This is a genomic window from Mesorhizobium sp. WSM4832 (assembly GCF_055811115.1).
This window is the reverse complement of the sequence record NZ_JBVVQH010000018.1, coordinates 115,332-159,596: the sequence shown is the minus strand read 5'-3', so window position 1 is coordinate 159,596 and position 44,265 is coordinate 115,332. Positions and strand designations below refer to the sequence as shown.

General features: G+C 64.3%; 40 protein-coding genes and 1 pseudogene. 22 read left to right on the top strand and 19 right to left on the bottom strand.

Annotated elements, in window-relative coordinates:
* Positions 1-261 precede the first annotated feature (261 nt).
* A complete protein-coding gene (locus AC0L2L_RS24095) occupies positions 262-1,575 on the bottom strand; it encodes an MFS transporter (protein ID WP_473581738.1) in 1,314 nt (437 codons plus the stop codon).
* Positions 1,576-1,819: 244 nt separating this feature from the next.
* Between AC0L2L_RS24095 and cyoA the strand changes: the two genes are divergently transcribed.
* From cyoA to AC0L2L_RS24060, 7 genes are read left to right on the top strand one after another with little or no spacing between them, the layout of a single operon-like run.
* A complete protein-coding gene (gene cyoA / locus AC0L2L_RS24090; protein ID WP_473581736.1) occupies positions 1,820-3,001 on the top strand; it encodes a ubiquinol oxidase subunit II in 1,182 nt (393 codons plus the stop codon).
* Positions 3,002-3,011: 10 nt separating this feature from the next.
* The gene (cyoB, locus tag AC0L2L_RS24085; protein ID WP_473581734.1) at positions 3,012-5,009 is read left to right on the top strand and encodes a cytochrome o ubiquinol oxidase subunit I; all 1,998 of its coding nucleotides are present in this window, start codon (positions 3,012-3,014) and stop codon (positions 5,007-5,009) included.
* Between the two features lie 9 nt (positions 5,010-5,018).
* The gene (gene cyoC, locus AC0L2L_RS24080; protein ID WP_473581733.1) at positions 5,019-5,645 is read left to right on the top strand and encodes a cytochrome o ubiquinol oxidase subunit III; all 627 of its coding nucleotides are present in this window, start codon (positions 5,019-5,021) and stop codon (positions 5,643-5,645) included.
* Complete coding sequence (gene cyoD, locus AC0L2L_RS24075) at positions 5,642-6,010, top strand: cytochrome o ubiquinol oxidase subunit IV (RefSeq protein WP_473581732.1); 369 nt, start codon at positions 5,642-5,644, stop codon at positions 6,008-6,010. The genes cyoC and cyoD overlap by 4 nt, the downstream gene beginning before the upstream one ends.
* Complete coding sequence (locus AC0L2L_RS24070) at positions 6,007-6,819, top strand: SURF1 family protein (protein WP_473581730.1); 813 nt, start codon at positions 6,007-6,009, stop codon at positions 6,817-6,819. The genes cyoD and AC0L2L_RS24070 overlap by 4 nt, the downstream gene beginning before the upstream one ends.
* A complete protein-coding gene (locus AC0L2L_RS24065) occupies positions 6,816-8,171 on the top strand; it encodes an ATP-binding protein (RefSeq protein WP_473581728.1) in 1,356 nt (451 codons plus the stop codon). The genes AC0L2L_RS24070 and AC0L2L_RS24065 overlap by 4 nt, the downstream gene beginning before the upstream one ends.
* Complete coding sequence (locus tag AC0L2L_RS24060) at positions 8,161-8,694, top strand: response regulator transcription factor (protein ID WP_473581726.1); 534 nt, start codon at positions 8,161-8,163, stop codon at positions 8,692-8,694. Before AC0L2L_RS24065 ends, AC0L2L_RS24060 begins: the two co-directional genes overlap by 11 nt.
* A gap of 20 nt (positions 8,695-8,714) precedes the next feature.
* Here AC0L2L_RS24060 and doeB read toward each other — a convergent pair whose 3' ends face one another.
* The 10 genes from doeB to ehuR form a co-directional block, all read right to left on the bottom strand.
* Complete coding sequence (gene doeB / locus AC0L2L_RS24055; RefSeq protein ID WP_473581724.1) at positions 8,715-9,716, bottom strand: N(2)-acetyl-L-2,4-diaminobutanoate deacetylase DoeB; 1,002 nt, start codon at positions 9,714-9,716, stop codon at positions 8,715-8,717.
* 4 nt (positions 9,717-9,720) lie between these two features.
* Positions 9,721-10,911, bottom strand: coding sequence for an ectoine hydrolase DoeA (doeA, locus tag AC0L2L_RS24050; RefSeq protein ID WP_473581722.1), 1,191 nt, complete (start codon positions 10,909-10,911; stop codon positions 9,721-9,723).
* Positions 10,912-10,948: 37 nt separating this feature from the next.
* Positions 10,949-11,941 (bottom strand): cyclodeaminase, encoded by a 993-nt coding sequence (locus AC0L2L_RS24045; protein ID WP_473581720.1) that lies wholly within the window; start codon positions 11,939-11,941, stop codon positions 10,949-10,951.
* A complete protein-coding gene (eutB, locus tag AC0L2L_RS24040; protein WP_473581748.1) occupies positions 11,938-12,927 on the bottom strand; it encodes a hydroxyectoine utilization dehydratase EutB in 990 nt (329 codons plus the stop codon). The genes AC0L2L_RS24045 and eutB overlap by 4 nt, the downstream gene beginning before the upstream one ends.
* 19 nt (positions 12,928-12,946) lie before the next feature.
* Positions 12,947-13,723 (bottom strand): ectoine utilization protein EutA, encoded by a 777-nt coding sequence (gene eutA / locus AC0L2L_RS24035; protein ID WP_473581746.1) that lies wholly within the window; start codon positions 13,721-13,723, stop codon positions 12,947-12,949.
* Positions 13,724-13,728: 5 nt separating this feature from the next.
* Entirely contained in the window at positions 13,729-14,388 is a 660-nt protein-coding gene (gene ehuD / locus AC0L2L_RS24030; RefSeq protein WP_473581718.1) for an ectoine/hydroxyectoine ABC transporter permease subunit EhuD, read from the bottom strand.
* Positions 14,388-15,047: an ectoine/hydroxyectoine ABC transporter permease subunit EhuC gene (gene ehuC, locus AC0L2L_RS24025; protein ID WP_473581717.1), complete on the bottom strand. Its 660-nt coding sequence runs from the start codon at positions 15,045-15,047 to the stop codon at positions 14,388-14,390. The genes ehuD and ehuC overlap by 1 nt, the downstream gene beginning before the upstream one ends.
* A 234-nt stretch (positions 15,048-15,281) precedes the next feature.
* A complete protein-coding gene (gene ehuB / locus AC0L2L_RS24020) occupies positions 15,282-16,082 on the bottom strand; it encodes an ectoine/hydroxyectoine ABC transporter substrate-binding protein EhuB (protein WP_245273628.1) in 801 nt (266 codons plus the stop codon).
* Between the two features lie 154 nt (positions 16,083-16,236).
* On the bottom strand, positions 16,237-17,022 hold the full coding sequence (gene ehuA, locus AC0L2L_RS24015) for an ectoine/hydroxyectoine ABC transporter ATP-binding protein EhuA (RefSeq protein WP_027168445.1): 786 nt from the start codon (positions 17,020-17,022) through the stop codon (positions 16,237-16,239).
* A gap of 136 nt (positions 17,023-17,158) precedes the next feature.
* A complete protein-coding gene (ehuR, locus tag AC0L2L_RS24010; protein ID WP_473581714.1) occupies positions 17,159-18,544 on the bottom strand; it encodes a MocR-like ectoine utilization transcription factor EhuR in 1,386 nt (461 codons plus the stop codon).
* Positions 18,545-18,627: 83 nt separating this feature from the next.
* Between ehuR and AC0L2L_RS24005 the strand changes: the two genes are divergently transcribed.
* The 4 genes and pseudogenes from AC0L2L_RS24005 (at position 18,628) to AC0L2L_RS23990 (ending at position 23,320) form a co-directional block, all read left to right on the top strand.
* The gene (locus AC0L2L_RS24005; RefSeq protein ID WP_473581713.1) at positions 18,628-19,119 is read left to right on the top strand and encodes an Lrp/AsnC family transcriptional regulator; all 492 of its coding nucleotides are present in this window, start codon (positions 18,628-18,630) and stop codon (positions 19,117-19,119) included.
* Between the two features lie 127 nt (positions 19,120-19,246).
* Positions 19,247-20,740, top strand: a complete 1,494-nt coding sequence (locus AC0L2L_RS24000) for an NAD-dependent succinate-semialdehyde dehydrogenase (RefSeq protein ID WP_473581712.1) — start codon at positions 19,247-19,249, stop codon at positions 20,738-20,740.
* Positions 20,741-20,771: 31 nt separating this feature from the next.
* The gene (locus AC0L2L_RS23995) at positions 20,772-22,151 is read left to right on the top strand and encodes an aminotransferase (protein ID WP_473581710.1); all 1,380 of its coding nucleotides are present in this window, start codon (positions 20,772-20,774) and stop codon (positions 22,149-22,151) included.
* A gap of 68 nt (positions 22,152-22,219) precedes the next feature.
* Positions 22,220-23,320: pseudogene (locus AC0L2L_RS23990) on the top strand (alcohol dehydrogenase family protein).
* Between the two features lie 24 nt (positions 23,321-23,344).
* Here AC0L2L_RS23990 and AC0L2L_RS23985 read toward each other — a convergent pair.
* From AC0L2L_RS23985 to AC0L2L_RS23975, 3 genes are read right to left on the bottom strand one after another with little or no spacing between them, the layout of a single operon-like run.
* Positions 23,345-25,312, bottom strand: a complete 1,968-nt coding sequence (locus AC0L2L_RS23985; RefSeq protein WP_473581708.1) for a (Fe-S)-binding protein — start codon at positions 25,310-25,312, stop codon at positions 23,345-23,347.
* Position 25,313: 1 nt separating this feature from the next.
* A complete protein-coding gene (locus AC0L2L_RS23980; RefSeq protein WP_473581706.1) occupies positions 25,314-26,282 on the bottom strand; it encodes an electron transfer flavoprotein subunit alpha/FixB family protein in 969 nt (322 codons plus the stop codon).
* 3 nt (positions 26,283-26,285) lie between these two features.
* Positions 26,286-27,050: an electron transfer flavoprotein subunit beta/FixA family protein gene (locus AC0L2L_RS23975; protein WP_473581704.1), complete on the bottom strand. Its 765-nt coding sequence runs from the start codon at positions 27,048-27,050 to the stop codon at positions 26,286-26,288.
* A gap of 291 nt (positions 27,051-27,341) precedes the next feature.
* Here AC0L2L_RS23975 and AC0L2L_RS23970 point away from each other — a divergent pair, with 291 nt between their 5' ends.
* From AC0L2L_RS23970 to AC0L2L_RS23925, 10 genes are all read left to right on the top strand, one after another.
* Entirely contained in the window at positions 27,342-28,547 is a 1,206-nt protein-coding gene (locus AC0L2L_RS23970; protein ID WP_473581702.1) for a substrate-binding domain-containing protein, read from the top strand.
* A 75-nt stretch (positions 28,548-28,622) separates the two neighbouring features.
* Entirely contained in the window at positions 28,623-30,161 is a 1,539-nt protein-coding gene (locus AC0L2L_RS23965) for a sugar ABC transporter ATP-binding protein (RefSeq protein ID WP_473581700.1), read from the top strand.
* Positions 30,158-31,111 (top strand): ABC transporter permease, encoded by a 954-nt coding sequence (locus AC0L2L_RS23960; protein ID WP_473581698.1) that lies wholly within the window; start codon positions 30,158-30,160, stop codon positions 31,109-31,111. Before AC0L2L_RS23965 ends, AC0L2L_RS23960 begins: the two co-directional genes overlap by 4 nt.
* Positions 31,111-32,079, top strand: a complete 969-nt coding sequence (locus AC0L2L_RS23955; RefSeq protein WP_473581696.1) for an ABC transporter permease — start codon at positions 31,111-31,113, stop codon at positions 32,077-32,079. Before AC0L2L_RS23960 ends, AC0L2L_RS23955 begins: the two co-directional genes overlap by 1 nt.
* A gap of 27 nt (positions 32,080-32,106) precedes the next feature.
* On the top strand, positions 32,107-33,780 hold the full coding sequence (locus AC0L2L_RS23950; RefSeq protein WP_473581694.1) for a GMC family oxidoreductase: 1,674 nt from the start codon (positions 32,107-32,109) through the stop codon (positions 33,778-33,780).
* Between the two features lies 1 nt (position 33,781).
* Complete coding sequence (locus AC0L2L_RS23945; RefSeq protein ID WP_473581693.1) at positions 33,782-34,189, top strand: hypothetical protein; 408 nt, start codon at positions 33,782-33,784, stop codon at positions 34,187-34,189.
* Positions 34,190-34,221: 32 nt separating this feature from the next.
* Complete coding sequence (locus tag AC0L2L_RS23940) at positions 34,222-34,599, top strand: carboxymuconolactone decarboxylase family protein (RefSeq protein ID WP_040985791.1); 378 nt, start codon at positions 34,222-34,224, stop codon at positions 34,597-34,599.
* Positions 34,596-36,095: an aldehyde dehydrogenase gene (locus AC0L2L_RS23935; RefSeq protein ID WP_473581691.1), complete on the top strand. Its 1,500-nt coding sequence runs from the start codon at positions 34,596-34,598 to the stop codon at positions 36,093-36,095. Before AC0L2L_RS23940 ends, AC0L2L_RS23935 begins: the two co-directional genes overlap by 4 nt.
* 76 nt (positions 36,096-36,171) lie before the next feature.
* Positions 36,172-37,086 (top strand): SMP-30/gluconolactonase/LRE family protein, encoded by a 915-nt coding sequence (locus AC0L2L_RS23930; protein ID WP_473581690.1) that lies wholly within the window; start codon positions 36,172-36,174, stop codon positions 37,084-37,086.
* A gap of 52 nt (positions 37,087-37,138) precedes the next feature.
* Complete coding sequence (locus AC0L2L_RS23925; protein ID WP_473581689.1) at positions 37,139-38,062, top strand: LysR family transcriptional regulator; 924 nt, start codon at positions 37,139-37,141, stop codon at positions 38,060-38,062.
* A gap of 31 nt (positions 38,063-38,093) precedes the next feature.
* Here the strand turns inward: AC0L2L_RS23925 and AC0L2L_RS23920 are convergent, their stop codons facing one another.
* From AC0L2L_RS23920 to AC0L2L_RS23900, 5 genes are all read right to left on the bottom strand, one after another.
* Positions 38,094-39,467: an MmgE/PrpD family protein gene (locus AC0L2L_RS23920; protein ID WP_473581687.1), complete on the bottom strand. Its 1,374-nt coding sequence runs from the start codon at positions 39,465-39,467 to the stop codon at positions 38,094-38,096.
* A gap of 20 nt (positions 39,468-39,487) precedes the next feature.
* Positions 39,488-40,408 (bottom strand): NAD(P)-dependent oxidoreductase, encoded by a 921-nt coding sequence (locus AC0L2L_RS23915; protein ID WP_473581685.1) that lies wholly within the window; start codon positions 40,406-40,408, stop codon positions 39,488-39,490.
* A 61-nt stretch (positions 40,409-40,469) separates the two neighbouring features.
* Complete coding sequence (locus AC0L2L_RS23910; RefSeq protein ID WP_473581683.1) at positions 40,470-41,270, bottom strand: N-acyl homoserine lactonase family protein; 801 nt, start codon at positions 41,268-41,270, stop codon at positions 40,470-40,472.
* Between the two features lie 121 nt (positions 41,271-41,391).
* Positions 41,392-42,225 carry an SDR family NAD(P)-dependent oxidoreductase gene (locus AC0L2L_RS23905; RefSeq protein WP_473581681.1) on the bottom strand — a complete coding sequence of 278 codons (834 nt, stop codon included), beginning with the start codon at positions 42,223-42,225 and terminating at the stop codon, positions 41,392-41,394.
* 169 nt (positions 42,226-42,394) lie between these two features.
* The gene (locus AC0L2L_RS23900; protein ID WP_473581679.1) at positions 42,395-43,384 is read right to left on the bottom strand and encodes a LacI family DNA-binding transcriptional regulator; all 990 of its coding nucleotides are present in this window, start codon (positions 43,382-43,384) and stop codon (positions 42,395-42,397) included.
* A 210-nt stretch (positions 43,385-43,594) separates the two neighbouring features.
* On the opposite strand from AC0L2L_RS23900, the gene AC0L2L_RS23895 reads away from it, so the two are divergent.
* Entirely contained in the window at positions 43,595-44,137 is a 543-nt protein-coding gene (locus AC0L2L_RS23895) for a hypothetical protein (RefSeq protein WP_473581677.1), read from the top strand.
* Positions 44,138-44,265: the final 128 nt, after the last annotated feature.

Here is a 44,265-nt window from a genome sequence, read left to right as displayed (position 1 = left end):
ATCCGCAACATGATGCCGCTCCAACCGGGCGACGTGCCGGCAACCTTCGCCGACGTGACCTCGCTCGAAGAGGTGATTGGCTTCAAGCCGAGGGTCCCGGTCGAGATCGGCGTTCCGCGCTTCGTGGAATGGTATCGGGACTTCTACCAGGTCTGATTGGACGCCTGCGCTCTATCCCTTTGTTTTTTTGACGCAATTCCGGGACGGAAGGTTACGGCGAAGACGCCGAACTTAACCGCTCACACTTTTCCTGGAATTGCTCTAACGGTCGGTCGCCGACGACTGCCTGTCGATCCACAGCGCGATCAGCGTGCAGGCTGCGCCCGAAAGCAGATAGGCGCCGGCGGCGATGAGGCCGAAATTGCCGGCCAGAAGCAGCGCGGCGAGCGGCGCGAAGCCGGCGCCGAACATCCAGGCGAGGTCCGACGTCACCGCCGAGCCGGTATAGCGGTGCTGGCGCGAGAAGCTCGTCGCGACGACGCCCGAGGATTGCCCGAAGCTCAGGCCGAGCAGGATGAAGCCCAGCACCATGAACACCGTCTCGCCAACGGTGCCGCCGTTGAGAAGCTGCGGGGCAAAGCCGCTGAATGCGGCGATGGCGACGGCGCCGCCGCCGAGCAGGGCGCGACGCCCGACGCGGTCGGCCAGCGGACCCGAAGCGACGATTGCCGCGATGCCGAACAGCGCGCTCACCGCTTCGATCACCAGGAAGCGCTCCGGACCCTCATTGGTGAACAGGAACACCCAGGACAGCGGAAACACCGTCACCATATGGAACAGCGCGAAGCTCGCCAGCGGCGCGAAGGCGCCGACGACGACTTTGCGGCCTTCCGTCCGGATCATTTCCCTGATGCGCGTCGGCTGCAGGTCGCCGCTCTCGTAGAGTTTCGAGAATTCCGGCGTGACGACGATGCGCAGCCTGGCAAACAGCGCCACGACATTGATGGCGAAGGCGACGAAGAAAGGATAGCGCCAGCCCCAAGCGAAGAAGTCGTCGGCCGAGAGATTGGCGACGAAGAAGGCAAACAGCGAGCTTGCCACGATGAGCCCGATCGGCGCGCCGAGCTGCGGGATCATCGCATAGATGCCGCGCCGGTTGTGCGGCGCGTTCAGCGCCAGAAGAGAAGGTAGTCCGTCCCATGTTCCGCCGAGCGCCAGCCCCTGCAGGAAGCGGGTAAGCGCCAGCAGCCAGGCAGCGACTGCGCCGACATCCTCATAGGAGGGCAGGAACGCCATGGCGACGGTCGAGGTGCCGAGCAGGAACAGCGCGATCGTCAGCTTTGCGCCGCGGCCATAGGCGCGGTCGACCGCCATGAACAGAACGGTGCCGAACGGGCGCGCGATGAAGGCCAGCGCGAAGATCGCGAAGGAATAGAGCGTTCCGACCAGCGGATCGTGCGTTGGAAACACAAGCCTGGGAAACACGATCACGGAAGCGATCGCATAGACGAAGAAATCGAAGAATTCCGACGTCCTGCCGATGATCACGCCGACCGCGATATCGCCCGCGCTGACCTGGCCGTGATGTGAGCCGATCAGCCCGCTGTCAGTTTTGGCAGTCGAAGTTTCAGCCATCGTTTCCGTCGCCACCAAGCTGAGTTCGGAACGCGATTGTCGTCGTTCCGATGCGATTATTGTCGTCATCCAGATGCGACGTTGTCGTCATCCCATTATGCGTGCACACTTTCGCGAAAGCCATACCAACTGGGCATTGGACAAATTGTCCAATGTCGTCGCCGAGCCCGCGGCAGTAGCCGTTGGTCCATATCGCATCGCAACCTGCAAAGACCTGCTGCAGGGCCATCGAGGGCAGCGTTTGATGAAACGATCCGGAGCCTTGCTTCTTTTTCCGCTGGCCGTGCTGCTGAGCGGCTGCAACCTAGTCGTGCTGGCGCCCGCGGGCGACGTCGCGGTGCAGCAGCGCGACCTGCTCGTCGTTTCGACCCTGCTGATGCTGCTCATCATCGTGCCCGTCATGGCGCTGACCGTGCTGTTTGCCTGGCGCTACCGGCAATCCAGCACCACGGCGACCTACACGCCCGACTGGGACCATTCGACCAAGCTGGAGCTGGTGATCTGGGCGGCGCCCCTGCTTGTCATCATATGCCTGGGCGCCTTAACCTGGCTCGGCACGCATCTGCTCGATCCTTACCGGCGCATCGACCGGATCGAGCCCGGACAGCCCGTCACGCAGGCCCACAAGCCGCTCAAGGTCGAGGTCGTCGCGCTCGACTGGAAATGGCTCTTCATCTATCCGGACTACGGCATCGCCTCCGTCAACGAGCTGGCGGCGCCGGTCAACCAGCCGATCGATTTCCGCATCACCTCGTCGACGGTGATGAACTCATTCTACATTCCCGCCCTTGCCGGGCAGATTTACGCCATGCCCGGCATGGAGACGAAGCTGCACGCCGTCGTCAACCGTCCGGGCACCTATACCGGCTTCTCGGCCAATTACAGCGGCGCCGGCTTCTCCGGCATGCGCTTTGCTTTCCACGGCCTCTCCGACCAGGCCTTCGACCAGTGGGTGGCGCAGACCAAAAGCGAGCACGCCACGCTCAGCCGCGACAGCTATCTCGAGCTCGAACGTCCGAGCGAGAACGAGCCGGTCCGCCACTATGCCTCCGTCGATCCCGACCTCTATGGCGCCATCCTCAATTTGTGCGTCGAGCGCGGCAAGATGTGCATGAACGAGATGATGTCGATCGACGCCAGGGGCGGCCTGGGGCTCGCCGGCGTCCGCAACACCCTGCCGCTGCAATATGACAAGCTTGCCCGGCGCGGCGCGGTATTCGGCAACGATCCGTCCTATGTCGCGAGCATCTGCACGGCGGAAGAAGCGGCTGCCGCCTCGCGCGCGGCCAGCGATGCCGACGCGAAATATTGGCCGGTGCGCGATCTTTCCCCGCTGCGCGGGGCGGGGCTGCTCGGTCCCGGAACGGGCAGCCGCCGCGCCGACGCCGAGACGCCGTCGCTCGGCCTGCTGCGCTTCGAATTGTGAGGGATGGCGGATGCCTGAGACGCTGACCAAATTCATCTTCGGCCGCCTCACCCTGGAGTCGCTGCCGCTGCACGAGCCGATCGTCGTCGGCACCTTCATCGTGGTGGCGCTCGGCGGCCTCGCGGTTCTCGGCGCCATCACCTATTTCCGGCTCTGGACCTATCTGTGGCGCGAATGGTTCACCAGCGTCGACCACAAGAAGATCGGCGTCATGTACATGGCGCTCGGGTTGGTCATGCTGCTGCGCGGCTTCTCCGACGCCATCATGATGCGCCTGCAGCAGGCCATCGCCTTCAACGGTTCGGAGGGCTATCTCAATGCCCATCACTACGACCAGATATTCACCGCCCACGGCGTGATCATGATCTTCTTCGTGGCGATGCCCTTCGTCACCGGGCTGATGAACTTCGTGGTGCCGCTGCAGATCGGTGCGCGCGACGTCTCTTTCCCGTTCCTCAACAATTTCAGCTTCTGGATGACGGTCGGTGGCGCCATCCTGGTCATGGCCTCGCTGTTCGTCGGCGAATTTGCCCGCACAGGCTGGCTGGCCTATCCGCCGCTCTCGGGTATCGGCTACAGTCCCGATGTCGGCGTCGATTACTACATATGGGCGCTGCAGGTTGCCGGCGTCGGCACGACGCTGTCCGGCATCAATCTGATATGCACCATCATCAAGATGCGCGCGCCCGGCATGACGATGATGCGCATGCCCGTTTTCACCTGGACCTCGCTGTGCACCAACGTGCTGATCGTGGCGTCCTTCCCGGTGCTGACGGCGGTGCTGACGCTGCTCGCGCTCGACCGCTATGTCGGCACCAACTTCTTCACCAACGACTTCGGCGGCAACCCGATGATGTATGTGAACCTCATCTGGATATGGGGTCACCCGGAGGTCTACATCCTCATCCTGCCGCTGTTCGGCGTCTTCTCCGAGGTCACCTCGACCTTCTCCGGCAAGCGCCTGTTCGGTTACACCTCGATGGTCTACGCCACGATAGTCATCACCATCCTGTCCTATCTGGTCTGGCTGCACCACTTCTTCACCATGGGCTCCGGCGCCAGCGTCAATTCCTTCTTCGGCATCACCACGATGATCATCTCGATCCCGACCGGGGCGAAGATGTTCAACTGGCTTTTCACCATGTATCGCGGCCGCATCCGCTTCGAACTGCCGATGATGTGGACGGTGGCCTTCATGCTCACCTTCGTCGTCGGCGGCATGACCGGCGTGCTGCTTGCCGTGCCGCCAGCCGATTTCGTGCTGCACAACAGCCTGTTCCTGATCGCGCACTTCCACAACGTCATCATCGGCGGCGTGCTCTTCGGCCTGTTTGCCGGCATCGCCTACTGGTGGCCCAAGGCCTTCGGCTTCAAGCTCGATCCGTTCTGGGGCAAGGTCTCGTTCTGGTGCTGGGTGGTCGGCTTCTGGTTCGCCTTCATGCCGCTTTACATCCTCGGCCTGATGGGCGTGACGCGCCGCATGCGCGTCTTCGACGATCCCTCGCTGCAAATATGGTTCGTCATCGCCGCCTTCGGCGCGGTGCTGATCGCCTGCGGCATCGCCGCCTTCCTGGTGCAGATCTTCGTCTCCATCCGCAAGCGTGCGGAACTGGTCGATGTCACCGGCGATCCCTGGGACGGGCGCACGCTCGAATGGTCGACCTCCTCGCCGCCGCCGGCCTACAACTTCGCCTTCACCCCCGTCATCCGCGACAATGACGCCTGGTGGGACATGAAGAAGGCCGGCTACCGGCGTCCGCTCTCCGGCTTCAAGCCGATCCACATGCCGAGCAACACCGGCACGGGCGTGATCCTTGCCGCCTTCAGCGTCGCGCTCGGCTTCGGCCTGATCTGGTACATGTGGTGGCTGGCGGCGCTGAGCTTCGTCTGCCTCATCGCAACCGCGATCGGCCACACCTTCAACTATCACCGCGACTTCGACATCCCGGCTGCCGAGGTCGCGCAAACGGAAGAGACGAGGACGACGCTCCTCGCCGTGCAGGGCTAGGGTTTGAGCATGGCATCGACGGCAACCACGGCCGGCGCCGAACCGGTCTTCCACCTGGAAGAGGAGCATGCGCACGCCGAAGGCGGCAGCACCATGCTCGGCTTCTGGCTTTATCTGATGAGCGACTGCCTGGTCTTCGCCATGCTGTTCGCCGCGTATGGCGTGCTTGGCGGCAACTACGCGGCGGGTCCAGCGCCGAAGGACCTGTTCGACCTTGGCCTGGTGGCGGTCAACACCACCCTGCTGCTCCTATCCTCGATCACCTATGGCTTCGCCATGCTGACCATGGACAAGGGCCGCGTCGCGGCGACGCAGGCCTGGCTGGCCGTGACCATGCTGTTCGGCCTCGGCTTCCTGTCCATCGAGCTCAACGAATTCGCGCACATGATCCATGAGGGCGCGACGCCGCAGCGCAGCGCCTTCCTGTCGTCCTTCTTCACGCTGGTCGGAACACACGGCCTGCACGTCACCTTCGGCATCGTCTGGATGGTGACGCTGATGGTGCAGGTCGCGAGATACGGCCTCATCGAGGCCAACCGCCGCCGGCTGATGTGCCTCTCGATGTTCTGGCACTTCCTCGACGTCGTCTGGATCGGCGTCTTCACCTTCGTCTATCTGATGGGGATGCTGCGATGAGCGCTCATGATCATGCCGATCGCGGCCATGGCGGTACCCCGCACGGGTCGCTGAAGGGCTACCTGATCGGCTTCGTCCTGTCGGTGATCCTCACCGCCATTCCGTTCTGGATGGTCATGACCGGCGCCATCGACAACAAGCAGGCAACGGCCGTCATCGTCATGGCCTTCGCGGCGGTGCAGATCGTGGTGCACATGGTCTTCTTCCTGCATATGAACCCCGCCTCGGAGGGCGGATGGTCGATGCTGGCGCTCATCTTCACGGTGATCCTCGTGGTCATCGTGCTGAGCGGCTCGCTCTGGGTGATGTACCACCTCAACGCCAACATGATGCCGGGGCTGCACGAGATGCGGGAGATGCCATGAGCCCTGTGTCGGGCGTGGGGAGGGCCGAACTCGAGGCAAAGGACATGATCGGCCGTGCAGATATTGGCTCTTACGCCGCGCCGTCGACAGGCACCGCGTCGCGATTGTTCCTTGCGCTGCTGGGGCTTCTCGGCGTTCTTGTGTTTGTCGGGCTCGGCGTCTGGCAGTTGGAGAGGCGGGTGTGGAAACTCGACCTGATTGCCCGTGTCGACCAGCGTATCCACGCTCCGGTCGTCGATGCGCCCGGTCCCAGGAACTGGGGCGGCTTGAGCGCGGCTGACCACGAATATCGCCATGTACGCCTGTCCGGGCGTTTCCTCGGCGGCGCCAACACGCTGGTGCGGGCGGTGACCGGGCTTGGCGGCGGCTATTGGGTTCTGACGCCGATGCGCACCGACAGCGGTTTCGTGGCCCTCGTCAATCGCGGCTTCGTCCCTCAGGAGCGGAAGGCGGAGTTCGAGCGGGAGAGCGGCGGTTTCACCTCGCCGGCAACGATTGACGGGCTGTTGCGCATCAGCGAGCCGGGCGGCGGTTTCCTGCGCAGCAATGATCCGGCGGCCAATCGCTGGTATTCGCGAGACGTCGACGCCATCGCAAAGGCGCGCGGCCTGACCGGTATCGCGCCCTATTTCGTCGATGCAGAGGCCTCCGGCGCGGCTGGCTGGCCGCGCGGCGGGCTCACCGTCGTCCACTTTCGCAACAGCCATCTTGTCTATGCTTTGACCTGGTTTGCCCTCGCACTGATGCTGGCAATCGCTCTCGCCAGGCCAATCTTCGCCAGCCGGCGGAAGCAGGACGCGGCAAGATGAACATCTCGATCCCGCGGCTTCATCACGCCAAGTCGTCGTCCCTTGCGGCCCCCCTTGCCGGGCAGGGCGGCGCAAGCTCGAATTCCGACGTGACGAACAGGAAGAACCTGCTCCTGCTCATCCAATTGCGTTGGCTCGCGGTGGCGGGGCAGGTGCTGACCATCCTGGTGACGCAATACTGGTTCGCCATCCCGCTGCCCCTGGCCGAAATGGCCGGCGTGGTGCTTTTCCTTGTCGGGCTGAACATCTTCAGCCTGCTGGCCTTGCGCGGCAATCGCCGCATCTCCAACGCGCAGCTCTTCGTCGCGCTGATCTTCGACATGGCGGCGCTGACCACGCAGCTTTACCTGAGCGGCGGCGCCTCGAACCCGTTCGTGTCGCTCTATCTCCTGCAGATCACGCTCGGCGCCGCGCTGCTGGCGTCATGGTCCACTTGGGTCCTGGTCCTGGCTGCCTCGGCCTGCTTCGTCTTCCTTATCTTCGTTTTCCAGCCTATCGCCATCCCCCATCACGGCGGCAGCGACCTTCTCGCCTTGCATCTGCGCGGCATGTTCATCTGCTTCGTGCTGGCGGCCGGCCTGATCGTGATCTTCATGACGCGCATCAACCGCAACCTGCGCGAACGCGACGCCTACCTCGCCGACCTGCGTCAGCGTTCGGCCGAGGAGGACCATATCGTGCGCATGGGCCTGCTGGCCTCAGGTGCCGCGCATGAACTTGGCACGCCGCTCGCGACCATTTCGGTCATCCTGTCCGACTGGCGCCAGATGCGCGGCGTCAAGCGCAACCGCGAACTTTCCGAGGACGTGGCTGAAATGCAGGCGCAGATCGGGCGCTGTAAAAGCATCGTGACTGGCATCCTCATGTCGTCAGGGCAGGCGCGGGGCGAGGGAACGATCCGCACCACGATCCGCTACTTCCTCGACGATCTCGTCCAGGAGTGGCGCGTCAGCCGCCAGCCCTTCAAGCTGGACTACAGCAACGATTTCGAGCCGGACGAGCAGATCGTGTCCGACACCGCCCTGAAGCAAGTGATCTTCAATGTGCTCGACAATGCGCAGGAAGCATCGCACGATTGGGTCGGCATCACTGCCGAACGGCAGGATGAGAAGCTGGTGTTCTCCGTCAAGGATCGCGGACCGGGTTTCGACAAGGATATTCTGGCCGCGCTCGGCCAGCCCTATATGTCGAGCAAGGGACGCCCGGGCGGCGGTCTGGGCCTCTTCCTGGTGTTCAATGTGGTGCGCAAGCTCGGCGGCGACATTTCGGCGCGCAACATGGCCGAGGGCGCCTGCGTTACCCTTTCGCTGCCGCTGGCGGCGCTGGCCGATGGAGGCGATCGTGAAGCCTGATCGATCCTTGTTCGTCGTCGAGGACGACGCGACGTTCGCACGCACGCTCAAACGGTCCTTTGAGAAGCGCGACTACGACGTCGTGGTTTGCCACGACCGCGAGGCGCTGCTTGTCGCGCTGGAAACGGCCGTTCCGGCCTACGCCGTCGTCGATCTCAAGCTCGGAGCGGGATCGGGGCTCGAATGCGTCAAGTTGCTCAGCGCCCGCAACCCGTCGATGCGGATCGTCGTGCTGACGGGATTTGCCAGCATCGCCACGGCGGTCGAGGCGATCAAGCTCGGCGCCTGCCACTATCTGGCGAAGCCCGCCAACACCGACGACATCGAAGCCGCCTTCGGCCGCGCCGAGGGCGATGTTTCGGTGCCGCTCACCAGCCGCCCCACCTCGATCAAGAACCTCGAATGGGAGCGCATCCACGAAACGCTGGTCGAGACCGGCTTCAACATCTCCGAAACCGCGCGCCGGCTCGGCCTGCACCGGCGCACGCTCGCCCGCAAGCTCGAGAAGCGCGTCGTGCAATAGGGTGGGTCCGCCACGGGTAACTACGGGACGGCCACGCCCAGCACCGAGACGCAGTCGCCCGCCTTGACCAGGCCTGGGAAGTGACGCGCGACTAGCAGCCCCGACATCCTGGCCCTGATCTCCTGCGGCGCCTGTCCAGTGCGTCCGAGCGGATGGATGCGCGCAACGACCTGACCGTCCTCCACGGGCTGGCCGAGGTCGACCATGGTCTCGATCATGCCGTCATCCTCGGCGAAGGCGAAGCAATCGCCCGAGGGCATGTCGAGCCATTGGGTTCTGCTCTTCTCGACCGCACCAGATACAATGCCGGCATGGCGCAGCACGTTGAGGATGCCGCGCCGGGCGATGCGCACGGTTTCGGCGCGAGAGGTTCCGCCGCCACCGAGCTCGGTGGTGACGAAGACCTTGCCCATCTCCTCGGCGGCCGTGTCGTACATGCCGACCGTATCGATCTCGGTCATGCGCATCGAGAACGGCGCCGAGAAGGCCTCGACCGCGGCGAAGGACTTTTGCTCCTGCGCCTTGTCCGGCAGCGTGTGCGCGGCGCAGAACGGCACGAAATCCAGCGTCTTGCCGCCGGAATGGAAGTCGAACACGATGTCCGCGCGCGGCAGCAATTCACGTTGGAAATAGTCGGCGATCTTCTCCGTCACCGTGCCGTCCGGCCGGCCGGGGAAGGAGCGGTTCATGTTGCCCTTGTCGATCGGCGAGGTGCGCGTGCCGGCGCGGAACGCCGGATAGTTCATCGCCGGCACGATGATGACCGTGCCGGTGACGTTTTTCGGGTCGAGCGTGCGGGCGAGTTCGTAGAGCGCCAGCGGCCCCTCATACTCGTCGCCGTGATTGCCGCCGGTGAGCAGCGCCGTCGGGCCCTTGCCGTTGCGCATGACGCAGACCGGGATCATCACCGATCCCCAGGCAGAATCGTCGCGGCTGTAGGGCAGGCGCAGGAAGCCGTGCTGGACGCCGTCGCGCTCGAAGTCGACGGTCGGAGTGATCGGCGATGGACGCAGAGCTGACATCGGCTCAGTCCTTCACAAAGAGCTTGCGCGGCACATTGGCCAGGCATTCGACGCCGGTGTCTGTGATCAGGATCGACTCGGTGATCTCCAGCCCCATCGTCTCCAGCCACAGGCCGGTCATGAAATGGAAGGTCATGCCGGGCTTGAGCTCGGTTCGGTCGCCGGGGCGCAGGCTCATCGTGCGCTCGCCCCAGTCCGGCGGATAGGAAAGACCGATCGAGTAGCCGGTGCGATTGTCCTTGACGATGCCGTATTTCTTCAAGACGGCGAAGAAGGCGTTGGCGATGTCCTCGCAGGCGTTGCCGGGTTTGGCGGCGGCAAGCCCTGCCTCCATGCCCTCCAGCGTCGCCTTCTCGGCATCGAGGAAGGCCTGTGTCGGCTTGCCGAGGAAGACGGTGCGCGACAGCGGACAATGGTAGCGGTTGTAGCAGCCGGCGATCTCGAAGAACGTGCCTTCGTTCACCTTCATCGGCTTGTCGTCCCAGGTGAGGTGCGGCGCCGAGGCATCCGCGCCCGACGGCAACAGCGGCACGAGCGCGGGATAGTCGCCGCCGATTTTGCCATCTGGGCCGTCGACGCCGCGTGTGCCGGCATCGTAGATCTCGGCGACCAGATCGCATTTGCGCATGCCGACTTTAATCTTGTCGACGATCCGCTGGTGCATGGCCTCGACGATGCGGGCGGCCTTGCGCATGTAGTCGATCTCGGTCGGGCTCTTTATCGCGCGCTGCCAGTTGACCAGCGCGGTGGCGTCGGCAAAGCGGGCGTTGGGCAGGTGTTTCTGGAGCGAGGCGAACGCAGCGGCCGAGAACCAGTAATTGTCCATCTCGACGCCGATGGTGAACTTGTCCCAACCACGCTCGGCAAGCACGCCGGCGAGGTAGTCCATAGGATGCCGCTCGGTCGACTGCACATAGTGGTCGGCGTAACCGATGATGTTGTCATGCGAGAGATAGGCGGTGCGCTTGGCACCATTGGCGTCCTGGCCGCGGCCATACCAGACCGGCTCGCCGGATGGCGGCACGATGACCGCCTGATGCACGTAGAAGGACCAGCCGTCATAGCCCGTCAGCCAGGCCATGTTGGACGGATCGCTGACGATCAGCAGATCGACCCCCTTGGCCTCCATGGCTTTGCGCGTCTTGGCGAGGCGATCTTCAAATTCCCCCCGCGAGAATTTCAGGTTTGGCTGCATTTTGTTGGTCCTCGTTTGTTGGGCCTCACGGCCAGCATCAGCTTTCAAAGACGGTTCCGGCATTGGCCGCCCCCGCGCGGTCGCGGGCTAAAGTGGCGATCGCCGTGTCCTGCACGCCGGTGCCGGTGAGGTCGGCGATGGTGATGTCGCCGGCCGAGCGTCGTCCGTGCTTTTCGCCTGCAATGATCTGGCCGAGCTCGGTGACTTCGGCGTCGGCGGCCATCACGCCGGCCTCGATGGCGTGGTGGAGCTCGCCGAGGCGCCGCGTCTGTTTAGCGCTGTCGGCGACATAAAGATCGGCCATGCGAAGGATCGCCGGCGCGATCTCGTTCTTGTGCTCGGCATCCGAGCCCATGGCGGTGATGTGCTGGCCGGAGGAGATGAAGCCGGCCTTGATCAGCGGTTCTGTCGAAGGCGTGGTGGTGACGATGATGTCGGCCTCGGCCGCCGCCTTGGCCGCATCCGGTTCCGCGCGCACCATGATGCCGAGCCTGTCGCGCAAGCGGGCGGCGGTTGCCTCGGCCTTGGCGGCGTCGCGCGCCCAGATGCGCGCTTCCTCGATCGGCCGCACGAGGCGCAGCGCTTCCAATTGCAAACTGGCCTGCAAACCAGCGCCGAAGATCGCCGCTATTTTGGAGTCTTCGCGCGACAGATGCCTGGCCGCGACCGCGCCTGCTGCGGCCGTGCGGATATCGGTCAGATACCCATTGTCGAGCAGCAGCGCCTCGACCACCCCGGTCTTTGCCGAAAGCAGCACCATCATGCCGCCCCCGCTCGGCAGGCCTAGCGTCGGATTGTCGAAGAAGCCGGAGCTGATCTTGACGGCAAAGCCGTCGACGCCGGGCACATAGGCGGACTTCACGTCGACCTCGCCGCGATGCTCGTGAATGTCCAGCCGCAGGATCGGCGGCATCGCCACCGGCAGCGTGGCCAAGGCGCGAAAGGCGTTCTCGACGCAGGCGACGGCTCCCAGATCGAGCGTCACGATCTTGCGCAGTTCCGCTTCGGTGAGGATGGTCATGCGGCTCATGCGGCGCGCTCCGCGGTTGATGGCTCCTCGCCGCAGACGATCCTGCGGTGCAGGTCCATGTCGATGTTGCGGCCGGAGAGGATGAGGACAGTCGGGCCGGTCGGTTTGATCTTGCCCGCGAGCAGCGCCGCGATGCCGACGGCACCCGCGCCTTCGACGATCTCGCGTTCCTGCTCATAGGCATGGCGGATGCCGGCGGCGATCTCGTCTTCGGAAAGCAGGACGACATCGTCCAGCAGGTCCCGGCACATGGCAAAGGTCAGCCGGTTGTCGAGGCCGATGCCGCCGCCGAGGGAATCGGCCAGCGTCGGCAGTTCCTCGACCTGCACGGGCCGGCCGGCATCGAAGCTGGCTTTCATCGCCGCGCCCCGCGCCATCGAGATGCCGATGACCTTGGTGCTCGGGCTCACGCCTTTGATCGCCGCGGCCACACCGGACGCCAGCCCGCCGCCGGAAAGCGGCACCAGCACGCTTGCTGCGTCCGGCACCTGCTCCATGATTTCCAATCCGAGCGTGCCTTGCCCGGCGATAATGTCGGGATGATCGAAGGGTGGCAGCATGACCAGCCCTTCTTCCGCCACCAGCCTGTCGACTTCCTGCTGGGCGTCGTCCTGGCTGTTGCCGATGATACGGACGTCCGCGCCGAGGCGGCGGATGGCGTCGAGCTTGTTCTGCGGCACCAGTCTCGACATGCAGATCACCGCGCGGATGCCTTCGAGCTTCGCCGCATGCGCAAGCGCGCGGCCGTGATTGCCGGTCGAAGCGGCGACGACGCCGCGCGATCTTTCCTGCGGGCTCAACGCGGCGATGGCGTTGGAAGCGCCGCGCAGCTTGAACGCGCCGGTCGTCTGATGGTGCTCCAGCTTCAGATGAACCGGATTGCCAGTGAGATCCGATAAGCTTTGCGACAGCACGCAGGGTGTCCGCTCGACCTTGCCGGCAACGCGTTCGCGCGCGGCGCGGATATGTTGAAGCTCGACAGTCATTTCGATCACTGGCTTTCGATCACTGGGGCAGCGGCTTTGTCATCAGCCGGCCGAACTCCGGCCGCTGCGCGTCGTCGCCGCAGAGCCGCAGGCAGTTCCAGGCGCTGGCCTGGTTGCTGGTGACGACTGGACGCCCGATCGCCTCTTCCATGCCCGGAACCGCGAGCGCAGCGCGCAGCGCGGTGCACGAGACGAACAATGCATCGGCCTGCGCGTGCGTTGCCTTGCGCGCCAGCTCGACGAGGGAGGCCGGCGCGATCCGCGCCATCTCGCGATCGTCCTCGAAGCCGAGGCAGGTGAAGCTCTCGATATCGAAGCCGTGCGCGGCGAAATAGGTGGCCATCGGCCGGCTGGTCTCGACGGTGTAAGGCGTGAGAATGCTGATCCGCTTCACTCCAAAAGCGTTCAGGCCGCGTACGCCGGCCATGGGCGGCGTGACGACGGGAACACCTGGCTTGGCCGCCTGGATAGCCGCTTCGATCTCGGCATCGCCGATCACCACGGACGCCGAGGTGCAGGAGTAGCAGACGGCATCGAGCGGCTCGTCAGGCAGGATAAGTGCTGCGCCCGCCGAAAGCTGCGGCTGCATCTTGCGCAGGTTTTCCGGTGTCGTCGGATTGGCATAGGGAATGCGCGCGACATAGACGCCGATCCGCTCGCTCGCCACCATGCGGCGGAAGTCGACCTCGCTGGTGTGGTCGGTGGCCAAGGCGATCAGGCCAACGCGCTTTTCCAGCGGGCGCGCATCGAGGGCGGGCCGGCTCGGCACCAGCCGGATTTCGGGCAACTGGTTCATGACTTTCATCTTTCGATCCTGCCGTAGCGGTGCTCCAGCCAGCGCAAGAGTACGACGGAGCAGAGGCTGATGACGAGGAAGAAGGCGCCGACCAGCGTCATCGGCTCGATGTAGCGATAGTAGCTGTTGGCGACGCTCTTGGCCTGGTTCATCAGTTCCAGCACGGTAATCGCCGAAAGCAGCGGCGTCTCCTTGAACATGGCGATGAAATAATTGGCCAGCGCCGGGATCATCGGCGGGATCGCCTGCGGCAGGATGATGTGCGTCCACGTATTATAGCCGCTGAGATTGCAGGCCTTGGCCGCCTCCCACTGGCCGCGCGGCACATTCTCGATGCCGGCGCGGTAGACTTCCGCCGTGTAGGTCCCGTAGTGCAGGCCAAGCCCGATGACGCCCGCCACCAGTGGCGGCAACAGGATGCCGATGTCGGGCAGCACATAGAAGATGAAGTAAAGCTGCACCAGCAGCGGCGTGCCGCGAATGAACTCGGCGAACCAGCCGACACTGCGCGCGACGAGCCGGTTCTCCGAGCGTCGCGCCAGCGCGATCCCAAGCCCCACGATCGCGGCCAGGATCGAGCCGAGCACCGTCGCCAGGATCGTGATCTTCACCCCCTGGATTAGCGTAGGCATAATCTCGCGGACGAAGTTCCAATCCCACTCCATCAGACACGCACTCCATCGAGGCCGCGCGCCATGCGGCGCTCCAGTGAGCGGATGCCCCAGGATATGATCAGCGCGAGCGCGAAATAGATGACGAGCACGGAAACGAAGGGCATCAGCGTGCTGCCGGTCTGCGAGCGCACCACCTGAGCCTGGAAGGTGAGATCGGCAAGCGAGATCAGTGACACGACCGACGTCGCCTTGAGCAGCTCGATTGCGTTGTTGCCGAAGGTCGGCAGCATGACGAGGAGCGCCTGCGGCAGGATCACGTGGCGCATGCCTTGCCAGCGCCCGAGATTGAGCGCCGTGCAGGCCTCATACTGCTCGCGGCCGACCGACAGGATGGCGCCGCGCACCACCTCCGCCGCATAGGCGCCGACATTGAGCCCCAGCGCCAGCACGCCTGCCTGCAGCGGCGTCAGCGACAGGCCGGCGAAAGGCAGCACGAAATACGCCCAGAACAGCTGCACGAAGATCGAGGTGCCGCGGAAGAATTCGATGTAGGTCGTGGCGATCGCCCGGATGACGAAGAAGCGCGACACACGTCCCATGCCGGCGAGGAAGGCCATGATCAGCGCGAGCACCGATCCCATCAGCGTCAGCTCGATGGTGACAAGCGCTCCCTGCAATATCAGGCCGAGATAGCCGGACCACTGGGTCATTGAGTTGCAAATTTCCTAGCGTTTCTGCGGTTGTGCGAGGCCGCTGCGACAAGTCCCTTCTCCCCGTTCACGGGGAGAAGATGCCGGTTCACCCTCCGTAGCTGCAGCGCAGCTGCTGCGTAGGATGGGTAGGCAGATGAGGGGCGGAGCCAGCCTGGCAATACTTGGCGCCGCCCCTCATCCGACCCTTCGGGCCACCTTCTCCCCGTGAACGGGGAGAAGGAAGAAGGCGTCTTACTTCGCCGCGCAGAGCTTCTCGCGCGTCGTCGACATCGCCGCTTTGGCTGAGAAGCCATAGGGCTCGATGATCTTGGCGAACTCGCCGGACTTCTTCAGCTTGGCGAGCTCGACGTCATAGGCATCGCGCAGCGCCTCGTCGCCCTTCTTGAAGGCGGCGCCGTCGCAGTAGACGGGCGCGCCCTGCACCGGCGCGATCACTTCGAGGTTTGGATCGTTGGCCTTCTTGATGAGGTCGTTGATCGACAGGACCGGCAGCGAATAGGCGTCGATGCGGCCGTCCTGCACCATCTTCAGGCCGCTCTGGCCGTCCGGCACGACGATGACGCGGTCGCGCGGCACGCCGGCGGTGAGCGCCAGCTTTTCCTCGGTGCCGCCACCTGGCGCGCCGACGGTGGCGGAGGTGTCTTTGGCGATGTCCTCATAGCTCTTGAAGCCCTTCGGGTTGCCCTTCTTCACCAGCATCGCCTCGGCATCGCACAGCACCGGCTCGGAATAGGCGACTGCCGCGCAGCGCTCCGGCTTCATGAACAGGCCGGCAGTGACGACGTCGAAGCGGCCTGCCTGCAGGCCGGGGATCATGGCGCCATATTCGGAGATAGAAGCGACGATATCGTTGACGCCGAGGCGCTTGAAGATCTCGCGCGCCACGTCGGGGGCCGCGCCCGAGACCTTGCCGTCGGCGGCGACCGCCGTATAGGGAGGCTCATTGGCGATGGCGACGCGGGCGAAGCCTTGCTGCTTGAGCTGCTCCAGCTTGGCGTCGTCGGCCGAACGCGCACCGGAGGCGATCAGCATCGTGCCCACTGCGAGGCCGGCGACGCCAGCCAGAATGCCAAGTTTCTTCATCGTTCCCAACTCCTTGTTTCTCTTCTTGATTTGCCCATTTGGCGTTTGGACCCCGAGGGCTGCTCGTTGTCCGGGACGACTTCGTCGCCCGTTTGCATTGCGGTCAGACGCGATGTCCGGCCGCGATGATCTTCTTCAGGAAACTCTGCGTTCTTTCCTGCTTGGGATGGCGGAAAATCTCATCGGGCTTGCCTTCCTCGACGATCCGGCCGCGGTCGAAGAACAGCACGCGGTCGGCGAAGTCGTGGGCAAACCCCATCTCGTGGGTGACGAGCAGCATCGTCATGTCGGTCTCGGCGGCGAGCTTGCGCATGACGTTGAGCACCTCCTCGACCAGCTCGGGGTCGAGCGCCGAGGTGACTTCGTCGAAAAGCATGATCTTCGGCGACAGCGCCAAGGCCCTTGCGATCGCCACGCGCTGCTTCTGGCCGCCGGAAAGCTGCGCCGGCATCGCCTTGGCCTTGTCGGCGAGACCGACCATGTCGAGCAGTTCCATCGCCCGCTTCTGGGCCGCGGCGCGTGCAACGCCCTTGGTCAGCATCGGCGCCAGCGTCACATTGTCCATGACGCATTTGTGCGGAAAGAGATTGAACAGCTGGAAGACCATGCCGATCTTCTGGCGCATTTTCGCCAGGTGCCGCTCGTCCGCCGGCAGCAGCTGGCCGTTGCGCTCCATGTGATAGAGCTGCTCGCCGTCGACCTGGATGTGGCCGCCGTCGATCTTCTCCAGCGTCATCAGGATGCGCAGGATCGTCGTCTTGCCGGAGCCGGACGGGCCGATCAGCGCCAGCTTCTCGCCCGGCATGACCTGCATCGACAGGCCGTCCAGCACCTTGAAGGTGCCGAAGCTTTTCGAGATGGCGTCGACCTTGATGATGGGTGCGGGCAATCCATTTCCCCGTTCTGGAGAGGCCTATGCCCTTAACGATGCGAAACGCGCCAAATCATGTCAATCAGGAAAATAATATCATGACAATAATTCCAGCGTGGCACAATTTCAGGGCAATCTGTGCTCTTCTTGTGCATCAGATGGCGAGCAGGAGATGCTCCGGATCGCCAAGCAGGAGCTTGGCGACAACGCTCAAGCCCGCGCGCAGTTCCCCCTCGGTGGTCGACCCCAGCGAAATTCGAACGGCAGGATGCCAAGCTGTTTCGGCGATACGGAACGAAGTGCCCGGCGCGATCGCCACCCCGCGAAGCCGTGCCTGCGAGACGAAGCTGTCCTCGGCACGATCGCCCGGCAATTCGAGCCAGATATGCAGCCCGTCGCGGTGGACGCGGTATTCGACCCCCGTCAGCAGCTCCGCCGCGATCTCCTGGCGCCGCCTGAGTGCCGCGCGCTGCCAGTTGACCAACTCCATCGCCGTGCCGTCGTTCACCCAGCGCGTGGCGATCTCCGCGACCATCGGCGTCGCCATCCAGTTCGAGACGAGATGGCGGTTGGCGACGGCCGCGACGTAGCGGTCGGGCACCGCGAGATAGCCGATGCGCAAGCCTGGCACGACGATCTTGGTGAAGGAGGTGACGTAGAGCGTCCGCTCGGGCGCGAAAGCGGCGACCGCCGGCGGCCGGCCTTCGACCAGCGGCCCAAGCACATCGTTCTCGATGATGGCGATGTCATGCTTGCGCGCCACCGCGGCGATTTGCTCGCGTCTTGTGGCGTCCATCAACGTCGCTGTCGGGTTGATCACCGAAGGCTGGACGAAGACGGCGCGAATGTCCGACAGACGGCAGGCCTCGTCGAGCGCCTCGGGGATCAGCCCGTTGTCGTCGATCGGCAGGCCTTCGAGGTTGAAGCCGAGATAGCGGGCAAGCGGGATCAGCGTGTGGTGGCCGATCGCCTCGGTGGCGACGGTGGAGCCGGGCGGCGCCACGCTCATCAGCGCTACCGTCATGCCGGCGGTAGCGCCGTTGGTCAGGCTGATGTTTTGCGGCGACGCTTCGAGGCCGCATAGTTTCAGCCATTCGACCGCAACGGCGCGGTGGCGCGGAAAAATCATGTTCGGCCGGAACGACAGCGCCGAGCTCGACGGCAGGTTCTCGGCCAGCCAGCCCAGCGCCTGCTTCAGCCGCTCCAGATGCATCGGCTCGCAGACCGGCTTCAGGATGGAGAGGTCGATGACCTCGCCCAGCCGCTCCGGGAGGTAGGGCGGCTCCGGCTCGCGGCGCTGTGTCTGCACGAAGCTGCCGCGGCCGACCTCGCCCGAAATCAGCCCACGGCGGATCAGTTCCTCATAGGCGCGGCTGACCGTTTGCACCGAAAGCTTCAGGTCATCGGCAAGGCGGCGATGCGTCGGCAGCCGCGCGCCATTGGCCAGACGCCCGTCATGGATGGCGCGCGCGAACTGGTCTGCCAGCGAGAGATAGGCCGGGCGGCGGATGAGAGCTGGATCTGGCTGCCATAATGTCATGACTTATTAGAGATCGAAATCAGTGCAATTGACAATCGAAATAATGCATCGTCATGGTGTCCCGAGCAGAAAACGGAGCCGGCATGGCGGCAGCGAAACTCGACCCGATCGACCTCAGGATTCTCGACGCCATCCAGCGCGACGGGCGCATCACCAAGCTGGCGCTGGCCGAGAAGGTCGGCCTGTCGCCGACGCCGTGTTGGATGCGGCTGCGCAAGCTGGAGAAGGCCGGCATCGTGTCCGGCTACCATGCTTCCGTGGCCATGCGCGTCATCGCGCCTGTGGCGACGGTGCTGATGGAAGTGACCCTGGCCAATCACCGCCAGGCGGATTTCGACCGTTTCGAACGGGTCGTGCGCGATGTCCCGGAGATCGTCGCCTGCTGGTCGGTCGGCGGCGGCGTCGACTACGTGCTGAAGGTGATGGCACGCGACATCGATGCCTATCAGCGTCTGGTCGACAGCCTGCTCGAGCGCGAGATCGGCATCGACCGCTACTTCACCTACATCGTCACCAAGACGGTGAAGGAGGAGACCGTTCTGCCGGTAGCCGATCTGCTGCCGGGGAAATCGTGAGGTAGAGAGATTTTCTGCGGCAACCGACCAATAGAGACAATCTCTCTCTGTCAGCTTGCCGAAACAGCCTCTCTGTCTCGATCGCGCGACTAGTCTCTCCACATCGCCTCACCGGGAGACCCGACTGATGTCTGCGCATTTTGCCCGCACCAACCACCATGAAGCGCTTGATCGCCTCACCGACCGCCGGTTGTTGCGCGCGCTCGCTTATGTCGACGGCCACTGGACCGCGAGCGAAGCGGCGGAAAGTTTTGAGGTTACCGATCCGGCGACCGGCGCCACCGTCGCCTTTGTGGCCGCGCTCGATGCAGCGCAGACGACGAAGGCGATCAACGCGGCATCCCGCGCGTTCTCCGCATGGCGATCGATCCTGCCGCAGGAGCGCTCCAGAATCCTACGAAAATGGTTCGAGCTGATCATCGCCGCCAAGGACGATCTGGCGCTGCTGATGACGCTGGAACAGGGCAAGCCGCTGAAGGAATCGCTTGGCGAGATCGACTACGCCGCTTCCTTCATCGAGTGGTACGCCGAGGAAGCAAAACGCCTCAACGCCGAAAGCGTCACCAGCCATCTACCGAATGCTCAGATGACGGTCCACCGCGAACCGCTCGGTGTGGTCGGCGTCGTGACGCCGTGGAATTTTCCGTCGGCCATGCTCACCCGCAAGGCCGCCGCAGCTCTTGCCGCCGGCTGCACCGTGGTGGCGCATCCGTCTTCGGAGACGCCGCTGTCGGCGCTGGCGCTGGCCGAGCTTGGCGAGCGCGCTGGGCTGCCGGCCGGTGTCTTCAACATCGTCACCGGCAAGGCTTCGACCATTGTCGGGCGGATGTGCGAAGACCCGCGCGTCCGCGCCATGAGCTTCACCGGTTCGACCGAAGTCGGCCGGCTGATCGCCGCGCAGAGCGCGCCGACGATGAAACGCTTGGTGATGGAACTCGGCGGCCATGCGCCGCTGATCGTCTTCGACGACGCCGATATCGGGAAGGCTGTGACGATCGCGCTCGACGCCAAATTCGCCACCTCCGGCCAGGACTGTCTTGCCGCCAATCGCATCTATGTGCAGCGGCCGGTCTATGACCGCTTCTGCGCCGCTTTCGCGCGCCGCATCGAGCAGCTCCGTACAGCCAACGGGCTCTCCGGCGATGCCGATATCGGGCCGCTGATGCATGAGCGTGCCGTCAAGAAAGTCGAAGAGCAGGTGGCCGATGCGCTCACCCGCGGTGCGCGCTGCCTTGCCGGCGGCAAGCGCCACGCGGCCGGCCCGCTGTTCTACCAGCCGACGCTGCTCGTCGACGTGCCGGACGATGCGCTGATCATGCGCGAAGAGACGTTCGGCCCGGTCGCCGCCGTGACGCCGTTCGACTCTGAAGCCGAAGTGGTCGACCGCGCCAACGCCACCGAATACGGCCTCGTCGCTTATGTCGTGACCGAGAACGGCGCCCGCCAGGCGCGCATGGGCCGCGCCTTGGAGTACGGTATGGTCGCGATCAATCGGGTCAAGATCACCGGCGCGCCGATCCCCTTCGGCGGTGTCAAGCAATCCGGCATCGGCCGCGAGGGCTCGCGCCACGGCCTCGAAGCCTTCACAGATCTGAAATACCTTTGCCTGGATGTCGCATAGGCGATCCCGGACCTTTCAAGGAGTCAAAAAAATGCTCGAACAATCCAACGAACTCTCGGCCTGGGACCGCGATCACTTCTTCCATCCCTCGACGCATATGGGCACGCACGCGCGCGGTGAATCGCCGGCCCGCATCATGGCCGGCGGCGAAGGCGTCACCGTCTGGGACAACACCGGCAAGAAGAGCATCGATGCCTTTGCCGGCCTCTATTGCGTCAATGTCGGCTATGGCCGCCAGAAGATCGCCGACGCCATCGCCGAGCAGGCAAAAAACCTCGCCTACTACCATGCCTATGTCGGGCACGGCACCGAGGCCTCGATCCGGCTGTCCAAGATGATCATCGATCGCGCGCCGCAGGGCATGTCGAGGGTCTATTTCGGCCTCTCCGGCTCCGATGCCAACGAGACCAACATCAAGCTGATCTGGTACTACAACAACGTTCTCGGCCGGCCCGAGAAGAAGAAGATCATCTCGCGCTGGCGCGGCTATCACGGTTCGGGCGTCATGACCGGATCGCTGACCGGGCTTGAGCTGTTCCACAACGCTTTCGACCTGCCGCGCGCGCCGATCCTGCACACCGAGGCGCCCTATTATTTCCGCCGCGCCGACCGTTCGATGAGCGAGGAACAGTTCTCGCAGCATTGCGCCGACAAGCTGGAGGAGATGATCCTCGCCGAAGGCCCGGACACGGTGGCGGCCTTCATCGGCGAGCCGATCCTCGGCACCGGCGGCATCGTGCCGCCGCCGGCCGGTTACTGGGAAAAGATTCAAGGCGTGCTGAACAAATATGATGTTCTGCTCGTCGCAGACGAGGTGGTCACCGGCTTCGGTCGTCTCGGCACCATGTTCGGCTCCGATCATTACGGCATCAAGCCGGACCTGATCACCATCGCCAAGGGCCTGACCTCGGCCTACGCGCCGCTGTCGGGCGTCATCGTCGCCGACAAGGTCTGGCAGGTGCTGGTCAAGGGTTCGGACAAGCTCGGCTCGCTGGGCCACGGCTGGACCTATTCGGCGCATCCGATCTGCGTTGCCGCGGGTGTGGCCAATCTCGAGCTGATCGACGAGATGGATCTGGTACGGAACGCCGGCGAGACCGGCGCCTATTTCCGCGCCGAGCTTGCCAAGGCCGTCGGCGGCCACAAACATGTCGGCGAGGTGCGTGGCGACGGCATGCTGGCGGCGATCGAATTCGTGAAGGATCGCGACGACCGCGTCTTCTTCGATCCGTCGCTGAAGGTCGGGCCGCAGATCGCCACCGCGCTTGCCGCGAGCGGCGTCATCGGCCGCGCCATGCCGCAGGGCGACATCCTCGGCTTCGCGCCGCCGCTCTGCCTGACGCGCGAGGAGGCCGACACGGTCGTCGCCAAAACCGCCGACGCCGTGAACAGCGTGTTTGCCAGCCTCTGAAGCAATTCCAGGAAAAGTGTGAAACGGTTTTCCGTCCGGAATTGCGTGAAAGAACAGAACAGAGCGACATGAATGTCATGACAAGAACCGTCCCCGCCACGATGGCCGCCGTGCAGCTTACCGGCCATGGCGGCCTGGAGAAGCTCGTCTACCGTGACGATGTGAAGGTGCCCGCGCCGGCCGCCGGCGAAGTGCTCGTCAAGGTCAGCGCCTGCGGCATGAACAACACCGATGTCTGGGTGCGCCAGGGCGCCTATGGCACGGAGGAGGATGCCGGGGCGGTGTCGACCTGGCGCCGGCAAGGCAACACGCTGGCCTTTCCGCGCATCCAGGGCACCGACACGGTGGGCACCATCGTCGCCGTCGGTGACGGCATGTCCGCCGATCGCATCGGCGAACGCGTCATGGTCGATTTCTCGATCTACAACCGTGACGACGATTCGCTTGCCGACATCGACTATATGGGCCACGGCCGCGATGGCGGTTACGCCGAATACCAGGCGCTGCCGGCCGAGAACGCCCATGTCGTCGATACCGACCTCAGCGATGTCGAGCTCGCCACCTTCTGCTGCGCTTACCTTACCGGCGAGCAGATGCTGGAGCGCGCCGGCCTGAAGGCCGGCGAGCGGGTGCTGGTCACCGGCGCGTCCGGCGGCGTTGGCTCAGGCATCGTGCAATTGGCACGGGCGCGCGGCGCCATCCCCTATGCCGTAGTCGGCAAGGGCAAGGAGCAGGCAGTTCTCGACATCGGCGCCGAGAAGGTGATCACGCGCGGCGTGGCCGATCTGCTCACCGCAGTCGATGAGGCGACCGGCGGCAAGCCCATCGACGTGGTCGCCGATCTTGTCGGCGGCGCGATCTTCAACGACCTGCTTCGCATTCTTCGGCCCGAGGGCCGCTACACCACGGCCGGCGCCATTGCCGGGCCGGTGGTACAACTCGACCTGCGCACCATGTATCTGAAGCAGCTCCAACTGCATGGCTCAAGCCAGGGCACGCGCGCCGATTTCCGCCGTATCGTGCGCTACATCTAGGAAAAGAAGATCAAGCCGCTGGTCGGCGGCGTCTACAGATTGTCCGATTTCCACCGCGCCCAGACAGACTTCATGGCCAAGGACTTCGTCGGCAAGCTGGTGGTCGTGCCGGACGCGATGTGGAGCGGCGCCTGACCCGGGAAAAAGCGGCTGGCGGCGTCAGCCGCCGGCCGCGTTGCCGTCGACCCGGTCGTCGAAATTTTCACCGGCAGGCGCTTCCCGCAGGCTGATCAGTTCAGCCACGTCGACGATCTTCAGCCTGCCTGCCACGCCAAGCGCATCGGTTGCGGCGGTGTACATCACCTTGTCCTTGGGACAGGCGACGACGAAGATCCCGACGCCGAGGCCAAGCGCCTCGCGGATGCGATTTTCGCTGGGGCGTTCCTTGACGCCGTCGTCGCCTTGCCAGATGCGGCCCCCGCCGGCGCCGCAGCAAAAGGAATTCTCGCGGCAGCGCGGCATATCGTGCAAGACATAGCCTGCCGCCCTGATGAGGTCGCGGGGCGCGTCGAAACCGCCATTGTAGCGGCCGAGATAGCAGGGATCGTGATAGGTCACCAGGTCGCCGCCGGCCGGGGCGATGTCTAGCCTGCCCGCCATGACCAGTTCGGCAAGCAGCGCCGTGTAATGGAGCACCTCGAACTCTCCGCCAAAATGGCGGTAGTCGTTTTTCAGCGCGTTCAAGCTGTGCGGATCCGTGGTGACGATGCGGTTGAAGCTGCATGCGCGGATCGCGTCGATGTTGGACTGGGCGAGCGTTTCGAACAGGCCCTCCTCGCCCACACGCCGGACATCGTTGCCGCTGTTGCGCTCGGCATCGAAGAGAATACCGAAATCGACCCCAGCCGCCGTGAAAAGTTCGGCGACCTTGCGGGTCACGTCCTGGACGCGCGGATCGTATGATGCGTAGTCGCCGACGAACCACAGCACATCGACCGGCTCCCTGCGCGCGTCCTTTACCGGGAAGCCGAGGTCCTTCGTCCAGCGCGCCCGCATCTTGGACGGCTTGCCCATCGAGTTCCCGAGCCGCGTAAGGTTCGTCAGCGCGTCCTGCAGCATGGGACTGACATGGCCTTCATCGACAAGATGGCGCCGCATGTCGATGATCTTGGGCAGGTGCTCGATCTCGACCGGACAGGCCTCCATGCAGGCGCGGCAGGTCGTGCAGGCCCACAGTGTCTCTTCGGCGATGACGCCCCCCACCAGAGGGTCCGACGCGCCGTTCGCCAGCGCGTCTCGCATATCGGTAATCAGCATCTTGGGGCTGAGAGGCAGGCCAGAGGCGTAGGCGGGGCAGACCGCCTGGCAGCGTCCGCATTCTGTGCAGGACAACAGGTCGAGTTGCTGTTTCCAGTCGAACTGGGATAGCGAAGCCACGCCCGGATTTTCGCGTTCGGAAGGCACGGGGGGCGCGGTTCCGGCCGGTTCGAGATTGCGAAAATAGATGTTCGGCGCGGCGAGGAACATGTGCCGGTGTTTTGAGCCCGGAATATACACCAGGAAGGCGAGGATGGCGCCGATATGGACCCAATAGGCAATTTGCTCCGTCGGATAGACCGGAACGTCGAGGCTCCGGAGCAGATCGGCCACCAGCGACGCGACCGGCCGCCAGGACCCGTCGGCGCCGCCGACGATCCGAGTTCCGGCCTCGATCAGCAAGGATGAGACGATGAGCAGGATGAGCACATAGATGATCGCCGCATCCGATCCGCTCGATCCCCTGAACCGCGCCGGCTTCAGCACGTAGCGCTGATAAACGGCCAGGCCGAGGCCCATCAGCATAAGCACGGCAAACACGTCCTGGAGCAGGGCGAGCCAGGTGTCGCCGCCGAGCGGCGTCAGCGAGAAGCCGGGGAACAGGCGAGAGCCGAAAGCCTCGATCGTGACGGTGAACAGAACGAAGAACGAAACGAAGATCAGCGCGTGCAAGATGCCGGACAGCGGCTTGCGCAGCATCTTGCGATGCAGGCCGATCGCGATAGCGACCCCCTCCAGGCGGCGCCAGGGTTGGTCGAAGCGGCTTGCGCCCGGCGCGTGCGCCAGCACGGCGATGTGGCGGCGGGCGCGCCAAAGCGTCAGCACGATGGCCGTCAGCGTGACGATCCACAGAATTGGCGTTTCGCTCATATCAGCGGCCGGACGCCGCCTGCAGCCGCTCGCTCAGATTGGCAACGAGATCGAACAGGTCGCAGGTCGCGCCGAAATGCGCGACATTGAAGATCGGCGCCTTGGGGTCGGTGTTCACAGCAATGATGAGGTCCGACTTCGACATGCCTTCGAGGTGTTCCGGAGCGCCGGAAACGCCGAGCGCGAGGTAGAGCTTCGGCTTGACCTTCTGGCCGGATTTGCCCACCTGCCGCACCTTCGGCAGCCAGCCGCTGTCCACCACCGGGCGGCTGCCGGCGATCTCCGCGCCAAGGATATCCGCGAGCCCGCGCGCGATATCGATGCTGGCCTCGTCGCCGATGCCGCGGCCGACGCAGACGATCCGCTCGGCCGTCGTGAGATCGACGCTGTCATAGTTGGGAACGTCGACGCCGACGAGACGGACCTTGCCTTCGGCAACGATGGGCGTTGCGTCGCAATGCTGCACCTTGGATGGATCGACCGCGAGCCGTTCCGCCTCGGCGAAAGCGCCGGGATTGACCATCAAAACGGCCGGCAGGGCCACGCTGCATTCGGCGAGGATCTTGCCGCCATAAACCTGCGCGACGACGCTCAGCCGGTCGCCGTCGCGGCGAATCTCGTTGACATAGGAGACCAGCGGCCAACCGGTGCGCGCCGCCAGATCGCCGGCGACGTCGAGCCCGTTGGCGGAGTAGGGCACCAGCACCAGGCCAGGCACTTCGGCCGCAACGGCGTCCGCCAGCAGCCGCGCATAGGATTCGGCGGCAATAAGCTGGGAACCACCGGCGCTCGCCGCGACGAGCCTGTCCGCCGCGCCGAGGTTGGCGACAGCGGGCTCCAGATCCTGGCCGGCGAAGAACGCGACAACCTCGTCGCCGGCCGCGCCCGCCATGCGCGCCGCCGTGATCATTTCCAGAGAAAATGGCTCAATCTTGCCGAATGAGCCTTCCGCGCAGGCGACAATCCGCATCGCTTAAACCCCCGCAAAGCCTTTGGCCGCCAGGATGCTGGCCAGCCTGTCGGCGACATCTTCGGGATTGTCTCCCAGATTTTCACCGGTGCCGCGCTGGCCAGGCAGTCTCAGTGCGACGATCCCGGCCGATCTTTCGAGCCCGGCAGGCTCGGACGGGGCCTTGCCTATGGCTGTCTTCGATGCCTCTCGCAGCTTGCTGCCCGAAACATAGCGCGGTGCCTTGGACGCGGTCTGCACGCCAATCACCGCCGGCAGCGCAATCTCGTATGTCGCGGCGATGCCGCCGCCGCGTTCTTGCGTCACACGAACGGCGGAGGTTTCGACGCCGACCCGGCTGGACCCGGAGACATGCGGCCAACCGAGCAGGGCGCCGGCATAGGGCACGAGCTGGCCGAAGAGATCCTCGGTGGACTGGACACCGCACAGGACGAGGTCGGCGGCCTTCGAGCGGGCGAGCGCGACGACCGAACTGGCGATCGCGCGCGAGTCGATCATGCCATCTTCTTCGGCCTCGAGTATGACCGCTTCGTCCGCGCCGCGGGCGACCGCCATCTGCAGCACACGGTTGCTTCCCTCGCCGATGGCGACGGCGACGACCGTCGCGCCGGTGGCTTCCTTCAAAAGGATCGCCTCTTCCAGCGCATGGTCGTCAAAATCGTTGAGCTGGAAATCCAGCCACTCGCGGTCGATGCCGCGTCCGTCGCTCGTCAGTTCGAGCTCGCCCGCGGAATCCGGGATCATTCGCAGCACGACGAGAATTTTCAAGGGTCGATCCTCCGCAGGCCCGCCTCAAGGCTCCGGCACGTCCGACCTATTAGATCGCAATCGCAGCCGCGCCCAATCGTGAAAAGCGTAATAGCAGCTATTACAACTCAGGAGATTGACCTTCGCGGCGATGCGCCTGCTAATTCGACGTGTTGGGAGGCTTGGGCAACCGGTTGTCGCCGAGCGCTTTTGTATTCATCGATATAGATTGCAAAATAGACTATAAATTATCAGATTTTTACTTGGAATGGGAACTATCGGCATCCGGAGAGGTGCCAAGAGGAGGAGAATATGACTATAAAGAGCATCTTGGATCACAAAATATCTCGTGCGAGCTTCATCCGCAAAGCGCCTGCCGCCTTAGCGGCCGCCGGCGCTGTCTCGGCCATGGGGCTTGCCGCGACCGCCCCCGCCGCGGCGGAGGAAACCAAGCCGGGCTATTACGGCGTGCCACGGACCTGGATCTGGAATCCAAACGGCAATGCGATGGTCGAGACATCGAAGTGGAAGAAGCAAGGCCCCTACACGATCGGCTTCTCCAATGCCTCCATATCGAATGCCTGGCGCGTCGCGTTTCAGCACGGCGTGTTCTGGGCCGCCGGCCAGCATCGCGACGAGATCGCGCATCTTCTGGCGACAGACGCCAATGATGATCCTTCCAAGCAGATCGCCGACATCCAGGACCTGATCAGCCAGGGCGTCGACGTGTTGCTGATCGCCGCCGCCACCGAGGACGCGCTGGACTCCGTCGTCGGGCGCGCCATGGAGCAGGGCATTCCGGTCATCATGGTCGACCGCAAGGTGAAGACGGCAAGCAACTACATCACCTACATCACGGCTTCGGACTGGGCGCTTGGTCGTCTGGAAGCGCTGTGGCTGTGCGAGACGCTCGACGGAAAAGGCAACATCGTCATGCTGCCCGGCATCGCCGGCTCGAGCGTCGCTGAAATTCGCATCAAGGCGAATGAAGAGGTGTTCGGCAAGTTCCCCGGCATCAAGGTGCTGGAGAAGCAGTATTGCGACTGGAACCCGGCGACCGGCAAATCGGTGATGGCGGCGCTGATCCAGAAGCATGGCAAGGAGATCAACGGCGTCCTGGCCGACAGCGCGCTGCAGGGCTCCGGCGCCATCCAGGCCTTCCTCGCGGCGGGCTACAAGGACGGCGAAATTCCGCCGATGACCGGCGGCGACATCGCCCTGATGTATCAGCTGGCCTCCCAGCACAACATCAAGATGGTGGGCATCGACTATCCGACCTCGATGGGTATCACCGGCGTCGAGACCGTCCTGGACGTCATGAAGGGAATCCCGGTTCCCGAGAAGGTCGAGGTCAGCTTCAACGTGGTGACCTCGCCCGGCGCCGATACGCTCTCGGTCAAGGGCGACCGTCACCTTCTCGACCATGTCAGCATGAGCGACCCGGGCGACCTGTCGCCGAGCAACGGCTTGCCGGCCGGATATAATCCGAGCACGTTCAAGCCGGATTATCCGAAGTAAGCCTCCCAGCCTGACAGGGTGTGCGTTCCCTAGGGGCGCACACCCTGGCGTAACCGGAATTTCGAGCATCGGATAATGGTCACTCCCGTCATCGAGCTCAATCGCATCGAGAAGGAGTATCCGGGCGTAAAACCCCTGGACAGGGTGGATTTTGCCGTTCGCCCCGGCGAAATCCATGCCCTTCTCGGCGAAAACGGGGCAGGAAAATCGACTCTCATCCGCGTCATGGGCGGCGCCATCAGGCCGAATGGCGGCAGCATGACCTATCTGGGCAAGCCGGTTTCCTGGCAGTCGCCCAAGCAGGCGCGCGGAGCGGGTATCCATGTCATTCACCAGGAACTCGCCTTGTTTTCGGAGCTTTCGGTCGCCGAGAACATCCTGGTCGATGCGCAGCCGCGCAACGGACTGGGGCTGATCTCCCGTCGCGCCCGCCATGCGCGGGCAGCCGAGATTTTGTCGCAGCTCGGCGTGAAGATCTCGACCCATGCCAAGATCGATGAATTGCCTCTCGCAGACCAGCAAATGGTAGAGATCGCCAAGGCGCTGGTCGGCGAAGTGAGGCTGCTCGTGCTCGACGAGCCGACGGCCGTGATCTCCGGCCACGAGGTCGATCTCTTGTTCGACAACATGCGGCGTCTTAAGCGCGAAGGCGTCGGCATCGTCTACGTCTCGCATCGGCTGGAAGAGATCTTCGAGATCGCCGACCGCGTGACGATCCTGAAGGACGGACAGGTGGCCGGCACCGGTCCGGTCGGCGATCTGACGCGCGACGAGATGATCACCAAGATGGTCGGACGCCGTCTCGAGCAGATCTATCCGTCACGCCGCAAGGCGCCGGCCAGTGGATCCGAGATTCTGAAGGTCACCAACCTTCGAGCCGGCCACCGCGTGCGCGATGTCAGCATCTCGGTCAGGCCGGGCGAGGTCGTCGGCATCGCGGGCATGGTCGGCTCTGGCCGCACCGAAGTCGCCGAGGTGATCTTCGGCGCGCGCGACCTCGACGGCGGCACGATCGAATTCGAGGGCAAGCGCCTCGATCGGCGCATGCCGCGCGAGGCGATCCGCAACGGCCTCGGTTTTCTGACCGAGAACCGCAAGGACGAGGGGCTTTTCCTCGGCCTGCCGATTTCGGCCAATGTCATGGCGCCGGATCTGGCAGGCGTCACCAGACGAGGGTTGATCGACCGGCGCGGCGAACGCGAAATCGCGCTCGAGCAAATACGCAACTTCGCGGTGGCGGCGCCTTCGCCCGAGGTCAAGGTCGGCAATCTCTCCGGCGGCAATCAGCAGAAGGTGCTTTTCGGCCGCTGGTCGCGCATTGCCCGCAAGCTGCTCATCCTCGACGAGCCGACGCGCGGCGTCGACATCGGCGCCAAGGTCGAGATCTACCGCATCGTCCGCAACCTGGCGGAGCAGGGTGTCGGCATTCTCATGATCAGCTCCGAATTGCCCGAGATCATCGGTCTGTCTGATCGTATCTTCGTGATGTCGCAAGGCCATGTCGCGGGCGAGATCGACGGCGCATCCGCCACAGAGGAAACAATCATGGATCTCGCCGTGCGCTCGATCGACCGGCGCGAGGGCACGGCGGCCCGGCTGGAGCAGGTCGCATGAGCGCCGTCGTCGCCGAATTGCGCCGAAACCGGCTTTCGCTGTCCTATGTGATCGTGGCGGTGTTGCTCATACTGCTTGTCGTGGCGGGCGGCTTCCTGTCCGACCGGTTCCTCACCTGGCGCAACTTCGGCAATTTGTTCCAGCAGCTCGTCGTGCTGGGCATGGTCAGCCTCGGCCAGACATTCGTGGTGCTGCTGGGCGGCATCGATCTTGCGGTGGGCTCGCTGGTCAGCGCATCGACCGTCTTTATCGCGCATTTCCTCGAATGGCGGCCGGACCTGCTCTGGCTGGCCCTGCCGCTCGCCCTGGTCGCAGCGACCGCAATCGGTGCGCTCAACGGTCTGCTCACCATCGTGCTGCGCGTCCATCCGCTGATCGTGACGCTCGGCATGTCGTCGGTCATCTTTGGCGGCACGCTGATGTACAACAAGGAGCCTGGCGGATCGGTGCCGCGGGGCCTGGCGGATTTTTCCTACGCGAAGCTGTGGGGCATCCCCGTGACGGCGATCGTCCTTGTCGCGATCTTCGCGCTTGCCGGCCTCTGGCTGCAGCGCTCGCGCTCGGGCCGCAGCATCTACTTCGTCGGTGGAGATCGCGAGGCGGCCCGGCTGAACGGCCTGCCGGTGAACCGCATCGTGGTGATGGCCTATGCGCTGTCCGGACTGTGCGCCGGCCTCGCGGCGATCTTCCTGACCGCCCGCACCGGTGTCGGCGATCCGCGCATCGGCACGGCATTGACGCTGCAATCGATCACGCCGGTGGTTGTCGGTGGCACCATTCTGGCCGGCGGGCGCGGCGGCGTCCTCGGCACGCTGCTCGGCGTTCTGCTGGTGACGATGCTCAACAATTTGCTGAACTTCCTGAACGTTTCTTCCTACTATCAGTGGGTGATCCAGGGCCTGATCATCATCATCGCCGTCAGCATCCACACCACGAGGCGGAGGCAGTGATGGCACCCCTCGAGACGCCGCTGCCCCGGTCCCGAGGCGTGTCCGTCGCCTCGGTTTTCGAGCGCTATGGACTGATCGTCTTCCTTGTCGTGCTGCTGCTGGTCGCGGCCGTGCTCTCGCCCACCTTCCTGCGGCCGGCCAATCTGGTCAACGTGCTCACCATCGCAGCACCTCTCGGCATGGTGGTCGTCGGCCAGACCTTCGTCATCCTGGTGCGGGGGCTCGACCTGTCGGTGGCCTCGCTGATGGCGACGGTGGCCGTGCTTGCAACCGCGTTCAAGGCGACGACCAACGATGCGATCCCGATGATCTTCGTCGCGGCTATCGCCTTCTCCGCCGTCGTCGGCGCCGTCAACGGCTGGCTGGTTGCCAAGCGCGACGTCAGTCCGTTCCTTGCCACGCTGGCTATGATGGTCATCCTGCAGGGCGTTCGCTTTGCCTATACGGGCGGCGCGCCGATCAGCACCTTGCCGCCGGGCATGGGCTTCCTCGCGTCAGGCCGGATCCTGGGCATCCCGGTCAACCTGATGACCCTGGCGCTGCTCGCCGTCGTTTTCGGCGTCGTGCTCCACCGGTCGCGTCTCGGGCGCGAGATCTTCATGGTGGGCAGCAATCCCAAGGCGGCGTTCCTCAACGGTGTCGCGCCCGATCGCGTCATCATCTTGTGCTATGTTATCTGCTCGATCTGCGCCGGCATAGGCGGACTGTTCCTGCTCGGCTATGTCGGAACGGTCTCCAACTGGGTCGGCCAGGGCTACGAGCTCGACTCGATCGTCGCGGCGGTCATGGGCGGCGTGGCGCTGACCGGCGGACGCGGCAACATCTTCGCCGCGCTGCTTGGCGTCGCGGTCCTGGTCGTCATCAACAATCTTGTCCTGTTGCTGGGTTTCCCGATCGAGATGCAGCTCATCATCAAGGGCATCATCATCATAGGCGCGGCTGCGTTCTACCGCACACGGCTCGCATGAGCCGGTCGCCATCGAGGGAGGTTGGGAATGAATGTTGAGAGCCTGAGCGAACGCAGCGCCCGCGCGCGGCGCGACGAGGAAGTGGATGTCGCCATCGTCGGCGCCGGGCCATCCGGCTCGGTCGCTGCCCTTCATCTCGCGCGCGCCGGCCTTTCGGTGGTGGCGCTGGAGCAGGGGGAGTGGCCTGAATATAACGATTACACCGGCGCGCGGCCGGAGCATGAGCTGGTCAGCACCAAGCTGTGGCACCCCAACCCCAATGTGCGCGACAACCCGAACGACTATCCGGTCGATACCTCGACCACGGATATCAACCCGCTGATGTTTGCCGGCGTCGGCGGCAGCGCCACGCTCTACGGCGCGCAATGGATGCATTTCCTGCCCTCCGATTTCCGCGTCCGCTCGCTCGACGGCGTGGCCGAGGACTGGCCTTTCTCCTACGAGGATCTGCTGCCCTACCAGCTCGAGATCGAGCGCGAGGTGGGCGTGTCCGGCCTTGCGGGCGACCCGGCTTTTCCGCCGCGAGGACCATATCCATTTCCCGCGCTGCCGATCGGTTCGGTGGGTTTGCGCGGGGCGCTCGGCATGGAACGTATGGGCTGGCACTGGTGGCCGGGCAGCAACGCAATACCGTCCGAAAAATTCGGCGAATTGAACGCCTGCGTGCGGCGCGGCACCTGTCTGACCGGCTGTCCCGAAGGCGCGAAGTCGACCACCGACCGCTCGCACTGGCCGCTTGCGCTCAAGGCCGGAGCGCGGCTTGTCACGCGTGCCCGCGTCAAGGAGGTCGAGACGAACGAGCAGGGGCTCGCCACCGGCGTTGTCTATGTCGACGCCAACGGCCGCGATCGCCGCCAGCGCGCCAAGGTCGTCATCCTCTGCGCCAACGGCGTCGGCACGCCGCGGCTGCTCCTGATGTCGGGCGGATCGAAGCATCCCGACGGACTGGCCAACTCGTCCGGGATGGTCGGCAAGCGGCTGATGATGCACCCCTTCGCCAGCATCCTCGCCTCCTATGAAGACCCGCTGGACTCCTGGCGCGGCCCGTTCGGGCAGCAGGTCTATTCGCTGGAATTCTACGAGACCGACGAGCGGCGCGGCTTCGTGCGCGGATCGAAATGGAACTGCATGCCGTCCGGCGGCCCGGTCGGCGTATCGGGCGCCACCGGCTCCAAGGTCTATGTCGCCGAGGAAGGCCGCTTCCAGGATTTCTGGGGTGCCAATCTGCACGAGAACGTCGCCCGCCGCTTCGGTCACTCGCTGATCTGGGGCATCGTCGGCGAGGATCTGCCGGAAGAGAGCAACCAGGTCGTGCTATCGAAGGACCTCGTCGATTCCGATGGCCTGCCGGCGCCGCAGATCGTCTACAAGGTCAACGAGAACTCCAACCGCCTGCTTCGGTTCAACATCGACCGTTGCCTGGAATCGGTACGCGCCGCCGGCGCCATCGAGACGCTTGTTTCCACGCCGGTGCGAGAATCCGGCTGGCATCTGATCGGCACGACCGTCATGGGTGACGACCCGAAGCGCTCTGTCGTCGACCAATGGGGCGCCTGCCATGACGTGCCCAACCTCTACATCATGGACGCCTCGACCTTCCCGACCTCCGGCGCCACCAATCCGACCGCGACAATCATGGCGGTGGCGCTTCGCAACACACGCCGCATGATTGCCGAACGGCGCAACCAGAAGGTTGCCTGACATGAGCAAAGACAAGACTTTCCTCGCCCTTGCCGATTTTCTCATTCCAGCTCACGGCGAAATGCCGGCATTCGGTTCGGTCTGCAGCTTCGCCGACGCCGAAAAGGCGCTCGATTTTCGTGTCGACCTCAAGGGAGGATTCGAACGTGGGCTCGACGCCGATCCAGCGTTGAGCGCGGAAGCGCATCTCGAAAAGCTCAGCAGGGAAGATGGCGCCGCCTTCTCGGCCATCACGACGATCGCGATCTGCACCTATTACATGAACCCGCGCGTGCGCGAGTTGCTCGGCTATCCCGGCCAGGAAAGCGTGCAGTATGATTCCAAGGCCACGCAGATTTACCTCACCGACGGCTCGCTCGGCCATGTGCTGGCGCGCGGTCGCAAATACCGGCCGACACCCGGCCTCTGATCCTCCCAAGCAGACCAGAAAGGAATAACCCAATGGGTAAAGACATGTTCGACAAGGGCTTCGAGATCCGCAAGGCGGTGCTCGGCGCCGAGTTCGTGGAGAAATCCTTCGCCAGCGCCGACGATTTCAACCGTCCGATGCAGGAGCTGGTGACCGAATATTGCTGGGGCGCCGTATGGGGCCGCGAGACGCTCGACCGCAAGACCCGCAGCATGCTGAACCTTGCCATGCTGGCTTCCCTCAACCGGCCGCACGAGCTGAAGATGCATGTCAAGGGCGCGATCAGGAACGGCGTCACCAAGGATGAGATCCGCGAGGTGCTGCTGCAGGTCGCGATCTATGCAGGTGTGCCAGCCGGGGTCGATGCCTTCCGCAACGCCCGCGAGGCCCTGCAGGAAATCGGCGCATGATCCAGCGTCCGCCGCTCGCCGAGGACAAGCTTGCCATGCTGATCGGCGGCCGCTGGGCCGCCGCGGCATCGGGGGAGTATTTCGAGTCCTACGATCCCTTCACCGGCAAGGCCTGGGCGCTTGTTCCGCGCGCAGGCGTAGCCGATGTCGATGCGGCCGTTGAGGCCGCGTCACAGGCCTTCCGGGGGGAATGGCGGTCGATGACGGCCAGCGCGCGCGGCCAGGTCATGGCGCGCTTTGCCGACCTTGTCGCCGAGGAGGCGGAAAACCTCGCCGTTCTCGAGACGCGCGACAACGGCAAACTGATCAACGAAATGCGGATGCAATGCAAATACATCCCGCAATGGTTCCGCTTCTTCGGCGGGCTGGCCGACAAGATCGAGGGACGCGTCATCCCGATCGATAAGCCTGGCGTCTTCAACTACACCAAGCTCGAGCCTCTGGGCGTCGTGGCGGCGATCACGCCATGGAATTCGCCGCTGATGCTGGCGACCTGGAAGCTGGCACCGGCACTGGCCGCCGGCAACACCGTGGTATGGAAGCCGTCGGAGTTCTCGTCGGTCTCGGCGCTCTTCTTCGGAAGGTTGTTCGAGAAGGCGGGCTTCCCGAAAGGTGTCGTCAACATCATCACCGGCTTCGGCCATGAGATCGGCGACCGCATGGTGACGCATCCAAGGGTCGCGAAAGTCGCCTTCACCGGCGGCGACGCCACCGGCCGGCGCGTCTACCAGGCCGCGGCCGGTGGCCTCAAGAAGGTGACGCTGGAGCTCGGTGGCAAATCGGCGAACATCGTTTTCGCCGACGCCAAGATGGAGGCCGCGATTCCCGGGCTGGTCTCGGGCATTTTCGCGGCGACCGGCCAGACCTGCATCGCCGGATCGCGCGCGCTGGTGCAGCGCTCCGTCTACGATCAGGTGGTCGAAAAGCTGGTGGCGTTCGCGAGGACCGCCAGGATCGGCGATCCGCTCGACCCCGATACCCAGGTCGGGCCGATCACGACGCTCCCGCAACGCAAGAAGGTCCTCGACTATATCGGCATCGCCCGCGACGAGGGCGCCATCCAGCTGCTCGGCGGCAAGGTGCCCGAGGACAAGGCGATCGCCGATGGCTGGTTCGTGGAACCAACCATCTTCGGCAATGTCAGCCAGTCGATGCGTATCGCCCAGGAAGAGGTGTTCGGCCCGGTCCTTTCGATCATTCCGTTCGAGGACGAGGACGAAGCCGTCGCCATTGCCAATGACAGCGTCTATGGCCTCGCCGCCGGATTGTGGACGCAGGACATCGGGCGCGGAATCCGGCTGCCGGACCGGCTGGAAGCCGGTATCGTCTGGGTCAACATGTATCGCGCTACGAGCTATCTCTCGCCCTTTGGCGGCTACAAGCAGTCTGGTTTCGGTCGCGAAAACGGCCGCACCGCCATCTACGAATATCTCCAGGAAAAGAGCGTGTGGATCGACGCCGGCAACTCCATTCCGGCTCCGTTCGTCCAGCGTTGAAGATCGGCGGATCGGAGTTCCGCCGTCCGGTTCGCCAATCCAGACCCCTGCCATCCGCCTATGAGCGAGACTGCCGATGTCCTGTTACGAGATCATCGACCCGCGCTTCGGCGACCTTATCGATCCGGTCGCCTTCCTCGAAACGCTGCACACCGGCAACCGCTGGGCGGAGGGGCCGGTCTATTTCGCCGACCTGCGCACGCTGGTCTGGAGCGATATCCCCAACGACCGCATGCTGCGCTGGGACGAGGAGACCGGCGCCGTTTCGCTGTTCCGCGGCAATGTCGCCAATCCGAACGGCAGCACGCGCGACCGCGAAGGCAGGCTCGTCACCTGCATGCAGGGCGAACGCCGCGTGGTGCGCACCGAATGGGACGGCTCGATCACCGTGCTCGCGGATTCCTTTGAGGGAAAGCGGCTCAATTCGCCGAACGACGTGGTGGTCAAGTCGGATGGCAGCATCTGGTTCACCGACCCGAACTACGGCATCATCTCCGACTATGTCGGCCGCAGGGCCGATCAGGAGCAGCCCGGTTGCCGCGTCTATCGCATCGATCCGCAATCCGCCCGGATCGCTGTCGTCGCCGACGATTTCTCGATGCCCAACGGTCTCGCCTTCTCGCCCGACGAGAAAAAGCTCTACATCGCGGATTCCGGCTATCTGACCGACCGCAGCGCGCCGCATCACGTCAGGACGTTTGACGTTGCCGGCGACAGGCTGGTAAATTCGCGCGTGTTCGTCGAAATATCGCCGGGCATACCGGACGGTTTCCGGGTCGATATCACCGGCAACCTCTGGATCAGCGCCTGGGACGGTGTCCAGTGCCACACGCCGGCTGGTGAATTGATCGGCAAGATCCTGGTGCCGGAAATGGTGGCGAATGTCGCATTCGGTGGCGCGCGGCACAATCGGCTGTTCATCACGGCGACAACTTCGGTCTATGCCGTGTTCCTGAACGTGCGCGGCCTGAAATATCCGTTCCGCACGTAGGGTCGAAAGCTTCGGGCAAAGCACCGCCCGGCGGCGGGTTGGGTGGTTTGAGTTGGACACGAAGCAGTTACAGGTCTTCATCGCGGTCGGCTCGGCGGGCAGCTTCTCGAAAGCCGCCCTCGACCTCAATGTCACCCAGCCGATGATCACGCGCCATATCCGCGGGCTCGAGGAGGAACTGGGCGTGGAATTGTTCCATCGCAACGGCCGCGGCGTGGTGCTGACCGAAGCCGGTGCGCTGCTGAAATCGCATGCCGACGAGATTGTCGAGCGCATGCGGCTCGCGCAGAACGCGGTGTCCAATCTGAGGGCCTCGCCGCGCGGCAGACTGGTGCTTGGCGTCCCGCCGTCCGTCGGGACGGTGCTGACGGTGCCGCTGGTCAAGAAGATCAAGAACGAGTTCCCGAACGTCGCCCTGCAGGTCATCGAGGGTTTCAGCGGCCACATCCTGGAATGGCTGGTCGCCGGCCGTATCGACGCGGCGGTCCTCTACAACTCGCCCAATCACCCTTCCGTGCTGACCGAGCCGCTCGCCGATGACGAGCTTTTCCTGATCGGTCCGGCGCTGGCCGAACCTCTGCTGCCGCGCGGCCCGGTGAGCCTCAGCGTGCTTGCGGAACTGCCGATGATCCTGCCAAGCCGGCCGCACGGCCTGCGGCGGCTGATCGACAACATCGTCGCCGAGCACGGCATCTATCCGCGCATCGAGATGGAGCTGGAGGCGATGCCTTCCACGCTCCTGCTTGTCGAGGAGGGGGGCGGCTATACGGTCCTGCCCTATGCTTCCGTGCATCTGCTTGCCGAAGCCGGCCGTATCGAGGTCTGGCCATTCGAGCCGCAGATCACCCGCAAGCTCATCCTTGCGACGTCATCGCAGAAGCCGATGTCCTCGACATTCCGCCCGCTGTTCCGCGCCGTGCGCGCGGAATTGAGGGACATCATCTCCACCCATGTCTGGAAGCCGCCACAGCGCTGAGATCGCTCGGGTAAGCGGCAGCCCCTGCGGCTTACGCGTTCGGCCGGGCCAGCGCCATGACCGAACCGACGTCGCTGACGTCGCGTAGCGCCCACAGCCTGCCGGCGAGCGCGCGGGCGTCGATCGCCGGGCAGCCATAGCGGGCGAGGGCGGAGAATTTCTCCTTGAGCGCGGCATCCGTCATCGGTCGCGCCGGACTGCCGGTGGCCGCCAGTTCGTTCATCTCGAAAAGCGCCCCGTCGCTGCAGCGGACGGAGATATAAGCCGCTTCGACCGGAATGGCTTCGTCTGTTTCGATCGGACGCACCCTGGCGCGCAATGCCTTCACGTCGGCGTCGTTCACCGCCGCGTCACTGAAATCGGCGGCGCCGGCAGTTCCGCGCAACAGGGCGACAGCGACGGCATGCTGCGCGCTGACTTGCGCTTCCCGGCCAGTGGTGACGTCAGGCCTGTCGGCGCGGGCCTTGAGCAGCGGGCAGCCGCGCACTGTGACTTCGGAGACAAGGTCGGCGGAGAGATCCGGCCTTTGGTGCAGATTGAGGCATGCGTCGATAACGGGGTTGAGCACGACGCCGCAGGGATATGGCTTGAACATGTTGCGAAGGTTTTCCCACGCGCTACCAAGCCCACGCTCGATCAGCTCGGGCTTCGGCGCGTCGCAGAAGACCTTGAGGAAGCCGCGTGGCCCCTCGAGGGGCATCGGCGGTCCCTCGACCCCGCCCTGCGCCATCAACGCGGCGAGCAGGCCTCCGCGCGCCGCTGCGCCGACCCCTACGCTCTTGGCCATGAAGCCCAGGGTCTCGACGAGACCCGATGCCTGGGCGCAAGCATTGCCGAAGGCCCAGAGGATTTCATCCTCGCTGAGGTCGAGAAGCTTCGCCGCGGCCGCGGCGGCGCCGAAGATTCCGCAGGTCGAGGTGATATGCCAGCCGCGATCGTAGTGGCCCGGCGAGATCGCGTTGCCGATCCGGCAGGTCACCTCCACGCCAAGGACGAAGGCGTGCAGAAGCTCCGTCCCACTGACCGGCCGGGTTTCAGCCAGGGCAAGGACTGCTGGCGCCACGGGCGCGGTAGGATGGATGATCGTGCCTTGATGGGTGTCGTCGAAATCGAACACGTTCATCGACGCCGCGTTGAGGAACGCCGCGGTCGGCGCATCCCGCCGCGCACGATGGCCGATCACGGTCGCCGCTTCACCGGCGGAGAAGGGCGCGAGGCTCGCCGCAAGGCGCAGGATCGCCTGGTCGGACGAACCGCCAAGCGCTGTCCCGAAGCCGTTGAAGAGGGCGCGCAGCGCATGCTCGCGCACCTGCTCCGGCACATCGCCCCATCGCGCGTTGCGTACGAACGCCGCAAGGCGGCGCGACAGGCCCGGGGCAATCGCCTGAGGGGAATTGGTGCTCATCGGATACGTTCCGGCCGCCGTCAGGCCTGGGCCTTTTTGCCGGCAACCGTCACGCCGGCCCAGCCCTCGATCGGCTTGATGATTTCGGTCAAATCCGCATCCGGGCCGAGATCGCTCTTCGCCACGGTCAGCAACTGCCGCACCGCGCCTCCGACGATCATCGGCACGCCCAGCGCGTCGCTCTCTTCGAGACAAAGGCGGATGTCCTTGGATGACAGCCCGATGGCGAAGCCGAAATCGAAGCTGCGGGTAAGGACGAATTTCGGTATCTTCGTCATCGTCGCGTTGGAACCGCCGCTGCCGGAATTGATGACCTCGAGCAGCACGTCCGGATCGAGCCCGGCCTTGGTGCCGAGCACCAGCGCTTCGGAAGCGATTGACAGGGCCGTCACCGACATGAGGTTGTTGATCACCTTGATCATCTGGCCCATGCCTGGCTCCAGGCCGACATGGACTGGTTTGCCAAGCGTCTCGAGGACAGGGCGGATCGTTTTCAGGGTCGCCTCGTCGCAGGCCGCCATCATGGCCAGCGTGCCCTTTTCAGCGCCGCCCACGCCGCCGCTGACAGGGCAGTCGGCCAGCGCGATGCCGGCGGCCTTGAGGCCTTTGGCGACGAGACGCTCCGTCCGCGGGCCCGTGGTGGAGAGATCGATGACGATGGTCGCGCCCTTGACGGAAGCAAGCCCGTCGAGGCCAAGGCAAACGGCCTGCACGATCTCCGGCGTCGGCAGCGAAAGCAGCACCACGTCGCAGCTCTTCATCAGCTCTGCGGGCGTCGCGGCCTTGCCGGCGCCCTGAGCGGCCAATGCCTCGACGGCGCTGGCTTTCGTGTCGTAGACGCTCACGCTGTAGCCGGCCGCCATCAGGCGCTTCGCCATTGGCGTTCCCATCCTGCCGGCGCCAGCCAGCCCGAGCTTGAGATTGTTCATTGTCGTCTCCATGCGATTGTGACGAACGCCCCGAGGTTCTCGATCATCGGGAGATATTCGATCAAGAAGGCGCTCACGGTGCGCCGGGGATTGGGTCGAGGTCGAGACGCACGATATCGTCCACGCCCGCCAGCGCGGCGGGATAGCGGGCGAGCACCAGCGGATCGTGGCCAGGGATGATGTGGTTCGGCGTGCTGGCGAGCTTGCGCATGGTGGCGTAGCCATTCAGCATGTCGGTTGCGCTCTCCAGCACCGGGAAAGGCCGGTTCTGCTCGAAATTCGCGTAGAAATGCGATGCGTCGGAGCCGAGCACCACAAAGCCGCGCCGCGTCTTCACCCGGATCACCTGCAGGCCCTTCGAGTGGCCGCCGACACGATGAACGGTGAGGTTCGGAGCGACCTCCGAGACGCCGTCGTGGAAAGTCACGCGCCCCGCATACAACTTGCCTATCATGCTGGCCACGTCCTCGTAGTCGAACGGATGCCTGAGATAGCTGTGGCACATGCAGCGACCCGTGCAGTAGGCCATCTCCACGTCCTGGACGTGGTAGCGGGCCTTCGGGAACAGCTCGTGGTTGCCGGCATGGTCGAAATGCATATGCGAGATGATGACGTCCTCGACCTTGTCCGGATCGATGCCGATCATTTTCAGCCCTTCGCCGACCGGGCGCAGCAGATTGCGCTGGCGCCGGTCCGCGACTTTTGCGTCGAAGCCGGTATCGAACACGAAGGTGCGCGATTTGCCGACGATCGCCCAGACGAAATAGTCGAGCGGCATAGGGCCGTCATGCGGGTCGCCGCCGATGAAATTCGCAGCCGCGTTGCGGTCGTGGTGGCCGTAGCGGATGGCGTAGACTTCATACAGGTCGTCCATGGATGGCTCCCTTTAGAGCAATTCCAGGAAAAGTGCGTCGCGGTTTTCCGTCCGGAATTGCGTAAAAACAATCAGTTGGGCATCGCCTTCGCGAGCGATGCCGGTCTGCTTCAGCGCTGGCTCAACTTGCCAGCCAGCCCGCTTCGACCGGTAGCACGGACCCGGTCATGTCGCGGGCGATCGGTCCGCACAGGAAGACGAGCAGGTCGGAGATGCTCCCGGCGGAGACGAAGTTGCCGCCCGGTTGCTTGCCTTCGAGGAAGAGCCGTTCGGCCGCCGTCCGATCGATGCCACGCTCCGCCATCAGCCTCTCCACCCTTTCTTCCGTGCCCGGCGTGAGCACCGAGCCGGGGCACAGACTATGACAGGTAACGTCGCGATCCAGGTTCTCCAGCGCCACGGCGCGGGTCAAGCCGAGGATAGCAGACTTCGTCGTCACATAGCCGACGCGGTCGGTCGTCCCCCGCATGCCGTAGACCGAGGTGATGTTGAAGATCCGGCCGAAATTCCGGCTGCGCATATTCGGCAGCAGAAGCCGGATGGCGTGGAACGCGGCGGAGAGGTTGACCGCGAGCGCAAGGTCCCACTGCTCGGCCGGGAAATCCATCACCGGCGCGAAGTGCCGGACAACGGCATTGTTGACGAGGATGTCGATCGGCCCGAGCACCGACATCGCGGTGTCGATCAGCCCTTCGACCCCCGATCGCATCGAGAGGTCAGCCTTGTGGTAGGCAACACGGGCGCCCGTGTCGCGGGCGAGCTCAGAACGTTGTGCTTCGATCTGATCGGCGTCTTCCAGCCCGTGCAGCATGACGCTGCAGCCGGACTCGGCAAGCCTTGCCGCCATCGCCTGCCCAAGGCCGGCTGTCGAGCCCGTGATCAAGGCGGTGCATTCGTTGAGCGGTTTCGCCCAGGCGGGTGGCGCCGCGTCGTCCGTTTCCTTCGCCAAGCTCACGTTCTGTTCCGCCGCTCTGTGAGCATTGCCAATACCCCTCATTTTCTACCGGACAGCCCGTCAGGCATAGGATTGCCATGCAGGGCTTTGACTTTATATTGGTACCGGTAACAAAATGCAATCATAGAAGAGCGGGCGCCGTGTTGCGACTGCCGGTCTCAGGGGCGGATCAGGTGCTCTCGCGCTGGATGACTTCGAACTTGAGGTCGACGACGCTGCCGCGCAAATGATCCGCGCCGTCGATGATGCGGCTCAAAAGGATCCGTGCCGTCCGCTCTCCAATGTCGTAGCGCGGCAGCCGCAAGGTGGTGACGGAAGGGCTGACGTGCCGCAACAGATCGACATCGTCGAAACTGGCGAGCGCGATTCGGCCCGGCACCGACCAGTTGCGCCTTTGGCATTCGAACAGCGCGCCGGCGGCCAGGACTTCGCCGGCGCAGAAAAGCGCGTCGACCCCCGGCACGCTCTGCATCACCCGTGCCACCACTTCCGCGCCGGCGGCAAGGCCGCGTCCCGTCTCCAGGACCATGCGCGGGTCTGGATCGTGCCCCAATTGCTTGAGCGCCGCCAAATATCCCTTGAGGCGGTCCTGGGAGCGGTCATTGTGCACGGAATAGAGGCTGGCGAATGCGATCTTGCGATAGCCGAGCCTGCCGAGATGCATCGTCATTGCGTAAGAAGCATCGCGATTTGAATAGCTTACGACCATGTCGAGCGGCTCTTTGGGGATATTCCCGTTCTCGACAACTGGAATGCCCGATTTGCGGATCTTCTCGATGGCCTGGGGCGTATGCTCGGTGCTGTGCAGGACGAGCCCGCCGACCCGGTGGCTGAGGAACACGGTGATAAGCTCCTCCTCCTCATTGGGATCATATCCCGATTCCGCGATCATCAGCTGGAAACCGGAGCGTTTCAGCACCTCCGACAGGCCCTTGACCGTTTGCGTGTAGATCGAATTGTCGATGCTGGGCACGATCAGCCCGATGGTCGTCGAACGGTTCGAAGACAGGCTTCCCGCCAGGTGGTTCGGCAGATAGCCGATCTCGCGAACAGCCTTCAGAACACGTTCGCGCATCTCCTCCGATACCTTGCCGGGCTCGTTCAGGACCCGTGACACGGTCATGGTGGAGACGCCGGCGCGAACCGCGACGTCGCGCATTCTGGCGCTTCCATTGCGCCTGTTCGTGTCCTCGGATGATCGCCTGGGCATCTTTGTTGTCGCTCGGTCCGCCGGCGCGCATCAAACCATTACCTTGTCGAACAAACAAGCTGTCGGCGTCGGTTGGAGCAATTCTGTTGTTACCGATATCAAAATCGGGTAATGCCCAAGGGGAGGAGGGCGCCGCGATGCCGGCGCGGAGGATTTGCAATGGGCGTGTATTCCTGTGTCGCCGTGACGGAGCAGTCGCTGCTGCGCTATGCCGACGCCGCACGTGACGCGCAGCAATTGATCAGCCAGACCCTGACCCAGCTCTCGGGCTACGCGCTGTTCCTGCTGACATCGCGTCGCCAGGCGGCGCTTGCCGAGGGCGCCTTGGCGAGCGCAAGGCAGGCTGTCGCACAGGTTAACGAAGCCGTTCGCGCCTTGCGGGCCCCGGAGCCGGCCGCGCACCACTATCATCATATGCGCGGTGCCGCCGAGACGCTGCTGGAAGCCTGTGTCGCGGCGACGGCCTGTTGCGGCGCGCAGGACAGGTCGGACAAACGCTTCGATACGCTGACACGCGCCTTGCGGGCGACAAGCGATCATCTGCGGGCGACCGCGCGTCTGCTGCCCGGCTTCGAACTCGTTGATTTCGGGCAGGCCTGCTGCGCCGTCCACGCGCCGCGCCTGCCCGGGCAAGGCATCGAGAGCAATTCCAGGAAAAGTGTGAGCGGTTTTCCGTCCGGAATTGCGTCAACAAGGAGATAGAGCGGTTCGCCGTTTCCGTGAAACGGTGAAACGCTCCGGCGGCTCAAGGGGGGGTTGAAAGGGACCCAAATAGATCTGGGGGGGGGCGAAAGCGGCAGTGGGGAAATTAGCCCTGAGCGGCATGGTGT

Excerpts from the sequence above, each read along its gene's own strand:
- AC0L2L_RS24095 (WP_473581738.1), bottom strand. The coding sequence starts at position 1,575 with ATGGCTGAAACTTCGACTGCCAAAACTGACAGCGGGCTGATCGGCTCA.
- cyoA (WP_473581736.1), top strand. The coding sequence starts at position 1,820 with ATGAAACGATCCGGAGCCTTGCTTCTTTTTCCGCTGGCCGTGCTGCTG.
- cyoB (WP_473581734.1), top strand. The coding sequence starts at position 3,012 with ATGCCTGAGACGCTGACCAAATTCATCTTCGGCCGCCTCACCCTGGAG.
- cyoC (WP_473581733.1), top strand. The coding sequence starts at position 5,019 with ATGGCATCGACGGCAACCACGGCCGGCGCCGAACCGGTCTTCCACCTG.
- cyoD (WP_473581732.1), top strand. The coding sequence starts at position 5,642 with ATGAGCGCTCATGATCATGCCGATCGCGGCCATGGCGGTACCCCGCAC.
- AC0L2L_RS24070 (WP_473581730.1), top strand. The coding sequence starts at position 6,007 with ATGAGCCCTGTGTCGGGCGTGGGGAGGGCCGAACTCGAGGCAAAGGAC.
- AC0L2L_RS24065 (WP_473581728.1), top strand. The coding sequence starts at position 6,816 with ATGAACATCTCGATCCCGCGGCTTCATCACGCCAAGTCGTCGTCCCTT.
- doeB (WP_473581724.1), bottom strand. The coding sequence starts at position 9,716 with ATGTCAGCTCTGCGTCCATCGCCGATCACTCCGACCGTCGACTTCGAG.
- doeA (WP_473581722.1), bottom strand. The coding sequence starts at position 10,911 with ATGCAGCCAAACCTGAAATTCTCGCGGGGGGAATTTGAAGATCGCCTC.
- AC0L2L_RS24045 (WP_473581720.1), bottom strand. The coding sequence starts at position 11,941 with ATGAGCCGCATGACCATCCTCACCGAAGCGGAACTGCGCAAGATCGTG.
- eutB (WP_473581748.1), bottom strand. The coding sequence starts at position 12,927 with ATGACTGTCGAGCTTCAACATATCCGCGCCGCGCGCGAACGCGTTGCC.
- eutA (WP_473581746.1), bottom strand. The coding sequence starts at position 13,723 with ATGAACCAGTTGCCCGAAATCCGGCTGGTGCCGAGCCGGCCCGCCCTC.
- ehuD (WP_473581718.1), bottom strand. The coding sequence starts at position 14,388 with ATGGAGTGGGATTGGAACTTCGTCCGCGAGATTATGCCTACGCTAATC.
- ehuC (WP_473581717.1), bottom strand. The coding sequence starts at position 15,047 with ATGACCCAGTGGTCCGGCTATCTCGGCCTGATATTGCAGGGAGCGCTT.
- ehuB (WP_245273628.1), bottom strand. The coding sequence starts at position 16,082 with ATGCTGATCGCCTCCGGTGCGCGTTCGGCCGACGACGCCAAGCTGGAG.
- ehuR (WP_473581714.1), bottom strand. The coding sequence starts at position 18,544 with ATGACATTATGGCAGCCAGATCCAGCTCTCATCCGCCGCCCGGCCTAT.
- AC0L2L_RS24005 (WP_473581713.1), top strand. The coding sequence starts at position 18,628 with ATGGCGGCAGCGAAACTCGACCCGATCGACCTCAGGATTCTCGACGCC.
- AC0L2L_RS24000 (WP_473581712.1), top strand. The coding sequence starts at position 19,247 with ATGTCTGCGCATTTTGCCCGCACCAACCACCATGAAGCGCTTGATCGC.
- AC0L2L_RS23995 (WP_473581710.1), top strand. The coding sequence starts at position 20,772 with ATGCTCGAACAATCCAACGAACTCTCGGCCTGGGACCGCGATCACTTC.
- AC0L2L_RS23985 (WP_473581708.1), bottom strand. The coding sequence starts at position 25,312 with ATGAGCGAAACGCCAATTCTGTGGATCGTCACGCTGACGGCCATCGTG.
- AC0L2L_RS23980 (WP_473581706.1), bottom strand. The coding sequence starts at position 26,282 with ATGCGGATTGTCGCCTGCGCGGAAGGCTCATTCGGCAAGATTGAGCCA.
- AC0L2L_RS23970 (WP_473581702.1), top strand. The coding sequence starts at position 27,342 with ATGACTATAAAGAGCATCTTGGATCACAAAATATCTCGTGCGAGCTTC.
- AC0L2L_RS23965 (WP_473581700.1), top strand. The coding sequence starts at position 28,623 with ATGGTCACTCCCGTCATCGAGCTCAATCGCATCGAGAAGGAGTATCCG.
- AC0L2L_RS23960 (WP_473581698.1), top strand. The coding sequence starts at position 30,158 with ATGAGCGCCGTCGTCGCCGAATTGCGCCGAAACCGGCTTTCGCTGTCC.
- AC0L2L_RS23955 (WP_473581696.1), top strand. The coding sequence starts at position 31,111 with ATGGCACCCCTCGAGACGCCGCTGCCCCGGTCCCGAGGCGTGTCCGTC.
- AC0L2L_RS23950 (WP_473581694.1), top strand. The coding sequence starts at position 32,107 with ATGAATGTTGAGAGCCTGAGCGAACGCAGCGCCCGCGCGCGGCGCGAC.
- AC0L2L_RS23945 (WP_473581693.1), top strand. The coding sequence starts at position 33,782 with ATGAGCAAAGACAAGACTTTCCTCGCCCTTGCCGATTTTCTCATTCCA.
- AC0L2L_RS23940 (WP_040985791.1), top strand. The coding sequence starts at position 34,222 with ATGGGTAAAGACATGTTCGACAAGGGCTTCGAGATCCGCAAGGCGGTG.
- AC0L2L_RS23935 (WP_473581691.1), top strand. The coding sequence starts at position 34,596 with ATGATCCAGCGTCCGCCGCTCGCCGAGGACAAGCTTGCCATGCTGATC.
- AC0L2L_RS23930 (WP_473581690.1), top strand. The coding sequence starts at position 36,172 with ATGTCCTGTTACGAGATCATCGACCCGCGCTTCGGCGACCTTATCGAT.
- AC0L2L_RS23920 (WP_473581687.1), bottom strand. The coding sequence starts at position 39,467 with ATGAGCACCAATTCCCCTCAGGCGATTGCCCCGGGCCTGTCGCGCCGC.
- AC0L2L_RS23915 (WP_473581685.1), bottom strand. The coding sequence starts at position 40,408 with ATGGAGACGACAATGAACAATCTCAAGCTCGGGCTGGCTGGCGCCGGC.
- AC0L2L_RS23910 (WP_473581683.1), bottom strand. The coding sequence starts at position 41,270 with ATGGACGACCTGTATGAAGTCTACGCCATCCGCTACGGCCACCACGAC.
- AC0L2L_RS23900 (WP_473581679.1), bottom strand. The coding sequence starts at position 43,384 with ATGCGCGACGTCGCGGTTCGCGCCGGCGTCTCCACCATGACCGTGTCA.
- AC0L2L_RS23895 (WP_473581677.1), top strand. The coding sequence starts at position 43,595 with ATGGGCGTGTATTCCTGTGTCGCCGTGACGGAGCAGTCGCTGCTGCGC.